A 57,671-nucleotide genomic window follows, 5' to 3' on the forward strand; every position below is an offset into this window, starting at 1 on the left:
GTGCGAACAATGAAAAAGGATGGATGCAAATGACTGAGAAAGCAATCAGTTCCAGTGAACTGGCAACCTTATGGATGACTTATCAGCAGAAAACCATGATCCAAAGAATATTGGAATATTTCATTGAAGCTGCAGAGGATGAGCAGGCTAAAGAAATTCTTCAGGATACTCACAGCCAAGTGCTGGGTTATTTAGACCGTATCACCAACATCCTTAAAGAGGAAGGTGCGGTCATCCCCGTTGGATTTACGGAAAAGGATGTTTATAAAGGAGTTCCTAAATTATTTGATCATAACTTTGATATCATGTTTTTACGAGTTTTAAAAGAAATAAGCATGGGGCTTCACACTCTCCATCTAAGCATGTCTTACCGGAAGGATCTGATACTTCTCTATAAAGAATTAACGGGATTTACGCAAAGTGTCTATGACAAATGTGTGGATTATCTTCAGGAACAGGATGTCCTGCCAAGTGCTCCATCTGTGACCATGCCCACTGTGGTTGAGTTCGCCGAAAGTCCCAATTATATGTCGGGATTTAACCTGTTCTCAGAAAAAAGAGCTTTGAATACCGTAGAAGTATCCTATCTTTATTTTGCCATAGAAACGAATATTTTTGGCATGCAGCTGATGACCGGATTTGCACAAGTTGCGAATGAACCTGAAGTCAAGAAGTACTTTATTAAAGGAAAAGAACTTTCCAAAAAAATTATCAGTGATTTCACTCAGGTATTAATCGAGAGTGACATTCAGGCACCCTCTACTTGGGGAGCGAAAGCAACTGATTCCAAGGTTCCTCCTTTCTCGGATAAACTGATGATGTACTGCACCAGCCTTTTCTGCAATTTCGGCCTGGGAAGCAATGCAATTGGCACTGCCTTCAGTTTAAGAAGCGATCTCCCTTTAAAACTGGCGGATAAAGCAAAAGATATTCTGACATACGGACAGGATGGCGGTAAGATCATGGCAAAAAACGGCTGGTTGGAACAACCTCCCAGCATGGAAGATCGAAACAAGTTAATGAAATAGAATAATGAACGTCCAGGTATCGTGGACGTTCATTTCCTTTTTAGCCAATTTAACTATTCGTTTGTCCTGAAAAGCGTTTAAGCGAGCCTACTTCTAAACTCAGTCAGTTTTTGAATGAAATCATTGAATTCCTCTATATTCATTTGCTGTGCAGAGTCTGACAAAGCTATCGCCGGATCAGGGTGAACCTCCGCCATGACAGCGTCCGCGCCTATGGCCAAGGCGGCTCTGGCCGCCGGGAGCAGCAAGTCTTTTCTGCCTGTAGAATGGGTAACATCTACCACTACCGGAAGATGAGTTTCCTTTTTCAGAATTGGCACAGCTGAAATATCGAGCGTGTTTCTCGTCGCCTTTTCAAATGTTCTGATGCCTCGTTCACATAGAATGATTTCCTTGTTTCCTTCCGAGTAGATGTATTCAGCTGCATGAATGAACTCCTCTATGGTCGCCGATAATCCTCGTTTCAGCATAACAGGTTTATTCACTCTTCCAACGGTTTTGAGTAATTCAAAGTTCTGCATGTTCCTGGCCCCGATTTGGATGACATCCACATATTTTAATGCCTCTTCCACATCCTGCGGACTTAAGATTTCGCTTACGACCGAAAGACCTTCCTCATCAGCCACCCTCTTTAAAATTTTCAAGCCTTCCACACCCAGACCCTGAAAATCGTATGGAGATGTTCTTGGTTTAAAAGCTCCACCCCGTAATAACGTAATACCTTGCTTCTTCATAGCGATAGCCACTTCCTTCACTTGCTCATAACTCTCTACCGCGCATGGTCCCATGATAAAGTTCTGAACTCCATTTCCTATTATTGTTCCGTTAATGTTGACAACTGTATCCTCCGGGTGGTCTTTCCGGGAAACTAATAATGCTTTTCGATGGTCATCTTCCTGAAGCTCAAGGCTTGCTTTGAATATTTCTTTAAAGATATGGACGATAGTGGAAGACTCAAAAGGGCCGTCGTGGTGCTTCAAAAGCATATCAAGCGACTCCCTCTCTCTAACTGGGTCAAAGCGGTTCACTCCTTCTTTTTTGCTTCTGCCTATTTCTTTGACGATTTCTGCTCTTTGATTCAGAAGGTCGAGCAGCTGTATATTGATATCATCAATCTTATGACGAAGTTCCATAAGTCCTGTGCCTGTTGTGTTCATTTCCATTCCTCCAGTTTTTAATAATTGTTGTTTTTCTCCTCAAGCATTGCTGCCATGAAAAAGGCGCCCTTCTTTAACCTGAAAAAATAAAAATCCCTGCCGTAACAATACGACAGGGACGAATGACTCGCGGTACCACCCTCATTGTGAATAAACCTGTTCACCACTTTGATGCGGATAACGGCCGTTTAACCGTCTCTTCCTTCATGAAATCAGCTAATTCACTACGAAAAAGAAGCTCCAGAATTGTAATTCATGCTTATCTTTGACTGATTTACACTGCCATCAGCTCTCTGTACAGGGAGATAAGACACTACTGTGATACTTTCATTGCCGGATATTGAATTGTTAAATAGTACTCTGAAAAATCAAAAAGTCCCCACTGATTGTATAATCAGCAGGGACGAATTATCGCGGTACCACCCATGTTGTGAAGACAAATCTTCACCACTCAAAATGTTTTTAACGATCGTCAGACCGTCTTTTCCTTCACGAAGCCGCTAATGCTTTCGCTGCGAAAAAGAAGCTCCAGGACTGTAATTCATACTTCACCTATGGCTGATTCCCACCACCATCAGCTCTCTAAAACAGGGAGATAAAGTACTACTCGGTTCCCTTCAATGCTTTTGGATAAAATATTTTTCCGAAAATTAAGGCTTTCCGGTATTATATGGTGTTTCCCCTTTGAATGTCAATACTAATTAAGAAATTATTAATTTTGAATTGAATGTACCTATAAATAAAAGGCTTTTCAACTACTGCAGGGGAGAATTGACTATGATATTTGAGATGCTAACGGTGAGTGGAGCAGTTTTTGCTTCAAAAACTGAAATCAATGGCGTTTAAGCAGAGTCTATACAGCATGAAATCTTCCACAATAAGAGATGATGCAGTAAAAAGTGAATTTACAAGAAAAACCAGCCTCTGCTTACTGCAAAGGCTGGTTGAGCAGCTTATTCTTTTTTACTTCTAAATAGTGAATTTGATGGCCTTCGCCTTCCTGAACTTGAAAGATATACCCCTGCTCTGTAAGGATATCATCCCTTGTCTCCTCGTCTTTGAATCGTTCGGATAAGAACCATCCGCCGATTGTATCGATGTCATCGTAGCCAATCTCGGTTCCAAGAAGTTGATTTACATCCCTAAGGGGCAGTTTGGCTGCCAAAATATAGTGGTTTTCAGAGATTTTTCTGATATCGGATATTTCATTCTCATCAAATTCATCTCTTATTTCTCCAACTATTTCTTCTATGATGTCTTCAATCGTCACCAAGCCTGAAGTTCCACCGTATTCATCCAATAGAATGGCCAAATGCGTTCTTTCTTTCTGCATTTTAACAAGGAGGTCATGAATGGGAATGGTTTCGATTACTTGAATGACCGGGCTTATGAATTCATCTATTTTGATGATTCTATCTGATTTTAAATCAGTTATATCGGAAGTGATCAGCTGTTTGATATTCAGGAACCCGATAACATTATCTTTATCTCCATCAACAACCGGGTAGCGGGTAAAAGTCTCCGTCGAAATGGTTTTCCAGACATCCTCAAATGTTTGATTTTTATCTATAGCTGCCATTTCTGTCCGGGGGACCATGATTTCTTTTGCTACCCTTTCATCAAATTCAAAGATATTGTTTACATAATTTAATTCATTTTTATTGATTTCGCCACTATTATAGCTTTGGGAAAGCAAAATTCTTAGTTCTTCTTCCGAGTGGGCCAGCTCATGTTCAGAGGCTGGCTTAAGTCCAAATAATCCAACCAAAAGCCTTGCTGAACCATTCAAGAACCAGATAAATGGATACATAATACGGTAAAACCAAATTATCGGCGGTGAAAATAGCAGTGTGACTGCTTCCGCTTTTTGAATCGCGACAGTTTTAGGTGCGAGCTCCCCTACCACTACATGTAAAAAAGTAACAAGCGCAAACGCTATACCGAAGGAAAGGATATGGGTAAGAGACTCATTCAGTTCAAAGTAATCAAATAAAGGATGCAGTAACTTTTCTACAGTCGGTTCACCGAGCCAACCCAGCCCTAATGCAGTGATTGTTATGCCGAGCTGGCAGGCTGATAAGTACTCATCCAGGTGTGATATGACCCTCTTGGCTGATTGAGCCCCTTTTCTTCCTTCCGTTACCATATGATCAATCTTGGATGATCTGACTTTTACGATGGCAAATTCTGTGGCTACAAAAAATCCAGTTAATGCTATTAAAAGAATGATGAGAAAAATATTTAAAGTTGTCAAATGGTTGTCTTACACTGTAAGACATTCACCTCCTGAAATATAATTTGCTTCAATGTATTTATCTCCTTTTTCTTATAGAGTATTATTATCCTCCCTTTACAAAGTTAAACTATATCCGAGCCTTTTACATAGCATTCCTTATTCCAGTCCAAGTATGATGATAAAAAAATTTCTTCCTGGTCCCTTCGCGCCGCAAGGCAAAGTTTCTTAAGAAGATGTATGCGTCGGGAGCATTTGCGCAACAATAAGCATAAAAAGGAGTTAATCCTAAGTGAAACATGTAAATGTACTATTCATTAAGTTTGCGGTTAGCGTGGTAGTCTTTTGGATTAGTTTGGATTTGTTTTTCGAAGCGACCTTTATCGATATACTCTCGTTTAGTTTACTGATAACGGTCGTATCTTATTTTGTAGGCGATCAAATACTGCTCCCCCGAATTGGGAAAATGAACGCAGTCATCACAGATTTCTTCCTCACGTATTTAGTTGTGTGGATTTTTGGGGGGATTTTGTTTGACAGTTATCTTCAGGTTGCTTGGGGAAGTATAATATCCGCTCTTCTCATAGCATCTTCTGAAATGTTTGTTCATTCTTATATCATCAAAAATATCGCTTCTGAAATTCGTAAAAACAGACCTGCCTTCAATCGAACTTTCGCATATGAATTTGCTGAAGAACAAAATCCCGAACCCGATAAAGAAAAGTAACAGAAAGAACCTGAATCCTTTTCATTCAGGTTCTTTAAGTGGAAGAGGAGACCTTAATAACCCGCACTCAATACCATAAAGTTTGAGCCCTTCATAAGGGTCTCCTTTTATTTCTAGAAGGTCACAGAAAGCTTGTTCGGTATTTAAACCATTATGTTTCAGGACTATAATCTTAGATTTAAGATCAGGAGTGGTTTGCAGAATCCCATGCTCAATCAGCATATGTAAATAGGCATTTTGCTTATAGACAGGGACTGCCTGGCCGAATAGCTCAAATTCATAACCTTTAAACTTGAAATTGGTCTTAGCCGTTTCTTCTCCCCTGATAGATGTTCTCTTAACACGAAAGGCTGTTTCTTTACTGTACAGCTGATTGATTCGTTTTTCGAAAAGATCCAAGTCATAAACTTCCAAAATGATGTCCAAATCAGATTCTGCTGTATCGATTCCAAGGGGAACTGTACCGCATAACACTGGCTGAAATTCTTTCATATCCTTTAAAATTCCCAGCTCCAATATGGCATTGTGAGCGTGCTGCTGTTTCTTGGTTCCATACTTCATCCTCTCGAAAAGAATATGCATCTCATTTCTTCCTTTCCTTGCTTATTTCTTGCGTCAGCTTTGAAGCCCAATTCATTATTTTCATATTCCTATTGATGTCTCCATCAATGGAGCGCGTCATTTCTTTTTTTTTTTGCTTTTTACACCAATTAAATTATGTCATTCACCTCTTCAAAAGGTTACATATTAGAATGATGAAAAGTCAAAAAAGCTTCATTCTTTATTTAAATTTTTACATATTTTCATAATAAGTACTCATAGTCATAAAATTTTAATACTTATATATTGATAAGGTATCCAACTAAGTATTATAATTAAATCAATCTTTTTCACGAGGTGGTTAAATGGAAAGTCACAGGAGTAAAAAAATTTCGAAACTTTATCGAAGGATCGTTACTTCTGATGAGACGAAAGCATTGCTGATCTATAATGGTTTGGACAGCAGCACGAAAGAGGAACTGCAGCAGTTGATGAAAGAGATTGGCACAGAAAATACCAAGAGTATACTGAACAAAATCAGCTGAAATAGCACTTACTTTTAAATGAATCTTATAAACTAAAGAACAAGCCTGAACTTCTGTTCAGGCTTGTTCTTTTTCTAATTCACGAACCATCTCGCTTAGATATTCAAAATTTCCTTGATATCTTCTTCTGTCAAGGCAGTTTCTTTTTCTCCTGGGAGTCAATCAATTCTTCGACCATATGCCTTTTTTTCTCCTGAAGTTCATTCATTTTTTCCTCTATGGTACCTCTTGCCACCAGTTTTATGACCTGGACCGTATTTTTCTGTCCCATGCGGTGAGCCCGGTCTGCTGCCTGTTCCTCCACCGCTGGATTCCACCAGGTGTCATATAAGATGACTGTGTCGGCACTGTGGAGATTCAGGCCTGTGCCGCCGGCTTTAAGGGAAATGAGGAACACGTCGCGTTCTCCATCATTATAACGGCTGCATAACTGAATTCTCTCTTGGGAAGGAGTGTTGCCGTCCAGATAAAAGAATGGCACTCCGCTTCCTGCCAGCTCTCTTCCAATTAGGTCCAGCATTCTTGTGAATTGAGAAAAAATCAGTACTCTCCTGGCGGATTCCTTGGAATCTTCTAAAATCGACAGCAGCTGTTGAAGTTTGGCAGAATCTCCTTTGTACCCTTCCACAAAGAGGCTTGGATGGCAGCAGATTTGCCGAAGGCGCGTTATCCCCGCCAATATTTTAATCTTGTTCTTTCTGAGCGTGTCTTTATCCAAATGCTTTAGAGTATCGTGCTTCAGTTTGGCCAGATAGGCAGCATAAAGCTTTTTTGTTCGGGAAGGAGTTCAATGGATTCTCTGCTCTCCATTTTGGCTGGAAGTTCAGCCAGCACATCTTCCTTAACTCTTCGAAGCATGAACGGTCCTATACGGCGGGCGATTGTTTTCCTTGTTAATTGACTATAATCCTTTAACCCCAGGAAAAGCTGGGGAAATACTACATGGTAGATGGACCATAATTCCTCAATGGAATTCTCGATTGGTGTCCCGGACAAGGCAAATCGATGAGCAGCATCAATTTTTTTTACAGCCCTGGCTGTCTGGGTAACAGGGTTCTTGAAGTTTTGTGCCTCATCAAAAAATACAACGGAGAAGGCTTTCTTTTCAAACCATTGTATATCCCTTCTAAGCAGTGGATAAGAGATGATGATGACATCTGTTTCTCTGAAATCTTTCTGAAGTGCCTGCCTTTGCTTTTTATTGCCGTCCAGAACTACTGCATGAATGGAAGGGGTGAATTTTCTAAACTCAGCTAGCCAATTATATGTCAATGAAGAAGGACAAACTATCAATGCTGGACTGTCATGCTCCCGGATTGCAGGAAGAATCGACTGGATAAATGCAATGCTCTGTATTGTTTTCCCGAGACCCATATCGTCAGCCAGTATACCCCCGAATCCATAATGGGCCAGCGTTTTCATCCATCGATATCCTTCTTTTTGATAATCTCTTAAAATCGCAGCCAAATTATCGGGAATCTCAAAAGAAAGAGAACCGGGCTGCCGCAGACTGGCTAATAACTCACGGAAAGATTTTTCGATTCTGAACACTTCGCTGGAGTCTATATGATCGAGGAGATCCAGGCATTGGTCCATAGGCAGGGCAAGCCCTTTGGCAAAGTCGATATGATCGGCTTGTGAATTTCTCAGGAAGCGCTGAATCTCTTGAATTTCCTTTGTTTCCAAAGAAAGAAGTGAACCACTCTGCAGCCGGTAATATTTCCGCTGCTCCTGTAAAGCGGATAGCAGCTCATGTACTTCCCTTTCAGGTATCCCATCCATATCGAACTTGAACTCCAGCCAGTTCATCCGGTCCCTTTTTACCTTAACTCGGATTTTTGGTGCTGTCTTTCTAGGGGCAAGTCGGTTTCTGACAGCAGTGGTAGCATATATTCCTGCAAGCTTTTTCAGCTTCGGTACCATGTAATACAGAAACTCATATTCCAGTTCTTCATTATGGAGAATGTACCCTCCCTCTGTTTTGGCGAAGGAGCTATCCTCCATGAGTGACAAGATCTCCTTTTCCTTCTCGGTGTCCCTCACCAGCATATGCCCCGTTGGCACTGCTTTTGCCTCAAGAGGGTTGATGACGATATTTTCATATTGAAATTCGAGCCCGGCGAGCAGCCTGTTTTTCACTCTATCGAGATACAGCTTGGCCACAAGTGGGGTTGTCATATATTTTTTCTAAGTGATCCACTAATCTCAACTGTTCCCAGTTTTTTTAAGTCGACAGCCACTTTTTCAAGAAAGTATCCTATCCGGCTTGGAGGTATCCGTATCTTGCTGGCTCCTGATCTCTCCAGCATAACTTTGATCTCAGCAAGCCTTGTGCAGTCTTCTAGTGGAAGCGGATATAGCTCTCCCTCACAGAACACCGCACTATATGAAAGGAACACAACCATCCATTGAAGGCCTCTTACCTTCAAGTAGTAGTTCCCTTCGTCATCATCAAACGTGAATTGAAGAGGAAGCAGGTTTTCCGAAATCGCAAGGCCGTTGAACAGTTGGCCGGCATCGTTGATGATGACATCCTCAGATCCCTGTAATAGTGGCTGAAGATACTGCCAGGACGTTGGGGGGATGAGCAGAAGCTCTTTCAGTTCCTGCTCTTGGGAATGTTCCTCTCTGTACACTTTTTCATCATGAACGACTCTTATAAGTTGTGTGATAACGTCATTGGTTTCTCTTGAAAAACAATAAACATGAGGGTCGTACATAAAATCTCTGGATATCTGATAGGTTTGCCCGTCTCTAACTCTTTTTAAAAAGGATCGAAAATCAGAGACCCGTCTGCGATTGATCATTAATTTAATAGAAAATAAGTATTGCCCGTCTGTTGTTCTAATTGGTTTTAAAGTGAATTCAACGTCCATCACACTTCTGGTTTCAAAGTGCCGTTTATGCCCGCTGGATTTCTTTTTATTCTCGAACAGGGTTAGAAATCCTTCTGAGAGATCATGTTCCCCGCTTTGTCTTTCTTTTAGGGCGATGAGCACAGCGGCAACGTGCTGGCATTCAAGGGTGAACGAGGAAAGTTTAGGGCAGGTGCAGGCTGTATGAATTTCTCCACTGGAGGTTCGGCTGATGGTTACATGGAAATCTTCCGAACTTTTCACAATTGCCTTGCAGGCAGCGTCATGATTTTCTGTTATTTCAACGGCATTTTTTTTAAAGTAAGCTTCCCCTCTTTTGAAGGAGACACTGCCGCATTTTTTTGTAATGATCTTGGTAGTCATTTTGATGTTCAATGGTTTTCTCCTTCCGTCAGAGAGGTCTTTGCTAAGAGCATTTTAACATATTTTATTGTGGTGCAAGGAAAAGAAGTTTCATTAAAAGAAGGTAAAAGCATTCGCAGCTTTATTAAATATTCTTATTCGGATTTAACTATGTAAAAAGAAGTGGACGAAATCATCAATTGATTTCGTCCGTTAGTGATAGATTCTTTTTCTATCTTGATATCTTCTGGTATGTAAGAAAAGAGCTGCTCAGCAATTTCTAAGAGGAAATCCTGCTAGTAAGGCAGGATTTCAGGAACTCAGGGTTTTCCTGGAACAGCAAACAATACTAAAAGAACGTTCAGAGAAGAAATCTGTTAGTTATTGATAATGTTCTGTGTAATTGCCTTTTTCAAAGATTTCTTTTCCGTTAAGGCTTGTCCAATCCAAAGGTTCACTTTCTGGATGCCTATCTATATAAGATTTTACCATTTTATACCCTTCCGAATAGCCATATAGCTGCGGCAGACCATTTCCGCCAAAAATAATCTCCAGGGATCTGTTATTATTATGCCTGTCTAAATCCCCTTCAATCTGCGACCAATATTTCTTGTGGTATTCTTCATTGACAGGAGTTCCTTGTATATCAGGAAATACAATCTTTTCAAACATTACTGCTTTTCCTTCGAACACAAGATTATCAAGCACCGTCTGCTGCTTTCCGCTGGTTAAATATTTTTCAGCCCAGAAACTATGATGGTATTCATGTGCTGTCACAGCCTTTAAGTAGTCTTCTGTAAAGTATTGGGAGTAAAGAATGCTGATTTTTCCGGAACCAACGGTCACTGCAGTGGAATTGTTCCTGCTGATACTGGGGAAAATGCAGACATTTGTTTCCTTACCTGCAGGAAGAAGGTCAGCTGATTTGATTAATGCTTCTTTTATCGATTCGATATATTGGCTGTTTTCAATCTTCTCATTCAGCTTCCTCACCCTGTCGAGGGAATGAGGAACTTGACCGGTGATGATTTCAGACATGTGATAAAACTCTCCGTTCGCAAAACACTGCTGGTAAATCGGATCGACCACTTCCTTTTGATAGAGGTCTTTCTGATTTGTGTCTTTGTTTATATCCAAGGCATTTATGTAATTTCCGTAGAGCTTAAAGGCGTCAATAATATGGAAGGATTGTCCATTACCAGGGTGTTTGAAAGAGTGTGTTAAATCTTCCACTTTGATACCTTCATCCTTTTTCTTCTCAGCTACTTCGTATGTCCCGGCTGTCTTATCTGTACAAGCAGCCAACAGCAAACTTCCAGCCAGTATTAGTAGTATACGTCTCATTGTTTTCCCCTTTTATTGAGTTCCTGCTATTATACCATAAAGTTCCAATTTGTTACTTATAAATGCTTCTATATTAAATCTATGTAAATCTTTCTCTTCTCCCTTGAATAAGGGACAGTTTTTTAAATATACTACTAATATCGGAATTCGATATTGATTTTCGAAATTAATGCCGAGGAGGAGTCAGATATGGAGGATAAAGTTTTGAGAAAATTGTTTCTCGGTTTCATTCATATTCATATCCTGCATCACGCTAAAGAGCATCCAGTATACGGAACATGGATGACAGAGGAACTGAGAGAGCACGGTTATAATATCAGTGCCGGCACGCTCTATCCAATTCTTCACTCAATGGAGACAGATGGACTCCTTGTCAAAGAGGATAAAAATGTTGAAGGAAAGATTAGAAAGTATTACACGACTACTGATAAAGGTACTGAAATTCTAGAGGAAGCCCGGAAAAAAGCGTATGAATTATTTAAAGAAATTAACAGCAGTGACAAAGAATAATGAAAAGAAGGTGAAAACATGAAACAGAAAACAAGCCTTAAAGCTCTTTTGGAAATACTTATCATCTCGACCAGGCTTGGACTTACCTCATTTGGCGGCCCAGTCGCCCACTTAGGGTATTTTCATAATGAATATATATTGAGAAAGAAATGGATGGATGAAAAAAGCTACGCCGATTTGGTTGCGCTTTGTCAATTCCTTCCCGGCCCGGCGAGCAGCCAGGTCGGAATCGGAATAGGAGTTATGCGCGCAGGAGCATTGGGTGGGATCGTCTCCTTTATCGGCTTTACACTCCCTTCAGTTATTGCGCTTATCTTATTCGCCGTACTGCTTACAGAAGTGGACGTCATGAACGCCGGCTGGATACAAGGGCTGAAAATTGTAGCGGTGGCGGTGGTAGCTCATGCCATCTTAGGAATGTCTGAAAAGCTCACTCCAGACCTGCCGCGGAAAACCTTGGCATTGCTTGCGTTAATAGTAACGCTGTTATGGCAAAGCGCCGTTTCACAGGTTGCTGTGATTCTTATAGCGGGTATAGCAGGTTTCTTATTGTTTAAAAATCATGCAGCCGAGAAGGATTCTGAGTTAAAAGTTCCTATCACAAAGAGGTTTGCCTTGATCTGCTTGACGTTGTTCTTTACGCTGCTGATTCTGCTGCCGATGCTTAGAGAAGCAACTGCCCTCGACTGGATTGCTATGTTCGACAGTTTCTACCGGTCCGGGTCATTGGTTTTTGGAGGAGGCCACGTGGTCCTTCCTTTACTGGAACAAGAATTTGTCCCTTCTGGCTGGCTGAGTGAAGAAACTTTTCTGGCAGGTTACGGTGCAGCTCAGGCAGTGCCTGGCCCGCTGTTTACCTTTGCTGCATATCTGGGTGCTGTCATAAATGGATGGCAAGGAGGCTTGATTGCCACAATTGCCATTTTCCTCCCGGCATTTCTATTAATTTTTGGTACACTGCCCTTCTGGGACTCTCTGCGGAGAAATCCCAAAATCAAAGGTGCTTTGATGGGAGTCAATGCGGCAGTCATCGGAATTCTGATTTCGGCTTTTTACCACCCGATCTGGACCAGCTCGATCCTTGCACCAATTGACTTCGCATTTGCAGCCGTACTGTTCAGTATGCTGGTGTACTGGAAGCTTCCTCCTTGGATGGTAGTGTTAACGGGAGCAATTGGAGGCTGGTTGATCGGAATGATATAACATTAAAATACTGCCTCCTGGTAACTTGCTGGGTGCTTGAATAAGAGAATCAAAGGCCGCTTCCGCAATAAGGTTTACTCCATCAGGCGCCTGCCCAGAGGAGTCGGATTTCTAAAAATAAGGGAAGTTTTTTCCGTTAATTACAAATACAAGCTTATTCTGGGAGTAAATAAAGGAAGTTTATTCTCTTATTTGATGGAAAAGCACATTTTTCTAGCCTGTGAAGCGATTTAAGGGAAATATATTCCCCTATTTTAGCTGTTTTCAGTGTTTATTAGTAAATAAGAGAACTTTTTTCCTCTATTTACTATCCCAAATTCTGAACCGCCTTGATAAGCAACCGATCACTGCTCCACATTTCTTTGAGTAATCAGCATCTTTCCTGGCAGGCAAATGCTAAAGCTGATGTGATAAGAAGAGACATATACAATGCTTTCAAACAAAAAAGTCAACTGTTCTTCCTATTTATGGAAGGGTAGTTGACTTTTTCTTTGTGATTAATACTTAGATACCATTTTCTGTGGCCACATAGCTTCAGGGTGGTCTTTCTAATGTTTTTCAAACTCCTAAGTTACAAGGCTGCATGAATATCGCAATCTGATGTTGTAGGAATATTCCCTGTCTGAATTTGAATTAACGCTTGTTGTATCTTGTGCAGTTACTCACTGAAAGACTTTTACCTTATTCCAAGTCGATGGCCAATTCTTCTTTATGATTCGGTCTTCATAAATGGATGCGAGATGTCTTGAGGTTTTAAAATGTGGAGTGGATCTGATTTCCATGTTTATTACGTCTTCCAACCCATGTGGAGCAGTAAGAATTAAGTTTTTCCTGCCGTCCAGCTTTACTCCCAAAGCAGTGGCGGTTTCAGGGAATTTGGAAATGGCGTCTACTGTTGAAGTGTAAGGGGGCAGATTATTGATGATGTGCATCCTGGCTTCATTTTTCACAGACCAGCGGACACCCGGAAGTAACTCTGCCAACTCATCCTCAAGCCTTTTTTCAATCGTTTCGTCAATCTGTGCAGAATCAAAGTAGACTACATCTATATCAGGGGTTTCTGTTCTAATTTCGAAGCCGTGCAGCGTATCCCAAATCTTTGATCTACCCGGCGCAAATCCACCAGTCAGGTAAATTTAATGTGCTGGCAGCCTCTAGAATATCCATCATCCACTTATCTTCTTTTATTAGATTAAGAATATCCATTTCGTTTGTAATCATTCTAATCCCTCCAACGCGAACGTATATTCCTATGATAACATATGCTCAGGTGCAGGATAAGTTTTACTTTTAGAAAGACTCTTCTCCCATTTAATATTACTCTTAAAATTACTTTAAGCATGAATAGAGCAACTACCCCATTAGAAAGAAATTTTTAATATCAATGTGGAAAGCAACACAATATTCGTAAAAAACCTTATGTAAAGAATAAAAAAGAGCGGAAATCACTTCCGCTCCCCTGCCCCTAATTCTTTCCCAAGGGCTGCTATTGATTTGTTGATCCGCCAAATATAGTACATATGATGAATCAAGTCTATCTTTCCTCTCTGTCTGCTTGGCGACAGAGTTTCAATCAGGTCTCTTTCCTCATCCAGGCTCCAAAACAGTGAATCATTCTCTTTTTCTTTTATAAGATCTTGGAGTAGATCAATGTTTTTTCGTAATTTTTCTTCTGTTTTTTTGATCACGTCCTGCAATTCAGCAGGCAGCGCTCCAGTTGTTGGTTTCCTATGAGAGGATGCCAGCAAGTGTTTGGCATAATAATTAATGGCAGTTACGACAAGCATCCATCTGCTGATTCCGGATTTTCTCATCGAGTCCGGCCTTTGGAGAAGTGACTGTGCTTCATCTTTGATTACCTGGAGCTTTTGATCTATATCGAAGGCTTGGTCAGTAAGCTCTTTAGGTTCTTTTGTTAGAAATGATTGTAAATAATCAGATGTATACTCTTTTAACTCCTCAAGAAAATCATCGAAAGACTCGGTAACTTTATCTGTCGTTTTTTTCGGCAGTATGTATGCGGATACCAGCAGCGCGATAAGTGCTCCAGCAATGGTATCGATCACTCTGGCGGAAATCAGTTCAACGCTGATGCCTCCCAGCAAGAGATCATACATGAACGCAATCAGCATGGTGATAAAAAAGCTCATCCAAGTGTACGAAACAGTAAATACGTAAAATGTCAGAAAGATGACGAGAAAGAGCAGAAATACTTCAAGAATCACATTTCCGGTCACAAGCTTTGCGGCAATGAATCCGGCTATAGCTCCTAACACTGTACCAAATGAGCGCTGAAAGCCTTTTACATAAGTTCTCCCTACTGATTCTGTACCAATTTGAATGATGAAAGTGGTCAAAAGCACCCAATATGGCTGAACGGGAGAGATGATATGTCCCGTGATAATGGCAAGGATTCCAGCGACTACCGATTGTATCGCCTTCCTTGTAGATGGTTTTAATGTCTTAGTTTCTTCATCCTTTTTGTCCTTGTTATCAATATCCTCTTCTAAAGGCTCATCATTTTTTTCTTTATTGTCGTGAATGAGTTCATCTGATGTCAAAGACTCCTGAATGGTTACGGCAGCATCGACAACATGGTTGGCGATTGACTCGATTCTTCTTAAAGGATAAACCCATTTTGGTGGTTCTTCCTCCGAATTAAGTACTTCAGCAAGAAGTAACCGAAGCTCTTGTACAGCAGATTCTGCATCCTGAAGAGCATGTGAGGAGTAACTTTGCGAAAGCACCTTCGTATCTCTTAGAGAACGGATGATCCAAACCACCAATTCTTTAATATGATTTTGTTCAAAGGCATCTAGATTCCTCAATTTTTCTACTGAACTCTTGAGTGTTTGAACGAGCATCTCAGCGTCAAAGATATAGAGTCGTAATTGGGAAGCAGTAATTCCAGGCCAAAGTTTCATCAAGTCTTCATCATTGATATCGGCTGCTACCATTCTGGAGTACTCGTTTAACCTTTGTACATTTTTATCCAGGAGTTTCTTATCCTTGTCCTTGTTATCAGGTTCTTCGATCATTTGAATTAAAAGTGTTAAAACTAAGTTTGTCTGAATGTGAAAAGAACGCATTCCCCTTCTTAACTCATGAGCGGATCCTTTGAAGATCACAAAATTATAGAGGAATGAGAAAAGCACTCCGCAAACCACCCCTATATAAAACCAGGACAAATGAGCAGCATCCAATCTTAAAATGGATGAAAAATAGGTAGTCATAAAGCCGGTCATGCCCATTGAAAAATAGCGGATTTGATACTTAGAAAAATAAAATGCACTAAAGATTATGAGGACCATCAACACGTTCAGAAAAAAAGGATGAGCGGCTGAAAGTGAACCAAGCGTAATCCCTAAAGCAGCGCTTAATCCGATAAGGAAGGTAGTGACTTTCTTTTTTGCCAGCGTATCGTCCATTACCAGCATGATGGACAACAAACCCACCATACCTGCAACGATAGCGGGGGTGACAGTGCCATAATTATATATCGTAAGTAAGAGCATCATGATAAAGACGGAAGTGATGATGCTGATCGTTGTTTTTCCCGCAGACTGAAATCTTTTTCTTCCTGGATCAGATGCAAGAAAACGCCCGATCCAGATAGGCTGGTTATGTATTCGTTTCATCGTGTAATCATACCTTTTCTAAAAACCATTCATCTTACTCATATATCGTACCCCTTATTACTTGCCTGTAATCTTAGGAGATAATCAGTTTTTAGATTCTACCATATTCAATGAATACAAATACAGTAACTTGTCTTGTTCATACTCACGTGAACTTTTTACTTAAAGTAAGAATGAATTTAAAGCAGATCTTTTCTCATCTCAATCTCATCCCTTATTGGAATTCCAGCATTTCCTATTAAGGGTATTTTCGGCTTGATTTTTCTAGCCTTTTCCACAGCATTAATGAAAAGATTAGATAAGAAGTAACCTCTTTTTTGATAAAATCTCAGGGCTTCGATGTTATCATTGGTTGTTACAAGTTGAACAGAAGTACAACCAAGTTCAGCCGCAGCTCTTTCGGTTTCATGTAATAAAGCAGAACCAATGCCTTTTCCTTCCTCTATACTATCCAAAGAGATAATCTCACACTTCTCCCCTTCAACTTTATAGGTGATTAATCCGGTAATTTCTTTACTCTCGTCATCGCAACAGAACCCATCCAGTTCACTACAGTCGTATACTCCGCTTGAAATGACCATTTCGGGACTTCCCCAATGGGCTGTAAAAAAGCTTTTAACTTTCTCTCTATGATTATCTGTAATCCTTTGTATATTCATGCTTGGCTCCTTTTTGAATGAAATGTAAAGTCCGCTTGACTTTAATATTGTGGTAAAGTACACTTTACATATCGAATCTTTCCATTAGTGAATGGAGGTAAAATGAAAACACTGATTAAAGAGAAACGGACGTTTTTAAATATGACGCAGGAAGAACTTTCACGCCAGCTGAATGTTTCGAGACAAACCGTCATATCACTGGAAAAAGGCAAGTATAAACCATCTTTGATTCTGGCACACAAATTGGCTCAAATTTTCGATTGCATGATTGAAGACCTTTTTATTTTTGAGGGGGACGAAAACATTGACTGAAACAGTAAAGGATATTTTAATCGCTTTATCGGGTTTAGGTATTGGTGTCATTTTCATGATTATTGCTGCGGTCATACAAAGAAAAGTTGGCAGAAAGATGCGGGTTTTTGATGAACGCCAGCAGCAAATCTCAAACCAGGCAAAGGCATTTTCTTGGAATGTTACCTTGATCGTTCTATTGATTGCGTGGGCAGTGGTTATAATTGTCGATGGCATTTCTTTTGCCTTCTTCTTGATGGCTGCCATCTATATTCTTCATTGCCTGTCTCTCATTGCCACTACACTTTATTACAATCATCAAAACACCTAGAGTCTGAATTCCAGGCTCTCTTTTTATTAGGCTCTTTTCTTAAAATTTGTTTCTTTTTATATAATTTTCGTAAGCTAATACCATACCTCATCGAAATCACCCTGGTAAGCAAGAAAGAAAAGAGCCTTAGGAAAAAACTATGTAAAAACTCAAAAAAACTCGTAAAGTCCTTCATCGAAGTAGTGATATTCTTCATCAGTAATTTTATAGCGGGTATAACCTTTGTAGAATGCTTTCAGGTAATCTTCTCGTCCTCTCAATCTGCCAATCGCAAGTGCTTCATCATACCGGGGGTCACCAACGGTCATGCCTGCGACATCAATAAATAAAAACACTTTCCCATTACGTACAAGAACATTATCTGTCGTTGAATCTCCGTGAATCAGCGTCTGTTTTACTGGGGATGGCTTGGTTTTCTTAAGATATTCGAGCAGTTCCATTGATCCATCCGCTTCCCCTTTTTTCAAATACTGTTCCGCTCTGTTCAACTGAACTTCCAGCCAATTTTCTTGGTGATTGGGAATTATCATTTCATGAAGCTCCTGAAGAAATCTTCCGAAGCTTTGGATCAGTTGCATTTCCTCTTCTCGAGAGCCAGCCATTTCCAACGCCTGTCTTAAGGTAATCCCTTTTTCATATGACATCAGTAGATGACTTCCTTGTTCTTCGAAATAACCATGGTAGCGGGGCATGGGTAGAAGCTGGTTATTCTTCAGTACCTCTGCTTCCGACTTCAGCCATTCTTGATACTTTGGTTGAAAAGAACTTTTTAAGATGAATGCTCCTTTGCCTGTCACTAGTTTGCGGACCTCAGAAGTACATCCCTGCTCTTCCAATAACATAATTTCCTCTATATCGCCAACGATTTTTTCAATCTCATAGACTAACTGTTCATTCACTTGTGAACCCTCCTTGCCATTGGTATTCTAGATAGTTGGTCAATTCCCTTCTTTTCATTGGAAGCCCTGTAATTCCAAGGGCATTGTAAAATCAACTGAATTTTAGACCGGAGATCAGAGGCACTTATAAGAAAGATTGAATGTATTTTAAAAATGACTCTGTATTGTTGTTTAAAAGGGTACGTTGACTTCCGTTCCAAGTGTTTGACCCCGAGGGGCTGGGCGCTGCAACTGGATTGGGGGTCTTACCTGTCCCGCTATTCCCGCAGGAGGTCGTACACCTTCCACTCCAGTTAACATATGCAGAGGAAATGAGAAATTAATATAAACAGGCGTATCAACATTTCATAATAAATTTAGTTATAAATTAAAGCTGGAATTAAAAGGAAAAGCAAGTCGATTATACAGCATTTTTCAAGTTTCTTAATTGGATGACGCCTTCTTACTGGCACTTGAACCCAAAATATCTATAACAACAATATTAACTAACAGAGCCTAAACAATAGAGGGAAGAATTCCTCTTATTTACTAGAAAGCATTAAAAAATATCTTAAACTAAGGGAAAAGTTCCCCTTATATGGATTATATCACTAGAAAATAGGTGATTTTTTTCTTATAAGGGGAAAAACTCCCTCTATTTACTTCATTATGAACTGAAATTTGCAATTAGCGGGAGAATCTCCCCTTATATTTCCCAGGATTCTTAATTTGGCAGCTGACGGCTCTGACGGTTTCCGCTATAAAACCCACTGTTATTCCAAGGGTTTTCTTAAAAAAATCTTCTAATTTGACTTCTTTTTCTCATAATATTATACTGGTTCGAGTAAATGGTCGTTATAGCAACTAACTAACGGAGGAAACCAGTGAACATTAGATTTCAAGACTATATCAGTATCAAAATTCATAAAACCGATCTGAATTTGACCAGCTATATCAAATCGATGCTGGAAGAATTCAATCTGGCTCCAGAACAGAATCTGGTCATGATGCTTCTTTGGGAAAAAGATGGCCTGACTCAAAATCAGCTTGCAGAGAATTTGGGCAAGGACAAAACCAACATTGCGCGAATGGCTTCCAACCTTGAGAAAAAAGGATTCATCAAACGGACTGGCTGCCAGGATGACCGCCGCTCCTTAAAACTTCACCTCACAGAGACAGGAAAAAACTTGGGAGAAAAGGTTTTACCAGTTGCTGAAGAATTCAACGAGTTGGTATGTAAAAATTTTTCTCCTGAAGAAATTTCAGAATTAGAACGGTTACTGAACAAGATCAATGTCAATGTTCTTGAAGAGAGGTAGAGATTCTCTTCATCCCAAATGGTTGCTATACCAACTAGAGTATATTCAACGGAGGTTATTCATCATGGAAAAAGTATTATTCATTAAAGCAAACTGCAGACCGATTGAACAGGCGGTCAGTGTGAAGCTCTATCAAACGTTCTTAGAAACTTACAAGGAAGCACATCCTGAGGATGAAATCACAGAACTGGATCTATTCCGTGAAAATCTTCCTTATTATAATAATGACATGATTAATGGGATGTTCAAGCTGTCAAGAGAGATGGAATTGACTGATGATGAGCAAAAAGCCGCTGACACAGTCAATAAATATCTAAATCAATTCCTTTCTGCTGATAAAGTCGTAATTGCCTTTCCGCTATGGAACTTCTCTGTACCTGCGGTTCTTCACACATATCTTGACTATATGGCACAAGCCGGCAAAACGTTTCGTTACACAGCTGAAGGACCTGTCGGCTTGCTTGGCGACAAGAAAGCAGTGCTGCTGAATGCTCGTGGAGGAGTCTATTCAGAGGGACCTGCACAAAACTCTGAGATGTCAGTGAATTACGTGCAGACCATGCTGAGCTTCTGGGGAGTGACTGATATTCAAAGTGTAATCATCGAAGGCCATAACCAATATCCTGCTCAAGCTGAAACCATCATTAAAGAAGGTTTAACAAAAGCCGCAGAACTGGCAGGCCTTAAATAAACAATCTTTCCAAAAAAGAAGTGGCAGCCCGTTAAAAAGGCTGACCACTTCTTTTTTGGGCTCCTATTCGTAAACTTTGCTGCTTTAAATATGAATCGGGCTAACATAACGCCTTAATTCACATTATATATCCTGTGGTAAGCAAGAAAGTATAGAGCTGCTCACCCCGAATAGAGAGAAAAAACTAAGTAGTCGGCGATATCCGAAGGAACAATTTCGCGCAAAAAAAACCTTAGTTTTTGAAAGAGGCTGTCTTTGATCCACAGCTTCCTATTTAGAAGTATGGAGCTTTAACATCTGTTTGCTCATCGTTTCCATTCTATTCAAGACGTCTTCATTAATTATGGTGTTGCTTCCATCAAAGCAGGAATTATGAACAAAGACATTCCTTGCCGGCAATACCCCTTTAAGGAAAGCGATAATTGGCTTTAAATGATACTCAGGAACAAGATAATGTTTTTCGGATCCGGCTGTTGCCACCATACCGACTACCTTACCGTCAAAACCTTCTTGCGGTATATGGTCAAACAGATTTTTCAGCACACCTGAAATGGAAGCCTGATAAATCGGGGTGCCGATGACAAGTAAATCAGCTCCTAGAATGGTTTTAACCACATTCTGAGTATCTGAATTGTATTTTTCCAAAGGATATCCTTTTACCATTTCTACGTCATAGTCCTTTAGGTCAATCATTTCTATTTCCAGGCTTTCATCCAATCTGCCAGCGGTCTTTAGTGTTTCTTCCACGGCAATGGCGGTTTTTGATCCAGCTAACGCACCTGATATTCCAACAAGCTTCATAAAAAACTACCTCCCAATGAACATCTTATGCTTTTATAACCAACAATCTAACTATTTTAACAATTCTAGATTACCATATAATTAGTAAATATTCGTTAATTTAGCTTACGCTTAGGGAAGTCCAGTATGAGCTTCAGATGAATTGTAAGAAAAATGACAAGAAAAGCAGCGGCTGGCAGCCATTCAAGCGGAACGATCAAATCTGCTGCATAGGCAGCCAGAATGGGTAGTGGCAGCGAAAACACAGCCATTTTCCATAAGTATTGATACTTCAATTTGCGTTGAAGTGCTGCTGCAACACCAACGAGCAAGACAGTCATCAGTGATATTCCCGCCAGTACAGCGAATGCTGCAAAGAACGGGCTCAAAACAAGGAATTGGAGAAGGAAAAGAGCATCCTCCCCGCTTCCGTTCATGTAAACTTCCACAAAACCTGGAAGATTGATAATGATGACAAGAGAAAACAAATAAAGCAATGTATAGGTTAAATTTGTTTTATTTAAAAAAGTACGCGCTTTTTTGTTTGGCAGCTTTAAGGCATTAATATATATTTGAATCAATTTCATGCTAACCCTCACCATTCTATCCTACGCATAAATCGCAAGTTCTTTTTCTATATGTTCTTCAATCTTTTCTAAGCATTCTTCGGCAGTCTTGGCAAAGATCCGTTTACCATTCACTATAGCATAAGGGCGTTTGGCGCACATACCGCAAAAGGATAAACAAGTATTCTCCAGGACAGAGACTTCGGGATACTTGGTTTCCAGTATCTCTTCCAGGTTAATAGAATTAATTAAACTGCCGTCGCATATTTCCACAACTACAATTCCCATTATTGCACCCTCCTCTATGTTGAGTGTTATAGTCCAAGGCTTGACCTTTAGCATTTTCATCAATTTAAATGCCTATTATAACAAAAAATATTTACTATTCCTGCAATAAAAACGACAATTTCAAAAACCCTGCCGCTTGGAACTTAGTGACAGGGTTTCTTAGGCTGCCTATCCATTAGTACAGAAGGCTGAAACAGCCAGCTGGAAAACATATAATCTGTTTTTCTTACTATCTAAAAAATTTTAGTTTATAGGTTCTTATAGTCACTTTCAGCATTAAGCCACCTTACACAAGTATTAACATCCTTTCTTTTTCCAGGCGGTACCTCTCTTTTTGGATAACCAAAATAGAGAAAGCCCAGCACGTCGCCTTTATGGGACAAACCGAACAGCTCTCTCATCTTCCCATGATAAGCCGGTTTTCCAGTTCTCCAAAATCCACCGAGCCCCAGACCGTGCCCAGCAAGCAGCATATTCTGGATGGCTGCATACACCGCTCCATATTCTTCTACATCAATTACCTTTGGGTTGTCAGCCGTTGGTTCCACCGCCACTGTGATTACCAAGGGTGCCCTGTAAGGTTTAGCAAGGGTTTTCTCCAATTTCTTTTGGTTCGCTTCACTGGAGGGATCGTCCATGCTCTCCATTGCAATCTCTGCCAGAACACTTCCAAGGGGTTTTCTTCCTTCACCTGTCAAAACAAAGAAACGCCAAGGCTCTGTCCGAAAATGGCTTGGTGCCCAGCTCCCTGCCTCCAGAATTTGATTGATGACCTCATCAGGGATCGGTTCATCCTTTACTAATCCCATACTTCTGCGTGTATTGATTGCTTCAAAAATGTCCATGCCTTCACCTCAAAAAATAATAAATTATACCCTGCTACTTATATATGTTAGTACTGAAGGATTTACTAAGATTATTTAGCGGGAGCTTTACCTACCAACTTTGGTGCCAAGTTGTGAAATCGGTTTATTTGCTTTTGGAGTGTCGGAGATCAGAGTATTAATAGTAAGCGTTAATTAACTGGAGGTCGTTCGTGGTGAAATAATAAATAGATACAGCTGCCTTTTACACGGCCAATTTCTTTATAAGCTGCCAAGTTGCCTGAAAGATTTACCGAACTGCTGGGTATTTTTTAACGTTCCAATTCAACAATTAAAGCGGCTCAAAACGGCCGCTTCATAGTTTTATTATTTTACAGGGAACCATCCTGGTGTATTGATGATGGCGTTCCAGAGATAATCAGGGATAACCAATTTCTCTTGGTCACCTTTGGAAAGCGTGACAGCGATGTCATCTTCTCTGCCCTCTTCGACTTTTTGTACCCAATCTGGTTCCATGATCAGTTCCCTGCCCAGCGCCAGGAGAGGTACTCCAGCATTAATCGCTTTTACCGCTTCTTCAGGAGTATGGATGCCGCCTACTCCGATAAGCGGTGTGCGGTCACTTATAGTTCTTAGTAAGTACTCAATTCTTGTTTGGCCGGCTTCTACTCCCCTTCTTGGTTCAGACCAGAAGTCCATTAGGGATACGTGAAGATAATCAAGGTCCTGTTCGGCTAGCTTATCGACAAGTACAAGGGTGTCATCCATTGTAATTCCCGGTGTTTCCGGTTCTTCCGGCGAGAAGCGGTATCCGATGATGAAAGAATCATCCCCGTATTCAGCGGCTGCTTTTTTAACTTCGTCCACAACTGCCAGTGGAAAGTTCAAGCGGTTTTCCAGGCTGCCTCCCCACTTATCCCAACGGCGATTGGAGTGAGGGGAGAAGAATTGCTGCAGAAGATACCCGTTGGCACCATGGATTTCGACTCCATCGAAGCCTGCCTGGATTGCGCGGCGGGTAGTTTCACCAAAAGCAGTAATGATTTCTTTAATTTCCTTTTCTTCCAAGGCTCTTGGTGTGTGCTCATTTCCTTCAGCTGCCACGGCACTTGCGCTTACAGTATCTCCATTTGGCACTAGTTCAGGAGGGCAGGCTCTTCCTCCATGAAAAATTTGCAGGATAGCTTTTGTACCCTGGTCTTTAAGAGCATCCGCCAGCCTTTTCAAGCTTGGAATCATCTCGTCACTGTCAGCACCAAATTCTCCGGGGAATCCTTTTCCATCCGGAGTGACATTAGTGCAGGCTGTGATGGCCATGCCAACACCTTTAGATCTGCGGATGTAGTAGTTAATTTCTTTGTCTGTAACAGTACCATCAGGATTTGATGCGAAGTTTGTCATGGGAGCCAGGACAATCCGGTTCTTCAACTGTACCCCATTTTTAAATGTAAAAGATTTCATTAACGCATTATACTTTTCATTCATTTCCAAACACTCCAATTCAAATAAAATCATTGTTAATTTACATGAGGAAAATTTAATCTGCTGTGAGCGGATAATTGTTTTCCAATATCCTCCTCGCTGACAGCCCCGCTTTCAAAACCATGCAAATCAGCGGACAGCTGTTCAAACCATTCCTTATCATGTGTTAGAAGAGCAAGATCAATCAAGTCGATGATATCTGCTTTTGTTTTTCTCAGCGACTCTGGAAGTGCTGATACAGAATGGATTTTTGTCTCGATAGAACTTCCTGCTACTCCATCCTGTTCTGCTTGTACTGCTTTTATTTTTACTGATTTACTGGCATCATTCACGCTTTCAATATAGCCGATGACGATTTCACCTTCAAATGACTTGGCCTTAACCCAATCTCCAACGATAAAGTTTTTCGTGTTCATGCCATTCACCTTCCTATAAGTGTAATTTAATAAGTTACAGTTATGCTAAAAGAAAAGCCTAAATGCTTTGGACACTTCAGGCTCTATTTACTATCTTTATTATTTACCTCAAATTTCTTACTGTAATCATATAACTTACAGTTTAGATTGTCAAATCATCAGTTTTCACTTTATATGGCTTCTGATTTGATTCAAAACCGACTCTATCGTGGTTTTATCAAGATATTCAGCGAAATATTGATCTGCTTCTGAGAATATGCCATTGACCACTTCTTGAATATTAGTCGAGATCATACAGGATTCCTGCCGCTCCCCTTTGCACCAAGTCGGCTTGATTGCCCCGTAAGAGACGGAACGATATACCTGTCCCAGTGTAATATCCTTTGGTTCGGCAGTAAGTGTATATCCCCCGCCGGTCCCTTCTTTTGTTTTGACGAAACCACTTTCGCGAAGGCAGCTCATGATTTTCCGTACTCTTACCGGATTCGTTGCCACATTATGAGCAATTGACTGGCTGCTTGCCATATGATCGGGCAAATACGCTAAATAGACTAAACTGTGAACGGCAATCGTAAATTCACTATTCACTGCAATCACTTCCTCCAGACTTCTTACTGTAATGATATGATTTACAGTTGTACATGTCAATGGTACCGGGTTCCAAGGTGCGTGGGTAAGTATAAATTTTTTGAATATCCTATAGCTTCATTCTACATACATACTGCCTTTTCAAGGAAGGCCATTTGGGAAAGGATATCGCTTCCTTAAAAACGCCACACTAATAAAAATATTTTAATCAAAGCAAATTTCTTGCTTTCTAAACAGCTTCAAGCCAAAATCAATTGAAGAAAAACCAAAGGAGAAAGGAAGTTTTGAAATGGACTTAAAAGGAAAGTCAGCACTTATAACAGGCGGTGGACGAGGAATTGGCCGTGCTGCAGCAATCGCCTTAGCAAGGGAAGGTGTCAATATCGGACTGGTCGGGTTGACGAGCGAGAATCTTGAAAAGGTTTCTGCTGAACTGGCTCAGTACGATGTAAACGTCTCTGCTGCTGCAGCTGATGTATCAGATCTTGAATCCGTTACCCAGGCAGTCGGGCACATTAGGTCCGATTTAGGAAGCATCGATATCCTTATTAACAATGCAGGTATGGCGAAATTCGGCGGATTCCTTGACCTTGAACCAGAGGAGTGGGAAAAGATCATCCGGGTTAACTTGATGGGAGTGTACAATGCCACCAGAGTCGTACTGCCTGAAATGATTGATAGAAAAAGTGGAGATATCATCAATGTTTCATCCACTGCGGGGCAAAAAGGAGCTCCTGTAACCAGTGCTTACAGTGCATCAAAATTCGGTGTATTAGGACTGACAGAATCTCTTATGCAGGAAGTTCGCAAGCACAATATCCGTGTAACGGCTCTGACGCCGAGTACGGTTGCTACAGATCTTGCTCAGGAAAATAACCTCTTATCTGGCGATACAGAGAATGTCATGCAGCCGGAGGATCTTGCTGAGCTGATGGTTTCCACTTTGAAACTGAACCGCAGAGTCTTTATTAAGTCTTCAGGCATGTGGTCCACGAATCCCTAAGTGATAAGAAGAGTAATAATTAGAAGCTCAGGTTTCTCATGCACAATAAAAGGCTTGGAAGGACTCCCTCTAAGCCTTTTTTCGTTAAAGCAAAGATAATCATTTAATATTCTTTTAATTAGGCTCTTTTCCTAAACTTTGTTGCTATTTGTTACTAATTCTGAAAAATTAACCATAATAAGAGGAGGGAAATCCGGGGACACCTAAACGAAAAGAGCTGCTCTACCCCGATAAGAGATAAAACTCTTAGGATCAGGGGGGAAATCCGGCTCTTGGGATTTTTCCGAAAGCAAAAACATATGCAAAAACAGCCTTTAATCAAAACTAACCTATATCATTCTCACTCTATTGCCGTACTGTCCTCTATGTCCCTGTGCTCTTTATTGGTATATTCTCAACCCTCCGCAGCGATTGCATCAGCTTTCATTTCATGCACCGTCCCAAAAGGATGTTCAGGTGGAGTATAAATTGCATAAACTTTCATCGGTATATCCCCGGTGTTGGTTATGTTATGCCACATTCCTGCTGGAATCATAACAGCATAATCTGCGTATGCATTTTGTCTGAAGCTCAAATTATTCTGTGTATCTCCCATCTCAACAAGTCCTTGCCCCTCTTCAATGCGAATGAATTGATCGGTAGTCGGGTGCACCTCCAACCCGATATCATCCCCTACATCGATACTCATTAAGGTTACCTGCAAGTGATCACCGGTCCATAGGGCTGTCCGAAAAGTATCATTTTCTATGGCTGCTTCTTCTATATTGACAACAAATGGTGTCGAACCTTTATCCTGTAATCTCCTGGCTGCATCCCACCTTAAATAATTTAAACGCAATGCATTGTCTCTCTGTCCTGCAAAGGCGTAAAGAAATGCATTCTGCATGATGGGATTCAAAGTGCCGAAGAAATTGCTCCGATACTCTTCAGAATGGTCAAACTCAGCTTGAAAAACTCTTTCTAAACCATCCTGATAGTTGGTGAACGCTATCTGTTTAACCTGGCAGGCAGGCTGCTGTCCTGTAGTTTGTATAAATAAATCTATGAAGGGTCTTGAATAAGTATCTTTGCATCTCATGGCGTCCAGTAATACACTTTGATGTTCCTGATTCGGAGCTGCGTTTGCCAGGTTGCTGTATAGGTTTATGATTTCAGCATTTCGCGTAATCGTCGTTAATAATTCATTAACTATCTCCTGCTCTTCCAAATGATTGGTGTTTTGATATAGAGTCAAGTCTTCTCATTCCCTTCTATGGTTATACAAACATATCATATGCCCAGGAGCTTATAACGTACATAAATTGGAAATTTTACAATGTTAAAAAAATATATAATAAAAAGCAGATCATTCTGATTCTCAGTGGTGATCTGCTTTACTTACTCACTTCCTTTTCTTCTTCGTAGTATCAGACGCCGCCTTTTTTATCACTTTTTCCACAAGGACATAGACGTGAACTTTGTTTTCATTGATTTCGATCTTTAGCACTTTTGCTTTACGGCCTTTAATTTTTAGTTCTTCTCCTTCAAAGGGAATTCCCTTCCGCAGTTGCTGCAACAATAGATTTCGTTCTTCGTAAAAATAAACAATATACATCCTGCTCACCTGCTTCAAATGAATTGAAGTGCCTTTTCATCACTATATGAATGCTGAAGTGAATAGATACGGAATGACGAGCCAGGAAATGCAAAATGAGAAAATTATTATTAAAGAAGCTGATTGATATCCTTCCAGCCATAAACAGATTCTTGAAGGGGCTTACCCGCTATTTCTGTTGTTAAAGTATCGATTTTTTTACCATGCAAAGATTCATAGAAGGATTTAGAAGGATTTTTTTCCAAAACTATCACCACCATGGAGAAGATTCCCCTGTTAATCAAGTCACTGATGACTGGTTTGACGAGTGATTTTCCTAAACCTGATCTCTGGTACTCTTTTAATATATAAATAGCGTATAACTCGCCATGATAGTCGGGATAATTACCAGATCTCTCTTCTCCGCCGCATGAGAAACCGACAATCTCATCCAGTTCATTCTTTGCAATATAAACGGTCCCTTTTTTCAGTATCTCCTTCCATTTGCGTTCTCTGCTCTCATAAGTCATTGCTTGAAGGTAAGACTCAGGAACTAATCCTCCATACGTGGTCTTCCAAGTATCTACTTGAACTTTTGCTATACCGATAGCATCTTTCAACCGCGCTTGCATAATCTTCAACTATATTCTTCCTTTCCAAATGATCTATGTCCAGTTCCCTTGGCAGGTCATTGTACTATACTGTTTCTTCCGGCTATTTTCGCAGAGGTTGCGGTCTTTATAAAGGTATTCGATTTCCCTTCCATCTCAAAGATATCAATAAAGTGAACTCTAAAGATATAATCTTAAAGAAATGAGTATATGAAAAAACGCACCAATAGGTACGTTTCTTCATTGCATATTTTCCAATGCTTGTTTCACACTTTTAAAGGTATTTTGGCTGCTGTTCGTTTCAATGCCGATACTGATGGCCTTCTTGGCCAATTGAGGGGAAATTCCCGTCGAGATCATCTGGATTCCCAAAAGCCGGAGCATACGCCTAACATTTTGAATAGTGACTGCGGCAATGTCATCAATTTCACAGACTCCGGAAAAATCCACTATCAGGTAATCGATTTTTAATTCATTGACCTTTGGCAGGACGGAATCGACTAAGTGGTTGGATCTATGCTGATTCAGTTTTCCCACAAGCGGTATAACGGCCATCTTTTCTGTTAAGGGAACGATTGGAAAAGAAATGATATCAATTTCCTCTTTAAATTCTTCTTTCACTTTGGCGTTATACTCCTCGAAAGCAAAGACCGTTTCCTCCAGGCTGATATCGAGCATGTTATTAACCTTTTTTACTATTAAAGTATAGTCTTCAGTTGAAAGCCCGAAGGTGGAGGTCCATTCAGAGACAAGGTCTGTAAAAACTTCCCTTGTAGGTGGATAACGGCGAATGATTTCAGAGATTTTTCCGTTTGCTGAAACCTGATCATAGGCATTCTGTTTGCTCCATTCGAGGAGTTCAGCCGGCATAGTCTTTCCCTCATACTTCAAAGAAGTGCTGAGAAAATTTAAAAAGGACTTATACATTGTGACTGCCCTTTCCTTTTCAGTTCGGGGAATTTCCAGCGAAATAAGATCAAGGACTGAATCAACTATCTGCTGTGATATCTCTGTATTCTTCTCTTCTAGGAATTCAGCAAGGTTGTTCATCTGTGGTTTCAATAGAAGATGCTCCTTAATTTTTCTTTTAGTCTCTTTTCTACTCTTACTTTGTAAGTATGAAAAGAGCTGCTCTCTCTTTGAAAAAGGACTGTTCTTTACACAGTGGAATAATCAGGCTTCAAGGATTTTTCCTATAGCAACAATTTTGGAATAACAACTTTCTATTATTATAACAAGTTTAGCCTGGATCTTGTACCTTCAAGGAAAAGCTTAGTTCAATTAGTTCTTTCGGTCTATCTCATTCAATCTTTACTACAAACGCTTGTATAGTTTATGTTAGTGCAGAGCTTCCAAAACCTTCGCTTGACCCACCTAATCCCTTTCTTGATAAATCTTGAATTACTCTTTAACGGAGAAGTATCCATTATAGTTTTGACCTCTAACCTGTTTCCCTATGAGTTATCAGTCAATAACTGACCTCCAAAAACATGACCTCCTCCCTATTAACTTTATCGTTCCCAAGATAATCTTTCATGACTTAGATATTGGTCTTTTACAACTATTTACAATGGTTATCATTATATCAGTCTAAAGAGGAGCTGTTTGTTCAGGTCTGTTATTGGAAATGCTCGTTACTTTGATGCCGTTGCTATTCAATGTCCGTATCCAGTCTTTTGCCGGTTTATGTTCCAATTTTCCTCCTCCCTAAATTTAGACAAACACACAATATAAGCGTTCCAATATGATAAATAGAAACTTTTTTATAAAGGGGAAATGTCCTGTGTTTTATCATATAAAGGAACTGCAGTACCAAGCAAAACCAGATCGTCCAGACCCTTTGTTTGCAAAGCAGCTGCAAGAGGTGCTTGGAGGGCAGTTTGGTGAAATTTCCGTTGCTCTTCAGTATCTGTTTCAAGGGTGGAATGTAAGAGGAAATGGAAAATATAAGGATTTATTGATGGATACAGGCGCCGAGGAACTTGCACATATTGAAATGCTTGCTACGATGATTGCCAGATTGCTGGATGGGGCACCTGTTGGGGATTTAGAAGTTGCAGCGAAGGATCCCATCATAGGTGCGATTCTTGGCGGCATGAACCCTCAGCATGCGATCGTCTCCGGTTTGGGAGCCATGCCTGCAGACAGCGTTGGCAATAGATGGACCGCTGACTACATTATTGCCAGCGGAAATTTACTGGCTGATTTCAGAGCTAACCTGAATGCTGAATCCCAAGGGCGTCTTCAAGTCGTACGGCTATACGAATCCACGTCTGACCGGGGGGTAAAAGATATGCTGTCATGGCTGATTGCCCGGGATACAATGCATCAAAACCAATGGATTGCCGCCATCAAGGAATTGGAAGCAAAGGAAAACGTGGTAGTTCCGAGTACTTTCCCAAAAGAATTGGAGAAGAGAGAAGTATCTTATACTTTATTCAATCTTTCCAGAGGAAACAAGAGTGCGTCTGGAAGATGGGCAAGCGGACCAAGCATGGATGGAGAAGGGACTTTCAATTATGTTGAAGACCCGGTGCCGTTTGGGCCGAAGCCTGCACTGCGACCCGCCCCTGCTTATATACATGATACTTTGCCTTCCGTCCTTAAAAGCGATATGATGCCTCCGAATATGTGCTGAAGCTGGACGCATAAAAACAAATTCATCCTGGTCTGCCCCGACAGGCTAAATTTTAAAGAAAGGCTCTGATAAAGAGTATTGTTGTTTCTAAAAGGTATGTTGACTTCCGTTCCAGGTGTACGACTCCGCGGGGCGGGCGGTGAGCCTCCTCAGCTTCGCTTCCGGGGTCTCACCTGTCCCGCTAGTCCCGCAGGAGGTCACACACCTTCCACTCCAGTCAACAGTGCGGAGGGACTGAGAATCCATAAAAAACTGGACTTATCAACTTTTCTTAATTGAAATGATGCCTTCTCACAGGCACTAAAACCCAAAATATTTTATAACAACAATATTAACTAACAGAACCTAATGATAAAAGGCGGTCTTACCGTTTATTCTCTTTGGGTTATTGGCCGGGGCATAGGCGCGGATACCATAAATGAAAAAAGCTGCCCGGAATATACGAGGGCAGCTGTTAATTTTTTGAGCTTGCTTTAAAACTGCGTCCATAATACATACTTTAATATGCAATCATAGTTAAGGTTCCAATACCCCCTGCTGATTCCACAGGGGGTATACATAAATACTCTCATTATCAGTTAGCTCAAGCAGGCTGGTTTGTTCTGAGCTTATTTCTGCTTATTTTCAAAATGAGCAGGAGCAGGTAGATTGATGCAAGAGGCAAAAAGGCTTGAAGTGTGTACCCGGGAAGGACTCCAAAAACATAGCTCCCCAGAAGAACCACTAAGACATAGATAATAGTCCATGATAATCTAGAAAGGTTCACTCCCTTTTCAGGCAGCCCCTTCTTGAATGTTTCGCCCATCATCACTAAAAATATTGAAGCGAAGATCATCACTATAAATAATAATGGCCGTAAAAATTCAGGCAAGTAGAAATGGCTCCCAATAGTAAAATAAGTGATTAAGGAGAAGACAGCAAAAAGGTGAATGTTGTACTTTAGTATTGGCGGCATGGTTTCCTCCCTCCTTATCAATTTGACGATACACACCAGTAAATGGTTTCAGAAATCAGCAGAATGTTTGCAGCCCAGGTTTTCGGCATCTAATACTTATCTTTGTAAATGGCTCTTTTCGTAAACTTTGTGGCTATATAATACTAATTCCCGAGTAAAACAGCCTTTATTCTTCGGGAAAACCTAGTTACATGAAAATAAAAGAGCTGATCCTTCAGATTTGAGTAAAAACCCTTAGTACTCGGGGATTTCCGAAAGCAACAATGTAGGCCAAAATAGCCTTATATAAAGGATAAGTATGAAAATTCAGCTAAGTCCTCAGTTATATCTTCAATTGAATATTTCGAAGATTTGCTCTTAATACCAATATACAGGAGATCGACTCAGCTTCCCACCTCTTTGTTCAAAAAACTTTTTACTTTGAAACAAAATCACTTCTGCTTCAGTTAAATGGATAGACATTAAAAATTTAAAAAGACCAGGAGGAAAAATATGAACAGGAATATGACTATATTACTTTTTCTCTCTGCTACCATTACCCTTGGTGCCTGCCGGATTGAGAGTGGCAGTTCAAATGGAAACATACCTAAGGAAAATCAGGAAATATCACAAGAAAACGAGGTAATGTCAGATGAAGAGAAGACCTCTGCTCTTGCGACGATGGAAATCTATAACCAGCTTCACAAAGGAATGAGTTATGAAGAAGTTAAGGAGATTATCGGCTCTGAAGGCAAAGCTGCCACAGAAGAAGGAGATGTTGATGGGGTATTTATTTGGGACGGAAATAACCCCAATTCATTCATGAGCGTTTCCTTCCAAAGAAACAAGTTGATTAGGAAAACTCAAATGGGGTTGAATTAATAAGGCTCTTTTTATACGAAAATGGGTCTGATGCTGTTTTTGGCAAAAAAAAGCATCCTCCCAAAAATAAAATAATTATTTTTTGAAAATCGTTAGGCCATGATAGTTAAGCTGTTGATTTTTGATCTAGAATATCTATTTCGTAGCCCATATTCTTCAGTTTTTTTATAAAGTAGTCTTTCTTCCTTTCCTTGGTCGGAAGGTAGTCCCAACCGAGTTCTTTATACGGGGTTCTTTCTTTCAGGACTTGGTAAATGATTCTCAATAATAAATGTGCTAGTGCCATGTTTGCTTTGTACGGACCTCGTCGTTTTACTAAGCGATAATAAAATGATGACAGCCTACTATCCTTTTTTTTCATCGCGGCCCAAGCCACTTGGCACATTACAGTTTTAAGGCCTTTATTTCCTTTTGAGGACTTTGACCCTTTTTTTTTGCCAGCACTTTCATTATTACCAGGACTGAAACCACCCCATGAGGCTAAATGTTTTCCGGTTGGAAATTTAGACATATCGATTCCTATTTCCGCTAAGACGCTCGCCGCTGCATCTTTCTGAATACCTGGAATGGTGATCAATAAATCCATTTCTTCATTATGGGTAGTTACTAACTGACTTATCTCGGTTTCTAATTCCCCAATTCTTTCCTCGATGTATTCGAGGTGATCATAATGCATTTGAATGATCTTTTGATGATGAGCCCGCATGCGGCCGTTCAAGGCCTCCACGATTTGAGGGGCTTTCTTCTTTAGTGAAGTTTTAACCAATGCCTTCACTTCGTCTATCTCTAATACTTCTCCATTGAGGATAGCGTTTAGTAATAGACGGCCTGAAACACCAAATAGATCCGATACGTATGTGCTCAGTTTTATGTTGGCGTCTTGTAATATCTTGTGAATTCTATTTTTTTCTGAAGTTGCATGACCTATCAATTTACGGCGGTAGCGTGTCAAGTCCCTTAAATCCCTAAATTCTATAGAGGGCACAAAGCTAGATTCAATCAGTCCAGCACGTAATAGCTTTGCGATCCAGGCTGCATCCGAAATATCTGTTTTTCGTCCAGGGACATTCTTTATTCTTTGGGCATTAGCCAAAATTAAAGTGAATTCACCTTCAAGAATGTTCCAAACGGGTTTCCAAAACACACCGGTACTTTCCATCGCAACGTCTGTGATCTTGTGTTTAGCTAGCCAATCTTGTAGCTCAAGTAATTCGTTCACGGTAGTTCCGAAGGTTTTTGTTTCTTTTTTCGCTCTTCGGTCTAAGGGGCCGTAAAGGACACAAGCCACTACTGTCTCTTGGTGAACATCTAAGCCAGCAACACGTTCTAAAATAGCATCCATAAATCTCATCCTTCGTATAATGCTAGGTCGTACATTCTTGAGCGAGTATTTTTATACACGTGCTCATGGCAACAATCGGCGGTTCTCATGAATGTACTAGATCGGTTTCGTAAACGGGGTAAAACCACCAAAAAAGAGACGACCTCGGACCTGCATTAACAGGATGAACGGGATGATGCATGATTAAACGTTTATGACCTCCATTTTCATCAATCGGGGTGTCTGAAAGGACATGGGGGTTTCGTAAACTTTGTGGCTATTTAAATAATCTAATATAATCTTTGTAAGTTAATTCCACGGCTCACCGAATTATACTGGTAAGCAAGAAAGAAAAGAGCTGCTTTAAAGAGAAAAACCTTAGTATCCAGGGAATAATCCGGCTCTTGGGATTTCTTCGAAAGCAACAATATATGCGAAAACAGCCATTAATAAATACTGTCTGCGATTGTTCATGGTCCTTCTGCTCTTTTTGAATAAGAGTGTTTGGGAGAAAGATATTGTTTTCGACCCCCTTATCCTTCAATTTTTGATCGAAGGATGTAATGAAAGGCAAGGTGAATTCTCATGAACAAAACACTAACTAAATTAACTTACGATGAAATTGATAAATTACTTACAAATACAGACAAAGATCTTTTCAATAATATAAATTGGACTCTCGTTACTGAAGACGAAATGGAATCTCTATTAAGAACTCCTTAATGACAATCATTAAGGGGTTCTTTTATTTAGGTTCTATACTTTGTTGCTGCTAAATAATAATTCGAAAATAGCTGAAAGGAGGAAATAGAATTTTTATTCTTTAATGCATTAACGTACTAATAGGGACTGTCCCTTTTCGCACTGTAAAGCTGTGAAGTAAATTAGTCATCATGGGGGTAAGATTTAGTTAGTTGGGTTCTACGTGAACATGGACATCATAAATTTGGTGGGTCTCTTTCAAATGGTCTTCTACTTTAGAGGAGATATCATGTGCATCCTTGATATCAAGGGTTGAGCTGACGAGTATGACGATGTCGACAACTGTGTTGTTTCCGTATGCCCTTGCTCGTATATCCTTGACTCCTTTGACTCCAGGGACCTCCATCACCGCTCCTTGGTAATTGCTTAACTTTTTCTCATCATATCCATCCGTAAGATAATGAGAAGATTCGCGGAAGATATCCCAGGCGGTTTTGCAAATCAAGAGACCGACTATGGCTGCAGCCAGCGGATCGAGCCAGGCTAGATTGAACTGAGCCCCGATGATTCCAATTGCTGTACCAATACTCACCCAGGCGTCCGAAAGGTTATCCTTAGCAGCAGCCATCACCGCGTGGCTGTTTATCTTATTGGCAATTTGCTTGTTATAGCGGTACACGAAATACATGGCGGTTGCACTGAGGATGCCGGTCCATGCCGCAGTCATATCCGGAGCATGCTGTTTCCCTTCTATGACAGAAAGGAACGAACCGTACAAAACCTGAAGCCCGACCGCCATCATAATGAAAGAAGCAATAAGAGATGCTATGCTTTCAGCTTTCCAATGGCCGTATGGGTGGTCCTTATCTGCGGGTTTTTGGGATAATTTTAATCCAATCAAAACAGCTATCGAAGCGGCAATATCTGTTGTATTGTTTAATCCATCCGCCCTTAGAGCTTCTGAATCAGCTCTGAATCCTATTGTCAATTTTGTGATAGATAAGATGATATAAGCAATGATACTGATAAGTGCTGCTCTTTCACCTAATTTCAGATCAGCATATTTTTGTTGGTCCATTATGAATCCTCCGCTCTTTTAACCACTTTTATAGTACCAAGTAGTGTTGGAGTGGGTCTATAGCAACGTTCTTTCCTCTTTCTATCTATATAAGCAGAAAGAAACTAAGTTGCCTTAAGCCAATCTAGGTAACTAGGCAGTATTGGTTTTTTCAGACGTATATAAATTTCGTTATGTTTAATACTATAAACAGTATTTATAGGGAAAGGCTGGTGAAGTAAGTGGGTGAATATCAGACATTAACGTCAAAGATGAACGATCAATTGCTGGAAATCTATGAATATAAGCTGGAGCTATGGCAGAATTTTGTTCTGAACAGCTGGCAGTTTTGGTTTGGTGTTGCTCTCACTGTCCTCCCTGTAATTTTATGGCTCTATCTTCACGACAATAAGAAAACCGGCACCTTCTTGCTTGCCGGGTTAACTACCGCTATTTTGTCTGCTTTATTGGATACATCGGGAAATTTCCTTGGATGGTATGATTATCAATATGATGTATTTCCAATCGCTCCCAACTATATCCCATGGGATTTTGTATTTATACCTGTCCTCACCATGTTCACCCTTCAGTTTTTTACTAAGTTTAATATTTTGCTGAGAGGGGCAATTTTGTCAGCGTTCATTGCGTTCATCGGCTTGCCGTTGTTGAGCAGCATGGGTATTTACGTTTTATTGAATTGGAATTACTTCTTTTCGTTTGTTACCATGTTCATCATTTTCCTACTCTCTTATCTAGTGAGTAAAGCAGGACACCTTGGATAACAGAATGCCGTTAATAAGTTTGATTATACTAAGATTTTTGTTCTCATCTGATCTGACGCTTCTATATTCACATCTGCTTTTTCGCCCGGTGAGAGCATAATCGTCACGCCCGTTCCCCATTTTTCTTTACTTTGGATTTTCATGTCTCCCCCATAATCCCTGACCAGCTTAAAACAAATAGTCAAGCCTATTCCTGACCCCTTCTCTCGATTGGTATAGTAGGGTTCACCGATTCTGGACAAACGCTCTTTTGGAATCCCCCTTCCGTTATCAATTATCCTGATTCTGATTCGGCCGGTATGTCCATCAAGTTTCAATTTGATTTTTCCGCCCCGGGGAAGAGCTTCCAAACCATTCTTCAGAAGCGTAACCATAATTTGTTTAAAGTGCTGAGATCCCATATAAGTGATTAGCTGGGTACCTGGTGTTTCCATGAGAACAATTTCTTTCTGCTGCTCTAAAGTGATCCCCTCAAATAACATTTTAATTTTCTTAAGTTCTTCCAATACTTTAATAGGTTGAATTCCTGACTCCTTCCCTTCATTTTGTGCCTCTGGTCTGGCAAGCAGCAGTAATTCCTTCAGAACTTGTTCAATCCCGTTTATTTCTTCTAACACTGCCCCTTCCAGTTCTTTCAATTGATTTTTCTCATTCAAGAGTTGAATGAAACCTCGTATCGTAGTCAACGGATTGCGTATTTCATGTGCAATGCTGGCAGCCAGTTCACCTATAACCTTGAATTTCTCAGATGCAATCAATAATTCTTCTTGCTTCTTTTGGCTGCTGTAATCTATTCCGTAAAATAAAGTAAAGGTTTCAAGAGTATCGAGTTTCAGCTTTTTACAACCCCACTGTACAAAGCGGGTATCTCCGTTTGGAGTTGTCAGCTTCTGAAGGTGCCTGCTGTTTAATTCCATTTCGTATGGGTGTTTGAGAAGAGTCGAAAAATGCCTTCCCTCCAGTTCATGTTTTGAAGCAGATAATAAAGACAGCATAGAATCATTGATAGTAATGATGGTTTTAAATTTATTCAAAACAACAATATAGTTCGGATTAATGTCCATAACTTCTTCAAGGAGCCTGCTCTGTTTAGCTAACTTAAAATTCATATCCTTCAGTTTTTGAGACTGCATTTGATAGAATCCTATAAAAAGAATAACGGCAACTAAAATTGAATTTAAGCTGGAGAAATATAAAGGCAGCATTCCAAATCCGCTTATAACTCCATTTAGAAATAATAAGAGCCCTCCGGCAACTACACTTTTGTAAAAACGGCCATAATAAATATCTTTTGTATTAAATGATATCAGCAATAGGAAAAGTGTGATGATGAAAACCAGTATAATATTCATAATAAATGTAGAATTCAAAGGTCCATATATAGGCAATAGATGTGCAGGAGAAAGGAAGTCTTGAGAAATTAGTTCATATTCTCTTATCCCAAGGCCTGTAAAATTAAAAATGTATACAACCAGGCTGAAACCCCAAATAAATATAAGTCCCTTCTTATTAAATACTCTTTTAAAGGAATTCAATTCTTTATGTTTTCTGACCAAGTAGAAAGATAAATAATACATAACCGGGGTTATCATGATTGGTCCGATTCTTAATAGCCGAAAGAGCCTGTCCAAGGTTTCAGCCTGCATGTAGGAGTGAGCATATAATAAGGAGATATCAAGCTGCCAAAAGCAAATCAGCAATAGGAATAAAGCCAGTGCTTCGGACAAGGTATTTCTGGAGTAAACCAATAGTGAAACGGCCACTATAAACGGTATGACGGCTATGCCCATTAGCAAAATGAAGTCCATTGTGTTCCCCTTTCATATGATTATTGTATTTAGTAGAGATAGTTGGGGCTTCTAAATCTTTAGTACTTCAATACTTTCCCTTTCCGGCATTCCTACTCCTCCCGATGTGGCAACTAGCTACAGGCAATTCAGCAAAAAAAGCCGCCCAAGGCCTCCTTCATAGCAGAAGAAAACCTTGCGCGACAATCTATAATACCTATTTATTAGATAATGCATTCATACTTTATTTAGCCTCTTCGATAAATTTAAATGTCAGAGTGGAGAGAATGAAAGAGAATATAACTATCAGAGGCATGACGAAAAACAAAAAAATCATATCTGTTTTAAAAGTCCATGGTATAAGAGCCTCGTATCCTCTCCCTATAACATGAAAGAATAGTAGAAAGAAATTAACGACCAATCCAAAGTACAGAATCTTCTTTATAATTTTCCTCAGCTTTTTCTCCCCCTGACCTTTTATGTAAATGGCTCTTTCGGTAATTTTGCTGCTGTATAGAATTCGTAAGATGACTCCAAAATTAAAATTCAGGAATGAAAGGAGAGATAGAGCTGTTCCCTCTGTTTAGAGAAAAAACTCAGAATCCTGTATAAATCGGGCTCTTGAAATTTTCCTGAAAGCAGCGATTTATGCGAAAACCTCAAGTATAGAACACCCTTATCAAATACCAACTGTTATTTCTGCATCCTATTCAAAATTTCATCAATGACATGAAAAGCTTGCTCCGGTTCTCCTATTTCAAACAAATAATCAGCTTCTCCTCGATAAGGTGAATGGTCATTTTCTTGATTTTGTCGAATCAGGACCTCTTGAAAGGTGGAGGCACTTCTAAAGATATTTGTCCTTCTGGAGCTGCTGGCTATACGCTGTTCAAGCACCTCATCCGGAAGCTTGAAATAGACCAGAATACTGGAGAAGCCTTTCTTATGATAATACTCCAGAACCTTAAGACGGCTCTCGCGATTGAGATTCGCATTGCAAAGGATCAAGTGAAACGGAGTATTCTTAACCGCATATTCTACAATTGATTTAGTTATTGAAGTCTTCAATGTATTAGGGCCGTTCTCAGGCAGCAGTCTTTTATAGTGAGTATTTATAAAATCAGCGTGGTGATCCTGGTCAATAACAAGTGAGTTGTTCAACTGCTTTTCCAACAGTTTTGCAAAGGTTGATTTTCCGCTGTGGGTTTTACCGATCGTCATGATTAAAAACCTGTCCATGGGTATTCCTCCTTTTTGATCAAACACCAAAAATAGTTGAACTTATTTACAGGCTGCCTAACCTTTCTGCTTCAGATAAAATATGTACCTATTGTAAACTTTGCTGCTATAATTTTTTGGTCGAGTAATAGTGGTTTAATTCATTGGAAATACATTGGTAAGCAAGCAGAAAAATCGCTATGAATAAAACAATTGTGTATTTGACGGCACCTTTTAATTACATGCCAATTAAACTAGAGGATTCTGGCCCCATAATACCCGTGTCTCATGGTTTTCAAAGACAAATATTTGAACATGCAATATAGGATCAATTGCATCCGTTCCATTATCAAGACAATACTTATCTTTTAACTCTCGAAAATCAAATAAAAGATGATTGAATCGTTTATTCTCCGTAACATATTGTCTTGAGTAACGACGATATCCTAAAGGACGACATACTTACTGAACACCATTGTTTGTAGATTTATCATTGGGATCCACCCACTTATATTGATAGTTCTATTATATAGTAAGGCTTTATCAGCGGATAGTATACTTCCCCCAATGTTGATTGGAGTGGAAGGTGCGCGACCTCCTGCGGGACTAGCGGGACAGATGAGACCCCCAATAGCCCCTCGGGGTCAAATAACCCAAAGAGAATAAAAGGAAAGACCGCCTTTTTTTCTCTTTGGAACATTTGCCTGTCGGGCCTAATCAGGGCGCTTCCACTTTTTAAGCAGGCGAAGCCGAGGAGGCTCAACGCCCGCCCCGCGGAGTCGCGTGCCTGGAACGGAAGTCACACTTTTTCGTTAAGTTTGAAGTGGAAAACCAGAATCGCTCTTTGTAGTGATCGATTCTGCCTTTTTACTCATTTTTGCCCAGCCAGAATGATTTCTGTGTTCTTCCTGACAAAAGGATCTGGCAAGAGTTTCAGCACTCACCCATTCACAAGGCAGCTTGTAGGGCGTAAAAGGTTAGGCGCAAAATAGAAATTTCTTCATTGCAGCTGTTTAAATCCTTGAGCTTATTCTGAGTTTCACCATTTATGCGATTACCCGGCTTTCACAAGAATACATCGTGCTTGTAAATAAGTTTATTAATAAATTTTCTATTCTTTGGAAAAATAAGCAATAAAACTTTAAAGGGTGAAGCACATGGAAAAAAATAGAAAGGAAACCAGTGATGAGTACTTATTGAAGCTGACTGAAGTGATTCATCAAAGTGATGACTTTAAAGTATTCGAAACACCTGTGTGCGGCCAGGATATCAGTATTATGTATCTTGAAACGCTGGTGGATATCAATTCACTTTATCATCATTTACTGGATGTTTCTATCTATGCCGGCCGGTCCCTTGAAAATGTTTTAGCCTCCTATAACCCTGAACTTTTGTGCAGTTCATCAGATGTAACAGATGCATTGATCAAAGGCAAATTTGGCATATATATAAAGGCGGAAAAAAAGATGGTTGCAGTCAACCTTCCTAACACGACTGCCCATAGCAGATCCGTGGAAGAGCCGCAAAATGAATTGATTATCCGTGGTGCTCATGATGGCTTTGTGGAAAACCTTGTTGTCAATATATCTATCATCCGCAGAAGAATTCAATCAGAAAAGTTGAGAATTAAAATTGTCGAATTAGGAAAGGTAACGAAAACTAAGACAGCTCTCCTGTATATAGAAGGAATAACGAATAAAGAAATTCTTTCAGAAATTGAAAGAAGGTTATCCTATATAGATGTCGATATGGTCATCAGCCCGGGATATATCGAAGAATTTATTGAAGACAGTCCATATTCCATCTTTCCTCAAATGCTTAATACTGAAAGACCCGATAGAACCATGGCCGCTTTGATGGAAGGTAAAATCGCCTTGTTAGCGGAAGCTTCTCCTACCTGTTTGATTGTTCCCTCGACCTTCGTATCATTTTTTCAGTCACCTGATGATTATAACAGCCGCTGGATTCCAGCTACTTTCATCCGTTTTATCCGATATTTCAGCGTTCTGACTGCTTTGACTCTCCCTTCTTTTTATATAGCAGTCATTGGATTTCACTTTGAAGTGACACCTCCAGAATTGGTCATGCCTTTGAAAGCATCAGTCGAAGGAATTCCTTTTCCTCCTTTGATTGAGGCGTTCATCATGGAAATCACCTTTGAGCTGGTACGGGAAGCGGGGGTCAGGCTGCCGCGTCCCATAGGACAAACAATAGGTATTGTTGGAGGTTTGGTCATTGGCGATGCCGTTGTAAGTGCCGGATTGATCTCTAATATAATGATAGTTGTGGTGGCTGTTACCGCCATTTCTTCCTTTGTTGTGCCTAATAATGAGATGCGCTCTACTGTAAGGCTTTTACGATTTCCATTAATGATTATCTCATCTTTATTTGGTTTTATCGGCCTGGTTTTTGGATTGATTTTCATCCTGATTTCTTTAGTGAAACAAGAATCTTTTGGGGAACCTTACTTCTCCCCGTTTGCACCCTTCCGTTTTAATGATTTAAAAGACACAGTAATTAGAGCTCCACTTTGGAAAATGAATAAACGTCCTGAGAATGGAAGACCTGAAAAGGCAGATAGGCAAAAACCGGTTAGAGGGTGGGAAAAGTCGAATGGCTGCAAATAAATTAACAAAAGGACAGATGTTCTTCCTGCTTCTGCAGTCACAAGTTGGAATCGGCATCCTTTCCCTTCCTTATGATGTTTTCCAAAAAGCTGAATCAGACGGGTGGATTTCCATCATTGCTGCTGGATGCTGGATTCAGGTTATGCTTCTGGTCTATGTGGGTTTGTACATCAAGGTGAAAAAGGACCATTTTCATGCTCTCCTTGAAGAAGTGCTGGGCAAAAGTCTTGGTTACCTAACTGCGATTTTGTATGTGCTGTACTTTTTAAGCGTAGCAGTCCTGATCCTCACTCTCTTTAATGAGATTATTGATATTTGGGTTCTGCCAAGAACACCGAACTGGATCATAGGTATCATCATGGTTTTCCTTGGTTACTATCTTGGAAAAGAGAGCGTACAGATACTGGCACGCTTCAATGTATTAGTTACACCTATACTTTTTATTATGTTTTTACTAATTACTTATGCGCTGAAAGACGCACAGATACTCTACCTGCTTCCTATAGGTGAGGCTGGGGTGAAAAACATTCTTCTTGGAAGCCGGGAAGCACTATTAGCAATGCTTGGTTTTGAAATCCTGCTGGTGATCCTGCCTCTGACGGATGCCAATAATAAAAAGAAGCTGAAGTACGTGTCCTTATCGAACATAGTGCTGACACTTTCCTATTGTTATTTATCCATCATCAACTTTATGTTTTACAGTCCCGAAGAATTAAAGATCGTTCCTCAGCCTCTTTTATATATATTAAAATCCTTCTCATTCCAAATAATTGAGCGTACTGACCTTTTGTTCCTGACTATTTGGGTTGTGACTGTCTTTACTTCTTTTGTGAACTATTACTTTCTTGCAGTGTCTGCAGCCAGGCCCCTTGTCAAATCATCTGGCATCCAAAGGAAGCTTCCCTTAATATTTGCGATCCTTATTCTAACTGTGAACTATTTTATTAATGAGAATAATGTCTATCTGGTGGATAAAGTAAGCAAGGTGATTACCAATTCCAGCTATGCTTTTGTCATTGTGATTCCGCTTATCCTGCTGTTTGCTGCATATATAAAAAATATTCTTAGAAAGGAGAAAATGCATGAAGAGAGCATGTGAACTATTTTCGCTGCCGCTCATGATTCTGTTATTAACAGGGTGCTGGGACCAAACTCTTTTGAAAAATACCAGACTCATTTTAGCTGCGAGTTTTGATAGCTCTTCAGAAGAAAGAATATTGGCAGGTGTGACCACGCCGATTGTCTCTACAGCAGGTTCTGTTCAAAACAGCAAGGAATCTGTTGAATTACTCATGTCGGAAGGATTGTCTCCGAGGGATGCCAGGCTGGAAATTGATAATAAAACATCCCAGAAGCTGGACGCTTCCAAGCTTCTTATCCTTACCATTGGATCCGAGCTGGCTAAAAGGGACATTTATTCGGTATTGGACGTGTTTTATAGAGATCCTAAAAGTGCTTTAAGTTCAAAAATTGCAGTGGTGGATGGAGAAGCAATAGACGTATTGAACAATTCTCTTGATTCTAACTTAAGAGCAGGAAACCTCCTGACTGATCTTCTGCAGAGTGCCGAAAATAATACTACTGTATCCGTCGAAGATATCCAGACAATTTGCGCGGAAATGTTCGATGAGGGGGTAGATTTCATGGTCCCCTTTCTTACTCTTCTGCCAGAAAAGGAAATTAAAGTAGACGGAATGGCCATGTTCCATGATAAATCTTTTACAGGAAAAACCTTAGAGGTAGAAGAATCCAGGCTTTTTCTATTGCTTAAAGACAAAGTTGGCAAAACAGTTCCTTTCTCTTATAAAATAAGGTTCCATGAAAAAGAAACATTTGTGTCCTTCAAGGTAAAATCCCATAAAACAGATCTTAAAGTGGTGCCCTCTTCAAACGGGATTAAGGTCCCCGTTACACTAAAGGTTGAAGTGTCAATTCAAGAGTTTCCTGAGGACACACTTATGAAGAAGAGTACTATTGATGAGCTTACGAAATTGCTTCAGAAACGCTTAGAGGAAGATTCAAGAAAGGTCTTAGAAAAACTGCATGAAGCGAATTGCGATGGTCTGGGGATTGGAAACAGGGTTCAGGCATTTTACCCTGAAGTTTGGAAAAAACGGACTGGAATGAAGAGTATCGAAATATTAAGTTTCAGCCGCAGGTCAAGGTGACAATCGCTCAGCACGGTGTCATTGACTAATCTCTTAGCTTAAAGTAGAAAATGAGGAGACGATTCTCCTCATTTTTTCTCTAACTGTAAATCACACCACTGTAAATTATTTTTTCTTTGGCTTTCCTGAGCTTTCAACGCAACCTTTTCTAGACCATCCTGTGCAAACTCCACATCATTCTTCGGCATTGAAGGATTATACTGCAATTCTTTGTTTTTCTTTTTAGACACTTTTTTCACCCTCTCTTTTCCATTTACCCACTGTTTTATTTTGCTTATTTTCCCTGCAACATATACTCCAGACTAAAAAACGGCTGAGATCCATTAAGATCTCAGCCGCGTCTGATTTCATTATTAACTTTAAGGTAATAATACCTCATCAATCACATGAATCACGCCATTGGAAGCTTCAATATCCGCTTTTACAACGTTTGCATCATTCACCTTAACCGGATCAAGGGAAATATCAACCGTCTTCTTTGCCAGGGTTTCTGCCTTCATTCCTTCTTTCAGGTCAGTTGATAAGACCTTTCCAGATAGAACATGATACAGCAGTATATCCTTTAAGTCGTCTCTTGCTAATAATTCATCTGCTGTTATGCCTAATTTCTTCAATGCTTTTTCGAAGGCTGCATCTGTAGGGGCGAAAACAGTGAATGGCCCTTCTCCCTTTAATGTCTCAACCAATCCGGCTTTTTTCAAAGCAGCTGCCAATGTCGTGAATTCTCCTGCTTCTGCAGCTGTATCAATAATATCCTTTTTCACTGCAGGAGTTTCTGCTGCAAAAACACCGTTTGCTAATGTCATGAATATACTCATGATCACCAACAAAATCATACCTTTTTTCTTCATGAATACTACCTCCTTTTTTTAGCTGTAACCTCATTGAAAATTTCTTGCAATCTCCTATGAGTTTACTCCAATGGTAGTATTCGTTAATTAGTTCATCCTATACAACATTTATTAGCCTCTCTTTCGTTAGGGTCCATTTCCAGGTCCTGATCCTGGTCCAGCATTATAGTTCTTATCTTCTCCCGGTCTTTCCCCAGGGTTGATTCCCTTGATATTATTATCGTTTCCCCGCCTCTTCCTTCTCATATCTATCAAAAAGGCGAACAATAAGATACCGGCGATTAATACAGGCACCCACCACATTATTAAATTCCTCCTGTCTTCAACGATTTTTTTTTGAAAAGGGATTACAAGAAGTAGAAGAATGCGTATTCCCTATGCTTTTGGGAAAAGCGGGATAGCCGGTTTTCCCCTGAATTCTGAGATATTTCTCTCTATATGGGAAGAGGAACTCTTTTCTTTCTTGCTTAATCTTCTGCGAATTATTCGAAAATCAAGCATAATATTTACAAAGCATAAATAAGAAAGACATTTCCTTTATAAGATTATAGTTAATAGGAGGGGTATTAATTACCAAGGTGAGAAATTCTTTTTAGAGGTTTAGTGAATGACAATTGAGAAGAATGCGATAGTGTAGAGAGCAATGAAGATAAGAGAACCAGCAAAGAAAATGAACATTCCGACTCTTGAAAGGCCGGAAAAGCTCCCTTTCAACCAATAGGATAAGCTAAATGCTAATAAGGCTATAAGAAAGGGATACCTCCATGGAATGCCAAAAGTCAGAAAAATTCCTTCTATATTTGGAGAGAACTCCCCTATCAGCTCCAAAAGGAATAAAAGGCATACCAGAAAACCCACAGCAATCAAAGTAAAGCTGAAGTGTTTTTTCAAATTAATCCTCCTTTCCTTTCGGCAATGCAGGCAAAGATTAGAAGTGCAAGTAGGAAAATTTACATCTATACTACCCATTAGGTATGTAAAAACCCACCAGTAGAGAAGTGATTCTTAACTAAGCAGCTTTTTATGAAGTGAACTGGATTTGTGTTTAGCTGTGATTGACCCGATACTTAATGAGTTCATCAGTAATCGTGACTTGGTGAAACTTCATGAGTTTCTCCTCTAACCCAACAGGTGTGAGATTACTGTCATAGGCGCATACAGAAACCATACCTCTATCAGAAGCAAAAGCTTGTACTTGATTTTCGTAAAGGACTATTTTATCAAGTATATCTTCCTGATCACCCCATTCTACCAGCCCCCATGTCCAAACTGGTACACCTTGTTTGAGAAGGGGTTCAACGGTTTCCTTGAAATACGTAATGATTGAGTCAGGGTCAAAACTTTGTGTAGTAGAATAAAAATCATAATTATTCGAAAAGTGGACATTGGCCATTTCCTTCTCGCTGAGAACACTTTGTAATTCCTGCTTAATGCTAAGTAAATGCCTGTCGTTTTCAACAAGCAATACAGGACTGCCAGATTGGACTCCAGTTTTTATAAAAGCAACCACATTTTGAATATAGGTCTGTTCATTATTAAAATGATACAAGATGTGATTGTCCCGACCCTTGGATTCTTCTAGAACTTCCTTTATTAAACTGCTCATATATGTGTGACTCCTTATAATTTGACCTATTAATACTCTTATCAGCAATTTAAAATGTCCTTCTTGAATGAACTTCTCTATTCTGATTTATAATCATATTCATTTCCTGCAGTTCCCGGAGAAGCAGCAGCTCTTATCGTAAGTCTTTTTAAATATAGATATTATCTTAACATGTGCTGATATAGAATGCGAATGAACAGGACAAAAAGGAGATCGACAGAATTCAATTGGCAAATCAATATCTTATTGATTTTCTTACAGCTTTACCGGTATATAAATTTCCACTGCTTCATCAACGGGGTTTTCAGCAAGGTAATAAATTTCGATAGGAAATGAAGATTCGTATCGTTTTTGCCGTAAGCCGCTCTCTTTTATCCAGTTAAATATTGAAGTATAAGCTTTATCTATGCTCCTGTTTGTACAGGCTCCCCTTGCATATTTCATCTTTGGTATTCTGAATCCTGACATGCCATCTGGGATGCTAGTGAGATCAATCACTTCTAAACAAGCGAAATAAGTCACCATGATATCGTTACTCATATAGGGACTAATCAACACTTTCCTATCCACTGCATTTGGAATCTGTTCCATTTTACTTTCAAACTTCTGCTGAACTTTAATAGCAGCATCCGGAAATGAGTCCGGGAAGTTTGCGGTAATGCTTTCCCCTACTAGTAGGAACTCTCTTTCAACCATATCAAACTTCATTTGATCCATCAATTATTACCTCCATTTCCATATAAAGCATATTAATAAATTCGAGGGAGATGGCCTTAACCCCTCTTTATGTTGAAGAAAAAACATAAAAAAAGTTCAGTTGAAGAATATACCTCAACTGAACCAAGCAGACTGTTAAAATAGGCTGTTTTCGCATATATTGTTGTTGCTTTCGATAAATCCCAAGAGCCGGCTTTATCCCGGGGATACTAAGGCTTTTCTCTCTAAACGAAGAGAGCAGCTCTTTTCTTTCTAGCTTATCAGGGTAATTTCGGTTGGTTATGGCATTAGCTTAAGAAAAGAGCCTAACAAAATGTATCTTTAATTTTGGGTACTGAAAATCCGAACATCGGTCTTAAGAAAAGAGCGATAAATGTACCAGCCATGGCAAGGATTCCCCAAATATAACCATGAAGGCTGAAAGAAGCGATTCCTCCAAAGTATGCTCCGATATTACAACCGAATGCGAGGCGTGCTCCATAACCCATCAGCAAGCCTCCAATGACGGAAGCCGCTGCATTCTTGCCGGTAACTTTTGAAAATTTAAAAAGCCCGCCTGCAGCAGAAGCCAAAAATGCTCCCAAGATGACTCCGAAGTTCAAAACTGTAGTAGAATCTGCAAAAATGGAAGATTGAAGTACTTCCGCATTGGCTCCCTGCCAATATCCCCAGCTGGCAGTATCGATGCCAAAGAACATCGCAGCTTTTGATCCCCATAATGCAAAAGCGGATGTGATTCCCCAAGGAGCACCGCGGGTCATAAGAGTAAGAGCATTCAGTACAGCTAATGCAATGGCTGCAGCAAATAAAGGCCAAGAACCGCGAAGAATTCTTTTCCAGCCTTGAGCTGACGGGACTGGCGCCATTTTCGGTGATTTCTTCCTTCTTTCTACCACAATGGAAATCCAAGCAATTAGAGCGAATAGTGCAAGGGAAAGAACCCATGCCCCTCCGTAGCCTAAACCTGTGGAAGTTGCCAGTGAAATAGGTTCGAATGATGGCAAATCTTCAGTCCAGAACGGCAGGTGTGCCGCTCCAACTGTCGCTCCGATGATGAAAAACAATAATGTGATGAACATCACGGAGCGACCGCCTCCTACAGCATAAAGAGTACCAGAAGCACAACCGCCGCCAAGCTGCATACCAATCCCAAACATGAACGCTCCTACAACAAGGCTGACACCTACCGGCGATACATAACCATTAACCGGACCCCCAAAAAAGGACAAGCCGAATGCCAGGATTGGAGCAAATAGAGTAACCGCGACAGCGAGCATTAACATATGTGATCGCAGGGCTTCTCCGTTGCCGACAGACATGAATCTGCGGAAAGCCGATGTGAATCCAAATCGGGCATGAAATAAGGTATATCCCAGTAATAAACCGATGACTAGCAATAACGGTTGAGCTGGGGACTGAGTCATCATTAAGTAGATTATAAGAATGGCACTTACAAGCAGTCCGCCGTAAATCAAGGGCATTTGCGGGCTGTTTAACTTTGTATCTGAACGAAGGACTGGATCCTTTGCATCATTGATTGGTTGAACTTTTGTTGGAGTCATTACCAACCACCCTTTCCTGATAGTTTTAGTCGGAATTACTTTTCATATCATACAAGGGTATTGGCACTCTGTCAAAAAAGCTGATTGTGGATTGCTTAGATTTTTGTCAGTTAGGGGATTTTTGCTCTTTGATGAGTGGTGCTTGACCTGCCTCATCAAAAAGGGAAACTGTGTTTAATATAAGTCGAAGGATGTGCGCGGTTCATTAAAAGTGGTACCTGCGGCTTAGATGTAGGTCGGACGCCGAGCGCGGTACATCAAAATCGAAAAACTGGAATTTGATGTGGGCCGTCCTCCGAGCAAGGTGCATCAAAAGAAGAAAACTACCTTTGTGAAGAGAGTTATACCTCCCCTGTTTAACATCCATTTCGGAAACTGCATAAAAAAGAAGAAATCCCAAATATAGATTCCTTCCGCAAACACAAGCATTCGAAAAAAGTTATTTTTAAACCTCTGTATTTTTAACCAAATAAGTTTTATTAATTTCGTCAATATTCGCTGTGCCCGCAAGCGCCATTGTGGTTTCAAACTCTCTGGTGATTTGCTGTACTACCATTTTGACACCCTCCTCTCCTTCTCTGGCAAGTCCATAGATATAAGGCCTGCCCAGCAGGACCGCAGATGCTCCGAGTGCCAGCGCTTTGAAAATATCACTTCCTCTGCGTATGCCGCTGTCCAGCAGAACCGGAATTTTATTATGGACAACTCCGCAAATTTCTTCAAGTACATCCAAAGTCGCTACACCATGATCAAGCTGCCTTCCCCCATGATTTGATACTATCAGTCCATCAACCTCATATTTCAAAGCCAATTTAGCATCTTCAGGATGAACAACTCCTTTAAGGAGGACAGGCAGGTTGGTATATTGTCTGATTTTTTGAATTGCTTCCCACGTTATAGCAGGATTTTCAAATAACTCATACTGCTTTTTTAATGCTGCCGCCTTGTCTTCTGCTATTGGTTTTTCGAGCAAACTGCAAAAGACTGGATCGGAGAAATAGTTGCCGCTACCAGCTCCCTCGCCTACCGGGGAATATTTATTGATATGGTCACTTTCCCTGAATCCCATAATGGGAGTATCAACCGTAAGGACAATGGCTGTGTACCCTGAAGCTTCTGCTCGTTTAATCATACTTTCAGCAACTGGTTCATTGCCTGAGTAATACAGCTGGAACCATCTCAAGGAGTTCCCCATTTGACTGCCAATCTCCTCCATTGAAAAGGAAGATACCGTGCTGACTACAAAAGGGATATTCATTGAAGCTGCCGCCCGTGCTGCAGCCAGCTCGCCTTCTGGATGTGCAATGGTCTGCACACCAATCGGTGCAAGCATAACAGGAGAAGAAATTCTTTTTCCAAACAGGTTAATGGATGTGTCAATACGAGAAACATCACGCAGGACTCTATGGGAAATTTGATATTTGGAAAACGCTCTCCGGTTTGCCCTTAAAGTGGATTCTTCCCCTGATCCTCTGGCTATGTAATCATAGGCTTTCTTTTCCATCGCTGATTTTGCCTCTTCCTCCCACTCATTAATGGAAAGATGGCGGTCACTATTAAAAGCTTTCCCGTTTTCTGCTGCTGCCTTCAATTCCTTCTCCCCCAGTACTTTTAGCTAAATTATGGCATAGTCAGAACAAGAATTCAAACTTATCAGAAAACTGTCGTCAAAATAAATTATGTAAATTATTGTATTAATTTGGTAGAATATTAGTGGTAATTTCAGAAAAGGAGGGTCGATATGCCTACGCCTGCTCAAAAAAATTTCAGAAGAGAAATGAAAAGCCTTAATCGGGAAGGACATACTTGGTATGACACGAAGTATACTTCCTTCAAAGGAAAGAAACAAAAGTGGTCCTGGGGTATTTTTTTATTTGTTATCATCGCTTTATTCGCAAGCGGTTTGCCCACCCGCATCTATTACGAATTCCAGATAGCTCATGATCAAAAAATTAAAAACTATCTACAACAGCAGGAACAATACTTTGGTTCTGCTTCTATGGGACTCAGCCAGCTGATGACTCAATTGAATGAACAAAACTCCCCAGACATGGCCTCTCTTATGCCCAGTATTCAAGAAGCTAATGTCTCAATCCAAAGCAGTTATACCGCTTTGAGGGATATAAAGCCTCCCAGTGAATTCAAGGAGATGCATGACATCTCTCTAGAAATTTTGAGTTTGAAAAAGGCAGCTGCAGAATATCTAGTGGCTGCTGCCCAAACAAACAATTACCGGCATGAAATCCTTACTGCCTATATTACGGAAAGCAACCTGAAGCTTAGTCAATTAACCCCGAAAATGATTGAAGGACTGCAAAAATCCAATTTAAAATATGTATATAATTCTGATGGAAGTCTTACATATTGGGTACAGGAGCATGGATATGAAAGTGTATTCCATTAAGGCCGTTTCACATAATAAAAAAACACGAAGCGGCATTTGCCGGCTCGTGTTTTTGTTTATATTGAAGGAATTTTTATATTCAGCCACGGCTTCAACTTTTGTTTTCAAATTGGCGAGCAACATTTCCCGGAACGCAGTTAACTCCCGCCCGTTCATCTCTGCCAGCTGGGCATCATACATTCGGTCGTGAATATATTCCAAATCAGTTATCCAAACATTCAGCTCTTCTAAAAATTCTTCATGTGGCATGTCCTTGAGTTTTTGTGAATTTAAGTTTTCAGAAGATGGAATGGAACCATAAAGAGATAGCAGATCTGCAAGCTTTTTATAGAAATCATCATCCGGTTCAATTGTTTCGAGTGTATGAGCGGACAATTCCAAGCTCCATGACATGGCTGTTAAATATTCTGCTCTTTCTGCTTGCGAAACCTCCCCATGCTTCACCGTAAGAATCTCACCAAACTGAATAGCGTATTCAACCCCGTCTTGCACTTTATCAAACTGAGCTTCTCTAACTTCTTTCTTATCTTCAAGCTGAAGAAACAAGATGATATTAATCATAATAGATAACAAAAATCCAATCAGCAGTTTGTTTTCTTTAAGGATTTTCATGTCTTCACTCCTGAGTCTGAACCTATATAGGTTATGGTATTGAAGGTAATACCTGCTTTATACTTTGCGGGCCGATATTTTAGGGTTTAGGTCAGTTCCTTGGCCCGTAAGTTCAACTTGCGGGCCGTTATCTCTGTATTTGGGTCAGTTTATTGGTCTGTAAATCCAACTTGCAGGCCGTTATCTCTGCAGTTAGGTCAGTTTATTGGCCCGTAAATCCAATTTGCGGGCCGTTATCTCTGTATTTAGGTGAATTTATTGGTCTGTAAGTTCAACTTGCAGACCATTATCTCTATAGTTAGATTAGTTCATTGGTCCGTAAGTCCAACTTGCGGGCCGTTATCTCTGCGGTTAGGTCAGTTAATTGGCCCGTAGATTAAACTTGCGGGCCGTTATCTCTGTACATAGGTCATCTCATTGGCCCGTAAATCCAACTTGCGGGCCGTTATCTCTGCAGTTAGATCAGTTCATTGGTCCGTAAGCCCAACTTACGGACCATTAACACTGGCATGGGGACATTTAATTGGACTGAAACCGGTATGAGATCCTTTACCTTGCTTTCGGTGTCTTACCGGGCAGCTGCAAAAAATTATCTATTGATGCTCCTAGAATAAATGGCCGTCCGGTTCAGGATTTAGGTCTCTAAATTACATTTAGAAAAGAGACTTCTCAATTTCATAAGTCTCATTTGAATTCTTGATTACAATATCAAAGTTTTCGTGCGCAGGATGCATATACACCTCATATTGAATTCTGCGCTCCTCGTTAGATTTCCTGAGGTAATCTATATGAGTTCCTCTTTTAGAGACATCCCGGACACTTCTTCTTGTCAGCTCGGTTTCTCCGTCAGTATACAAATAGATTTTAAGGTCATATAACTCGGGATTTGTAAAAGCGACGGTCATGCCTTCTACTATTAGAATTTTTTTCTTTGCTGCTAGTAATCTGCTTTCTGTGTAGGGTGTGCGTATAGTGTAAAGATCAAGACCACCTTTAAGCATAGTGATATCTCTTTCTAAAGGATAAATATTGTGGGCGGCAGGGTGACACGCTGTCATTTTGCCCTGGTGGTTCTCTCCCATGTAGTCATATTGGATTTCGGTGTATTTCCTAAGATGTGAACCGATAATATAGGGGTCTGTATCAATATAATTAAAGTCTTCCTTTTCAAGGGAGTTCATAAGACTGTTCGCAAATGTGGTTTTCCCTGATGCACCATGCCCTCCCGCTTTTTTTATTTCTGTTTAGAACCAATCTTTTTGTCTATTAAAAAATCGATACACTTAGCAGCAGAAATCTCTATACAATCAAAAAATTTCACTAATGTCATTTTTAAATACGTACATGTAAACTCTTCTTTTTGGACACTACAGCAATTTTTCCGCACTATCTGGTGTATGTTTATTTATATAGTCTTTTCGAAGTATCCCATAAATAGCACAGTCCTTATATTGATTTTTAGCATTCCGGATCATATCCCTTACGATTCCTTCCTGCTTCATACCTGCCTTCAGCATGACTTTTCCCGAGGAGGGGTTATCCGTGTTGTGAGCCGCAGATATCTTGTGTACATTCATAGTGTTAAAAGCAAATCGCACAACTTCTCTTAATGCTTCAGAGGCATAGCCATTATTCCACCAATCAGGTCCTACCGAATAACTGACATCGCAATTAATAGTTTGCTCATCAAAATCATATAAGTCGATTTCACCTATGAGTTCTCCGCTCTCTTTAAGTTCCATTCCCCAATAACAAAAGTCTTCATTTGAATACTGCCCGCAGATCGTCTTCAGCTTCTCTATGGTTTCTGTCACTGATTTATGTGCAGGGCTTACACGATTGTCGCTTACTCTTTCATCTGAAAGCCAGCGGTCAAACATTATTTCAGCATCCGTCAGTTCCAGCTTCCTTAAGATAAGACGGTTTGTTTCTAACAACGGAGTTCCTTCAAATCTAATCATTCTTTCACCTCTTTCTAATTCTTTAGGGTGTATGCGGCTCTTCTAATCTCGGAGACTTTAAAAAAGACAATTTCTTGCAGACTCTTCTCAGATAGAAAACCCTGAAAATATCTCCCGATTTCCCAAGCGAGCATCCTAGTAGTGTGCTCAAGGTAGAAATGAAGGTATTACATGGTTTATTTTTTGGAATAAGAAATGGATTTCAGATAGGGTTTTTCGTTACCATACCATCGATAAACAACATCATACTTCTCCCCTGTCATAATTAGGTCCCATATTTCTTTCTCTTTTACTTGTAATTGAATTTTACTGCCTGTGTCCTCGTCTTTAATCCATATGGAGTGGTATTCATCATCGACAGCGATCTTTTTCTCTGTAACAATACTTCCTTCAGTCTCTTTTTCAATTATTCTGTTATAGTCTAAATAATTGATGGCTGCTATAAAAATAAAAATGAGAACGACTACTCGAATAAGCAGCTTCATCAAAATTCCTCCAATTTGGTCAGGTATCAAAAGTACAATACCTAAGATGTTCGTCAAGAGATGTTAATAGTCCACTCTGACTTCGTTCTTAATTTCCCGCTTCCCCCTCTACCTTTAAAGCTCTGGTCTGAGGAGGATTAGATTCTCTTATGTAGTCATACCAAACTTTGATCTGCTGTCCCTCTTGAAGCCCATTCAATGAACATTCGCCCCCCAATCCTACTCTGATTGTTTTGGCAACTTTCTTGGATTCACCAGTCAGCTTTAAGGTAAATCCCTTTTCGGAAAACTCAATAATAGTCCCCTGGAGTACTTTATCTTGAGAGAAACTATTGTTTACTTTATCCTGGTTTTCACTGGAACAAGCTGTAATTAAGAAAACACAGCACAGAATCCAGATAATATAAGACAGGTACCTCATTATAATTATCTCCCTTTATAAAAGAGTAGATTTAAAAGGCTCCCCCTTAAGGGAAGCCCTTGTCTTAACTGGTTATTTCAAAACTGACACTTAACGGATCATTAAGCTTTTTTAATAATGGATTCATCAAGAAGTAGATGGCGAACAGGAGATAACCAAGACCTGAAAGGCTAAGTAGAAGCATTCCGGAAGTGATTTCCCCCATCATTCCTCCAAGCAGGTATCCTAATGGGCTTAACGAACCGAGCAGGGAACTGATGAATGCAAATCCGATTCCTATGTGATCACGCGGGAGATTCACTTGGATCATTGTCTGAACATAGATGCTCAGGATTCCTATTCCCACCCAGGAAGTGCCGAATAACAGATAAGGGAGGATTGGTATTTCTGTCAAGGTAAAAGCCGTCAGCCAGAATACACCTGACCAGATCGAAGCAATCGGCAGAATCCGGTTAAGCGGGAAATGCTCCACTCTGCTCGACAGTATGGTTCCCGATAGAGTGCCGACCGACATGGCGGTCAACCAGAATCCATATTGAGCAGGTGTTTCCGATATTACAGGAAGCATCGCCAACCCCATAGTCGCCATCACGTTCATTCCAATAATACCGAATAATAAATGAAGCAGCCTTCTTTTCTGTTTAACGACAATCAAGCCTTCTCTGAAATCTTCCTTGTATTGTTTAATGAACCCCAAGGTCGATTTGTCTGTCTCTTTTTTAGATCTGGGTATCTTTAAAAAGAGCAAAAATAACAGTGCTGTGAAAATCAGGATCAGAGAATTGGATACAAAAATGATACCCAGTCCTACGAAAGCAATAAGCAGACCTGATACTGCATCACAAAGAATATCGAGAGTTTGATAGGAAAACAAAAATATGGAATTCACCTTTGTCAATTTGCCCTTTTCGGCCAATCGTTCAATCAGCGCACTTTCAGTGGGATAAGTCAGCTCAGAAAAAGACAGAGCCATAAAAAGCAAAACGAATAACAGAGGTATCCATAATAGATGGCTGAAGTACAAAATAGAGATCAAGCTGACGAACAGCGCCTGTCCCATCATGGCAGTAACCAAAATTTTTCTTTTTGAAAATCGATCGATCAGCGGTCCGTATATGAATTGAATCGTCACCGGCAGAATAGCGACTGCACTGGTCACTCCTATCAGGAAAGGTGATTCAGTTACGGTTTTCACATACCAAATGGCAGCAATCATATAAAAACTGTCGGCGAAGTTTGTTAAAATTCTTCCTATTAATAAAATCACTAATTGTCTGTTCATTGTATGAACCTCCTCTAATAATTAATAGTGAATTTTCGCTATTAATTAGGGAGGCTTCCACAGAAAAACAGTACTCTAATGATCAAATGGATTGAGGTAAATGATTTTTATCATAGAGTACTCCTTCCTGTATTTTATATGGTAATTATTTCATAATATTTTTGAATATTCAACTTTATTTATTTTTGTGAATTTCAATTTTAATATTCGCAAAATAGTGAACAATGTACCTTGGAAATTTGAAACTTTTATAGATTTCATTCGTACATTTATTAGGAGGTGGAAAAGATGGATTTTATGTTTTTCGTCATATTGATCACTGCTCTTTCACTAATTTATTACGGATATATACATAAAATAGAGAATGATGTAAAAAAGAAAGAATTAGAATTAGAAGAGAGAAAAATTGAGTTGGAGATCATGCAATTGGAAATTCAGAAGGAAAGAAAGAAGATTGAATAAACAACCCTCTGATTTTAATGAGAGGGTTGTTTATTCTACGATATCCATAACACCTTTTCTATTCATCTTACAATCAGCCTCTTGAATAAAGCAAATATCGGGATAAACAGGGCAACGAAGATACCGAGATCGGCTAGAAGCAGCCACAGGTTGAATTCATCAGAAAAAACCCTGTATTGAAACCCGATAAGATCAGTGATTTTTTCAGAGAGAATCCCGACCAGAAAAATTGTCAGAAATGCTGCCAGAAATTCCTTCATAATCTACACTCCTGAATTTTCATTTTTATTATTCTACTATTACCTTACCCTTTGATTGAAAAGCCTGCAAACCGGGAATCGTCATTAGACGTACTATCCCAATTACATGTTAAAATAATGGAAAAAAGGAGGCAATTCATATATGATTGTCCGCGAAACCTCTCAATCGTTCTACATGACCCTGCAGCATGACCACGCCTTTTTATCCGGAGAAATTGTGAAGCATTTTGATAGAAATTCACTTTTGTCCCAGGAAGCTTTTGCCGATGTCCAGGAGGCCGCTTATGAACATGACCGCGGCTGGATCGGCTTGGATGACACTCCCATCTGGAATGACCGTTCCGGGGAGCCCTATGACTTTTCTGACTATCCGCTGTTACCTAAATTGGCCTTCTACAGAATAGGTCTTGATGAGATAGAAAAATCCAGCGCTTATGCCGGTCTTCTGTGCAGCATGCACTTCTGTTCTTTCTTTGCCCGTTCAACTGA

The 57,671-nt window shown here is 40.0% G+C and carries 56 protein-coding genes, 4 pseudogenes and 2 other annotated features (1 of these 62 cut by a window edge); of the genes and pseudogenes, 19 read left to right on the forward strand and 41 right to left on the reverse strand.

Features of this window, described 5'->3' with window-relative positions:
- Window positions 1-29: 29 nt before the first annotated feature.
- Window positions 30-1,028: a DUF3231 family protein gene (locus B9Z54_RS07675; protein WP_187444373.1), complete on the forward strand. Its 999-nt coding sequence runs from the start codon at window positions 30-32 to the stop codon at window positions 1,026-1,028.
- A gap of 77 nt (window positions 1,029-1,105) precedes the next feature.
- Here B9Z54_RS07675 and B9Z54_RS07680 read toward each other — a convergent pair whose 3' ends face one another.
- Entirely contained in the window at window positions 1,106-2,185 is a 1,080-nt protein-coding gene (locus B9Z54_RS07680; RefSeq protein ID WP_113927838.1) for a bifunctional 3-deoxy-7-phosphoheptulonate synthase/chorismate mutase, read from the reverse strand.
- A 111-nt stretch (window positions 2,186-2,296) separates the two neighbouring features.
- Window positions 2,297-2,525: a binding site (T-box leader), on the reverse strand.
- A 56-nt stretch (window positions 2,526-2,581) separates the two neighbouring features.
- Window positions 2,582-2,815, reverse strand: a binding site (T-box leader).
- 298 nt (window positions 2,816-3,113) lie between these two features.
- Window positions 3,114-4,439, reverse strand: coding sequence for a hemolysin family protein (locus B9Z54_RS07685; RefSeq protein WP_113927839.1), 1,326 nt, complete (start codon window positions 4,437-4,439; stop codon window positions 3,114-3,116).
- A gap of 271 nt (window positions 4,440-4,710) precedes the next feature.
- Here B9Z54_RS07685 and B9Z54_RS07690 point away from each other — a divergent pair, with 271 nt between their 5' ends.
- Window positions 4,711-5,145 carry a YndM family protein gene (locus B9Z54_RS07690; protein WP_113927840.1) on the forward strand — a complete coding sequence of 145 codons (435 nt, stop codon included), beginning with the start codon at window positions 4,711-4,713 and terminating at the stop codon, window positions 5,143-5,145.
- Between the two features lie 21 nt (window positions 5,146-5,166).
- Here the strand turns inward: B9Z54_RS07690 and B9Z54_RS07695 are convergent, their stop codons facing one another.
- Window positions 5,167-5,727: a DUF4269 domain-containing protein gene (locus tag B9Z54_RS07695; RefSeq protein WP_240189840.1), complete on the reverse strand. Its 561-nt coding sequence runs from the start codon at window positions 5,725-5,727 to the stop codon at window positions 5,167-5,169.
- A 323-nt stretch (window positions 5,728-6,050) separates the two neighbouring features.
- On the opposite strand from B9Z54_RS07695, the gene B9Z54_RS07700 reads away from it, so the two are divergent.
- A complete protein-coding gene (locus B9Z54_RS07700; RefSeq protein WP_113927841.1) occupies window positions 6,051-6,230 on the forward strand; it encodes a hypothetical protein in 180 nt (59 codons plus the stop codon).
- A gap of 95 nt (window positions 6,231-6,325) precedes the next feature.
- On the opposite strand, the pseudogene B9Z54_RS07705 reads toward B9Z54_RS07700, so the two are convergent.
- Window positions 6,326-9,481, reverse strand: a pseudogene (locus B9Z54_RS07705) (DEAD/DEAH box helicase).
- 348 nt (window positions 9,482-9,829) lie between these two features.
- Window positions 9,830-10,792 (reverse strand): DUF2268 domain-containing putative Zn-dependent protease, encoded by a 963-nt coding sequence (locus B9Z54_RS07710; protein ID WP_113927842.1) that lies wholly within the window; start codon window positions 10,790-10,792, stop codon window positions 9,830-9,832.
- Window positions 10,793-10,981: 189 nt separating this feature from the next.
- Between B9Z54_RS07710 and B9Z54_RS07715 the strand changes: the two genes are divergently transcribed.
- Window positions 10,982-11,302, forward strand: a complete 321-nt coding sequence (locus B9Z54_RS07715) for a PadR family transcriptional regulator (protein ID WP_113927843.1) — start codon at window positions 10,982-10,984, stop codon at window positions 11,300-11,302.
- A gap of 18 nt (window positions 11,303-11,320) precedes the next feature.
- The gene (locus tag B9Z54_RS07720) at window positions 11,321-12,505 is read left to right on the forward strand and encodes a chromate transporter (RefSeq protein WP_113927844.1); all 1,185 of its coding nucleotides are present in this window, start codon (window positions 11,321-11,323) and stop codon (window positions 12,503-12,505) included.
- A 662-nt stretch (window positions 12,506-13,167) separates the two neighbouring features.
- On the opposite strand, the pseudogene B9Z54_RS07730 reads toward B9Z54_RS07720, so the two are convergent.
- The 3 genes and pseudogenes from B9Z54_RS07730 to B9Z54_RS07740 all read right to left on the reverse strand — a co-directional run bounded on the left by B9Z54_RS07730 (window position 13,168) and on the right by B9Z54_RS07740 (window position 16,802).
- A pseudogene (locus B9Z54_RS07730) lies at window positions 13,168-13,726 on the reverse strand (nucleotidyltransferase family protein).
- Window positions 13,727-13,950: 224 nt separating this feature from the next.
- Window positions 13,951-16,143 carry an FUSC family protein gene (locus B9Z54_RS07735; protein WP_113927846.1) on the reverse strand — a complete coding sequence of 731 codons (2,193 nt, stop codon included), beginning with the start codon at window positions 16,141-16,143 and terminating at the stop codon, window positions 13,951-13,953.
- Window positions 16,144-16,322: 179 nt separating this feature from the next.
- Window positions 16,323-16,802, reverse strand: coding sequence for a GNAT family N-acetyltransferase (locus B9Z54_RS07740; protein ID WP_113927847.1), 480 nt, complete (start codon window positions 16,800-16,802; stop codon window positions 16,323-16,325).
- A 102-nt stretch (window positions 16,803-16,904) separates the two neighbouring features.
- Between B9Z54_RS07740 and B9Z54_RS07745 the strand changes: the two genes are divergently transcribed.
- Window positions 16,905-17,114: a helix-turn-helix transcriptional regulator gene (locus tag B9Z54_RS07745; RefSeq protein WP_113927848.1), complete on the forward strand. Its 210-nt coding sequence runs from the start codon at window positions 16,905-16,907 to the stop codon at window positions 17,112-17,114.
- Window positions 17,107-17,424 (forward strand): DUF2178 domain-containing protein, encoded by a 318-nt coding sequence (locus B9Z54_RS07750; RefSeq protein WP_113927849.1) that lies wholly within the window; start codon window positions 17,107-17,109, stop codon window positions 17,422-17,424. The genes B9Z54_RS07745 and B9Z54_RS07750 overlap by 8 nt, the downstream gene beginning before the upstream one ends.
- A gap of 149 nt (window positions 17,425-17,573) precedes the next feature.
- On the opposite strand, the gene B9Z54_RS07755 is transcribed toward B9Z54_RS07750, so the two are convergent.
- Entirely contained in the window at window positions 17,574-18,323 is a 750-nt protein-coding gene (locus B9Z54_RS07755) for an aminoglycoside phosphotransferase family protein (RefSeq protein ID WP_113927850.1), read from the reverse strand.
- An 863-nt stretch (window positions 18,324-19,186) separates the two neighbouring features.
- Between B9Z54_RS07755 and B9Z54_RS07760 the strand changes: the two genes are divergently transcribed.
- On the forward strand, window positions 19,187-19,621 hold the full coding sequence (locus tag B9Z54_RS07760; RefSeq protein WP_113927851.1) for a MarR family winged helix-turn-helix transcriptional regulator: 435 nt from the start codon (window positions 19,187-19,189) through the stop codon (window positions 19,619-19,621).
- A 64-nt stretch (window positions 19,622-19,685) separates the two neighbouring features.
- Window positions 19,686-20,312: an FMN-dependent NADH-azoreductase gene (locus B9Z54_RS07765; protein ID WP_113927852.1), complete on the forward strand. Its 627-nt coding sequence runs from the start codon at window positions 19,686-19,688 to the stop codon at window positions 20,310-20,312.
- A 270-nt stretch (window positions 20,313-20,582) separates the two neighbouring features.
- Here the strand turns inward: B9Z54_RS07765 and B9Z54_RS07770 are convergent, their stop codons facing one another.
- The 7 genes from B9Z54_RS07770 to B9Z54_RS07800 all read right to left on the reverse strand — a co-directional run bounded on the left by B9Z54_RS07770 (window position 20,583) and on the right by B9Z54_RS07800 (window position 25,256).
- Window positions 20,583-21,113: an NADPH-dependent FMN reductase gene (locus B9Z54_RS07770; protein WP_113927853.1), complete on the reverse strand. Its 531-nt coding sequence runs from the start codon at window positions 21,111-21,113 to the stop codon at window positions 20,583-20,585.
- A gap of 95 nt (window positions 21,114-21,208) precedes the next feature.
- A complete protein-coding gene (locus B9Z54_RS07775; RefSeq protein ID WP_113927854.1) occupies window positions 21,209-21,679 on the reverse strand; it encodes a hypothetical protein in 471 nt (156 codons plus the stop codon).
- Window positions 21,680-21,700: 21 nt separating this feature from the next.
- Window positions 21,701-21,946, reverse strand: coding sequence for a YuzB family protein (locus tag B9Z54_RS07780; RefSeq protein ID WP_113927855.1), 246 nt, complete (start codon window positions 21,944-21,946; stop codon window positions 21,701-21,703).
- 248 nt (window positions 21,947-22,194) lie between these two features.
- Window positions 22,195-22,791: a nitroreductase family protein gene (locus tag B9Z54_RS07785; protein ID WP_113927856.1), complete on the reverse strand. Its 597-nt coding sequence runs from the start codon at window positions 22,789-22,791 to the stop codon at window positions 22,195-22,197.
- A gap of 345 nt (window positions 22,792-23,136) precedes the next feature.
- Complete coding sequence (locus B9Z54_RS07790; protein ID WP_113927857.1) at window positions 23,137-24,255, reverse strand: NADH-dependent flavin oxidoreductase; 1,119 nt, start codon at window positions 24,253-24,255, stop codon at window positions 23,137-23,139.
- A 32-nt stretch (window positions 24,256-24,287) separates the two neighbouring features.
- Window positions 24,288-24,668: an IDEAL domain-containing protein gene (locus B9Z54_RS07795; RefSeq protein ID WP_113927858.1), complete on the reverse strand. Its 381-nt coding sequence runs from the start codon at window positions 24,666-24,668 to the stop codon at window positions 24,288-24,290.
- Between the two features lie 165 nt (window positions 24,669-24,833).
- Window positions 24,834-25,256 (reverse strand): Rrf2 family transcriptional regulator, encoded by a 423-nt coding sequence (locus B9Z54_RS07800; RefSeq protein ID WP_113927859.1) that lies wholly within the window; start codon window positions 25,254-25,256, stop codon window positions 24,834-24,836.
- Between the two features lie 289 nt (window positions 25,257-25,545).
- On the opposite strand from B9Z54_RS07800, the gene B9Z54_RS07805 reads away from it, so the two are divergent.
- Window positions 25,546-26,259 carry a 3-ketoacyl-ACP reductase gene (locus B9Z54_RS07805; RefSeq protein WP_113927860.1) on the forward strand — a complete coding sequence of 238 codons (714 nt, stop codon included), beginning with the start codon at window positions 25,546-25,548 and terminating at the stop codon, window positions 26,257-26,259.
- Between the two features lie 394 nt (window positions 26,260-26,653).
- Here the strand turns inward: B9Z54_RS07805 and B9Z54_RS07810 are convergent, their stop codons facing one another.
- From B9Z54_RS07810 to B9Z54_RS07825, 4 genes are all read right to left on the reverse strand, one after another.
- Complete coding sequence (locus tag B9Z54_RS07810; protein WP_113927861.1) at window positions 26,654-27,493, reverse strand: cupin domain-containing protein; 840 nt, start codon at window positions 27,491-27,493, stop codon at window positions 26,654-26,656.
- Between the two features lie 147 nt (window positions 27,494-27,640).
- Window positions 27,641-27,853 carry a hypothetical protein gene (locus tag B9Z54_RS07815; protein WP_113927862.1) on the reverse strand — a complete coding sequence of 71 codons (213 nt, stop codon included), beginning with the start codon at window positions 27,851-27,853 and terminating at the stop codon, window positions 27,641-27,643.
- Between the two features lie 110 nt (window positions 27,854-27,963).
- Window positions 27,964-28,464: a GNAT family N-acetyltransferase gene (locus tag B9Z54_RS07820; protein ID WP_113928124.1), complete on the reverse strand. Its 501-nt coding sequence runs from the start codon at window positions 28,462-28,464 to the stop codon at window positions 27,964-27,966.
- Window positions 28,465-28,683: 219 nt separating this feature from the next.
- Complete coding sequence (locus B9Z54_RS07825; protein ID WP_113927863.1) at window positions 28,684-29,505, reverse strand: STAS domain-containing protein; 822 nt, start codon at window positions 29,503-29,505, stop codon at window positions 28,684-28,686.
- Between the two features lie 721 nt (window positions 29,506-30,226).
- On the opposite strand from B9Z54_RS07825, the gene B9Z54_RS07830 reads away from it, so the two are divergent.
- Window positions 30,227-31,081 carry a manganese catalase gene (locus B9Z54_RS07830; RefSeq protein ID WP_113927864.1) on the forward strand — a complete coding sequence of 285 codons (855 nt, stop codon included), beginning with the start codon at window positions 30,227-30,229 and terminating at the stop codon, window positions 31,079-31,081.
- A 583-nt stretch (window positions 31,082-31,664) separates the two neighbouring features.
- On the opposite strand, the gene B9Z54_RS07835 is transcribed toward B9Z54_RS07830, so the two are convergent.
- The gene (locus B9Z54_RS07835) at window positions 31,665-32,036 is read right to left on the reverse strand and encodes a hypothetical protein (protein WP_113927865.1); all 372 of its coding nucleotides are present in this window, start codon (window positions 32,034-32,036) and stop codon (window positions 31,665-31,667) included.
- 492 nt (window positions 32,037-32,528) lie between these two features.
- Here B9Z54_RS07835 and B9Z54_RS07840 point away from each other — a divergent pair, with 492 nt between their 5' ends.
- Window positions 32,529-32,897 carry a hypothetical protein gene (locus tag B9Z54_RS07840; RefSeq protein ID WP_113927866.1) on the forward strand — a complete coding sequence of 123 codons (369 nt, stop codon included), beginning with the start codon at window positions 32,529-32,531 and terminating at the stop codon, window positions 32,895-32,897.
- 106 nt (window positions 32,898-33,003) lie between these two features.
- Here B9Z54_RS07840 and B9Z54_RS07845 read toward each other — a convergent pair whose 3' ends face one another.
- Together B9Z54_RS07845 and B9Z54_RS07850 are read right to left on the reverse strand one after the other, a co-directional pair.
- Window positions 33,004-34,239, reverse strand: coding sequence for an IS110 family RNA-guided transposase (locus tag B9Z54_RS07845; protein ID WP_113927867.1), 1,236 nt, complete (start codon window positions 34,237-34,239; stop codon window positions 33,004-33,006).
- Between the two features lie 889 nt (window positions 34,240-35,128).
- Window positions 35,129-35,998 carry a cation diffusion facilitator family transporter gene (locus tag B9Z54_RS07850; protein ID WP_113927868.1) on the reverse strand — a complete coding sequence of 290 codons (870 nt, stop codon included), beginning with the start codon at window positions 35,996-35,998 and terminating at the stop codon, window positions 35,129-35,131.
- Between the two features lie 251 nt (window positions 35,999-36,249).
- On the opposite strand from B9Z54_RS07850, the gene B9Z54_RS07855 reads away from it, so the two are divergent.
- Entirely contained in the window at window positions 36,250-36,759 is a 510-nt protein-coding gene (locus tag B9Z54_RS07855; protein ID WP_162785130.1) for a CBO0543 family protein, read from the forward strand.
- Window positions 36,760-36,782: 23 nt separating this feature from the next.
- Here B9Z54_RS07855 and B9Z54_RS07860 read toward each other — a convergent pair whose 3' ends face one another.
- The 3 genes and pseudogenes from B9Z54_RS07860 to B9Z54_RS26655 form a co-directional block, all read right to left on the reverse strand.
- Window positions 36,783-38,567: an ATP-binding protein gene (locus B9Z54_RS07860; protein ID WP_113927870.1), complete on the reverse strand. Its 1,785-nt coding sequence runs from the start codon at window positions 38,565-38,567 to the stop codon at window positions 36,783-36,785.
- A gap of 672 nt (window positions 38,568-39,239) precedes the next feature.
- Window positions 39,240-39,785, reverse strand: a complete 546-nt coding sequence (locus B9Z54_RS07865; protein ID WP_113927871.1) for an ATP-binding protein — start codon at window positions 39,783-39,785, stop codon at window positions 39,240-39,242.
- A gap of 266 nt (window positions 39,786-40,051) precedes the next feature.
- A pseudogene (locus B9Z54_RS26655) lies at window positions 40,052-40,207 on the reverse strand (transposase); the annotation flags it as partial.
- A 714-nt stretch (window positions 40,208-40,921) separates the two neighbouring features.
- Here B9Z54_RS26655 and B9Z54_RS07875 point away from each other — a divergent pair.
- The 3 genes from B9Z54_RS07875 to B9Z54_RS07885 are packed head-to-tail and all read left to right on the forward strand — an operon-like array spanning window position 40,922 to window position 44,559.
- The gene (locus B9Z54_RS07875; RefSeq protein WP_113927872.1) at window positions 40,922-42,391 is read left to right on the forward strand and encodes a spore germination protein; all 1,470 of its coding nucleotides are present in this window, start codon (window positions 40,922-40,924) and stop codon (window positions 42,389-42,391) included.
- The gene (locus tag B9Z54_RS07880; RefSeq protein ID WP_162785131.1) at window positions 42,378-43,490 is read left to right on the forward strand and encodes a GerAB/ArcD/ProY family transporter; all 1,113 of its coding nucleotides are present in this window, start codon (window positions 42,378-42,380) and stop codon (window positions 43,488-43,490) included. Before B9Z54_RS07875 ends, B9Z54_RS07880 begins: the two co-directional genes overlap by 14 nt.
- The gene (locus B9Z54_RS07885; protein ID WP_113927874.1) at window positions 43,474-44,559 is read left to right on the forward strand and encodes a Ger(x)C family spore germination protein; all 1,086 of its coding nucleotides are present in this window, start codon (window positions 43,474-43,476) and stop codon (window positions 44,557-44,559) included. The genes B9Z54_RS07880 and B9Z54_RS07885 overlap by 17 nt, the downstream gene beginning before the upstream one ends.
- Before the next feature lie 68 nt (window positions 44,560-44,627).
- Here the strand turns inward: B9Z54_RS07885 and B9Z54_RS25235 are convergent, their stop codons facing one another.
- From B9Z54_RS25235 to B9Z54_RS07915, 8 genes are all read right to left on the reverse strand, one after another.
- Window positions 44,628-44,789 carry a hypothetical protein gene (locus tag B9Z54_RS25235; RefSeq protein ID WP_205207689.1) on the reverse strand — a complete coding sequence of 54 codons (162 nt, stop codon included), beginning with the start codon at window positions 44,787-44,789 and terminating at the stop codon, window positions 44,628-44,630.
- A 129-nt stretch (window positions 44,790-44,918) separates the two neighbouring features.
- Complete coding sequence (locus B9Z54_RS07890) at window positions 44,919-45,410, reverse strand: fasciclin domain-containing protein (protein WP_205207690.1); 492 nt, start codon at window positions 45,408-45,410, stop codon at window positions 44,919-44,921.
- 126 nt (window positions 45,411-45,536) lie between these two features.
- Window positions 45,537-45,713: a hypothetical protein gene (locus B9Z54_RS25240; RefSeq protein ID WP_205207691.1), complete on the reverse strand. Its 177-nt coding sequence runs from the start codon at window positions 45,711-45,713 to the stop codon at window positions 45,537-45,539.
- Window positions 45,714-46,010: 297 nt separating this feature from the next.
- Entirely contained in the window at window positions 46,011-46,301 is a 291-nt protein-coding gene (locus B9Z54_RS07895) for a hypothetical protein (protein ID WP_113927875.1), read from the reverse strand.
- 154 nt (window positions 46,302-46,455) lie between these two features.
- Window positions 46,456-47,016 (reverse strand): MEDS domain-containing protein, encoded by a 561-nt coding sequence (locus tag B9Z54_RS07900; protein ID WP_113927876.1) that lies wholly within the window; start codon window positions 47,014-47,016, stop codon window positions 46,456-46,458.
- A 255-nt stretch (window positions 47,017-47,271) separates the two neighbouring features.
- Entirely contained in the window at window positions 47,272-47,733 is a 462-nt protein-coding gene (locus B9Z54_RS07905) for a GyrI-like domain-containing protein (protein WP_113927877.1), read from the reverse strand.
- Window positions 47,734-48,038: 305 nt separating this feature from the next.
- Entirely contained in the window at window positions 48,039-49,295 is a 1,257-nt protein-coding gene (locus tag B9Z54_RS07910) for a YeeE/YedE family protein (protein ID WP_113927878.1), read from the reverse strand.
- Window positions 49,296-49,740: 445 nt separating this feature from the next.
- Window positions 49,741-50,886 carry an alpha-hydroxy acid oxidase gene (locus B9Z54_RS07915; protein WP_240189842.1) on the reverse strand — a complete coding sequence of 382 codons (1,146 nt, stop codon included), beginning with the start codon at window positions 50,884-50,886 and terminating at the stop codon, window positions 49,741-49,743.
- Between the two features lie 150 nt (window positions 50,887-51,036).
- Between B9Z54_RS07915 and B9Z54_RS07920 the strand changes: the two genes are divergently transcribed.
- Window positions 51,037-51,699 (forward strand): hypothetical protein, encoded by a 663-nt coding sequence (locus B9Z54_RS07920; RefSeq protein ID WP_113927879.1) that lies wholly within the window; start codon window positions 51,037-51,039, stop codon window positions 51,697-51,699.
- On the opposite strand, the gene B9Z54_RS07925 is transcribed toward B9Z54_RS07920, so the two are convergent.
- From B9Z54_RS07925 to B9Z54_RS07950, 6 genes and pseudogenes are all read right to left on the reverse strand, one after another.
- A complete protein-coding gene (locus B9Z54_RS07925; protein WP_113927880.1) occupies window positions 51,622-52,311 on the reverse strand; it encodes a hypothetical protein in 690 nt (229 codons plus the stop codon). The two genes, B9Z54_RS07920 and B9Z54_RS07925, sit on opposite strands and share 78 nt — an antisense overlap.
- A 653-nt stretch (window positions 52,312-52,964) precedes the next feature.
- Window positions 52,965-53,534, reverse strand: a pseudogene (locus tag B9Z54_RS07930) (uridine kinase family protein); the annotation flags it as partial.
- A gap of 144 nt (window positions 53,535-53,678) precedes the next feature.
- Window positions 53,679-54,272, reverse strand: coding sequence for a GNAT family N-acetyltransferase (locus B9Z54_RS07935; RefSeq protein ID WP_113927882.1), 594 nt, complete (start codon window positions 54,270-54,272; stop codon window positions 53,679-53,681).
- A 176-nt stretch (window positions 54,273-54,448) separates the two neighbouring features.
- Window positions 54,449-54,757, reverse strand: coding sequence for a hypothetical protein (locus B9Z54_RS07940; protein WP_113927883.1), 309 nt, complete (start codon window positions 54,755-54,757; stop codon window positions 54,449-54,451).
- Between the two features lie 88 nt (window positions 54,758-54,845).
- Window positions 54,846-55,178 carry a DUF3221 domain-containing protein gene (locus tag B9Z54_RS07945; RefSeq protein WP_113927884.1) on the reverse strand — a complete coding sequence of 111 codons (333 nt, stop codon included), beginning with the start codon at window positions 55,176-55,178 and terminating at the stop codon, window positions 54,846-54,848.
- Window positions 55,179-55,242: 64 nt separating this feature from the next.
- Window positions 55,243-56,460, reverse strand: a complete 1,218-nt coding sequence (locus B9Z54_RS07950; protein ID WP_113927885.1) for an MFS transporter — start codon at window positions 56,458-56,460, stop codon at window positions 55,243-55,245.
- Between the two features lie 288 nt (window positions 56,461-56,748).
- On the opposite strand from B9Z54_RS07950, the gene B9Z54_RS24745 reads away from it, so the two are divergent.
- Window positions 56,749-56,922 carry a hypothetical protein gene (locus B9Z54_RS24745; protein WP_162785132.1) on the forward strand — a complete coding sequence of 58 codons (174 nt, stop codon included), beginning with the start codon at window positions 56,749-56,751 and terminating at the stop codon, window positions 56,920-56,922.
- A 62-nt stretch (window positions 56,923-56,984) separates the two neighbouring features.
- Here B9Z54_RS24745 and B9Z54_RS07955 read toward each other — a convergent pair whose 3' ends face one another.
- Entirely contained in the window at window positions 56,985-57,182 is a 198-nt protein-coding gene (locus B9Z54_RS07955; RefSeq protein WP_113927886.1) for a hypothetical protein, read from the reverse strand.
- A 142-nt stretch (window positions 57,183-57,324) separates the two neighbouring features.
- Between B9Z54_RS07955 and B9Z54_RS07960 the strand changes: the two genes are divergently transcribed.
- Window positions 57,325-57,671: the beginning of a DUF3891 family protein gene (locus B9Z54_RS07960; protein ID WP_113927887.1), read on the forward strand. The gene runs 430 nt beyond the window's last position; only the first 347 of its 777 coding nucleotides appear in the window; its start codon is at window positions 57,325-57,327; its stop codon lies beyond the right edge, outside the window.

Source organism: Bacillus sp. P14.5, from assembly GCF_003316765.1.
Taxonomy (GTDB): Bacteria; Bacillota; Bacilli; order Bacillales; family Bacillaceae_B; genus Rossellomorea.

Bases quoted from the DNA above. Each gene is read 5' to 3' on its own strand.
- B9Z54_RS07675 (WP_187444373.1), top strand. From the start codon at position 30: ATGACTGAGAAAGCAATCAGTTCCAGTGAACTGGCAACCTTATGGATG.
- B9Z54_RS07680 (WP_113927838.1), bottom strand. From the start codon at position 2,185: ATGAACACAACAGGCACAGGACTTATGGAACTTCGTCATAAGATTGAT.
- B9Z54_RS07695 (WP_240189840.1), bottom strand. From the start codon at position 5,727: ATGCATATTCTTTTCGAGAGGATGAAGTATGGAACCAAGAAACAGCAG.
- B9Z54_RS07700 (WP_113927841.1), top strand. From the start codon at position 6,051: ATGGAAAGTCACAGGAGTAAAAAAATTTCGAAACTTTATCGAAGGATC.
- B9Z54_RS07710 (WP_113927842.1), bottom strand. From the start codon at position 10,792: ATGAGACGTATACTACTAATACTGGCTGGAAGTTTGCTGTTGGCTGCT.
- B9Z54_RS07715 (WP_113927843.1), top strand. From the start codon at position 10,982: ATGGAGGATAAAGTTTTGAGAAAATTGTTTCTCGGTTTCATTCATATT.
- B9Z54_RS07720 (WP_113927844.1), top strand. From the start codon at position 11,321: ATGAAACAGAAAACAAGCCTTAAAGCTCTTTTGGAAATACTTATCATC.
- B9Z54_RS07735 (WP_113927846.1), bottom strand. From the start codon at position 16,143: ATGAAACGAATACATAACCAGCCTATCTGGATCGGGCGTTTTCTTGCA.
- B9Z54_RS07740 (WP_113927847.1), bottom strand. From the start codon at position 16,802: ATGAATATACAAAGGATTACAGATAATCATAGAGAGAAAGTTAAAAGC.
- B9Z54_RS07745 (WP_113927848.1), top strand. From the start codon at position 16,905: ATGAAAACACTGATTAAAGAGAAACGGACGTTTTTAAATATGACGCAG.
- B9Z54_RS07765 (WP_113927852.1), top strand. From the start codon at position 19,686: ATGGAAAAAGTATTATTCATTAAAGCAAACTGCAGACCGATTGAACAG.
- B9Z54_RS07770 (WP_113927853.1), bottom strand. From the start codon at position 21,113: ATGAAGCTTGTTGGAATATCAGGTGCGTTAGCTGGATCAAAAACCGCC.
- B9Z54_RS07775 (WP_113927854.1), bottom strand. From the start codon at position 21,679: ATGAAATTGATTCAAATATATATTAATGCCTTAAAGCTGCCAAACAAA.
- B9Z54_RS07780 (WP_113927855.1), bottom strand. From the start codon at position 21,946: ATGGGAATTGTAGTTGTGGAAATATGCGACGGCAGTTTAATTAATTCT.
- B9Z54_RS07785 (WP_113927856.1), bottom strand. From the start codon at position 22,791: ATGGACATTTTTGAAGCAATCAATACACGCAGAAGTATGGGATTAGTA.
- B9Z54_RS07790 (WP_113927857.1), bottom strand. From the start codon at position 24,255: ATGAATGAAAAGTATAATGCGTTAATGAAATCTTTTACATTTAAAAAT.
- B9Z54_RS07795 (WP_113927858.1), bottom strand. From the start codon at position 24,668: ATGAACACGAAAAACTTTATCGTTGGAGATTGGGTTAAGGCCAAGTCA.
- B9Z54_RS07805 (WP_113927860.1), top strand. From the start codon at position 25,546: ATGGACTTAAAAGGAAAGTCAGCACTTATAACAGGCGGTGGACGAGGA.
- B9Z54_RS07815 (WP_113927862.1), bottom strand. From the start codon at position 27,853: ATGTATATTGTTTATTTTTACGAAGAACGAAATCTATTGTTGCAGCAA.
- B9Z54_RS07820 (WP_113928124.1), bottom strand. From the start codon at position 28,464: ATGCAAGCGCGGTTGAAAGATGCTATCGGTATAGCAAAAGTTCAAGTA.
- B9Z54_RS07835 (WP_113927865.1), bottom strand. From the start codon at position 32,036: ATGCCGCCAATACTAAAGTACAACATTCACCTTTTTGCTGTCTTCTCC.
- B9Z54_RS07840 (WP_113927866.1), top strand. From the start codon at position 32,529: ATGAACAGGAATATGACTATATTACTTTTTCTCTCTGCTACCATTACC.
- B9Z54_RS07845 (WP_113927867.1), bottom strand. From the start codon at position 34,239: ATGGATGCTATTTTAGAACGTGTTGCTGGCTTAGATGTTCACCAAGAG.
- B9Z54_RS07850 (WP_113927868.1), bottom strand. From the start codon at position 35,998: ATGGACCAACAAAAATATGCTGATCTGAAATTAGGTGAAAGAGCAGCA.
- B9Z54_RS07855 (WP_162785130.1), top strand. From the start codon at position 36,250: ATGAACGATCAATTGCTGGAAATCTATGAATATAAGCTGGAGCTATGG.
- B9Z54_RS07860 (WP_113927870.1), bottom strand. From the start codon at position 38,567: ATGGACTTCATTTTGCTAATGGGCATAGCCGTCATACCGTTTATAGTG.
- B9Z54_RS07865 (WP_113927871.1), bottom strand. From the start codon at position 39,785: ATGGACAGGTTTTTAATCATGACGATCGGTAAAACCCACAGCGGAAAA.
- B9Z54_RS07875 (WP_113927872.1), top strand. From the start codon at position 40,922: ATGGAAAAAAATAGAAAGGAAACCAGTGATGAGTACTTATTGAAGCTG.
- B9Z54_RS07880 (WP_162785131.1), top strand. From the start codon at position 42,378: ATGGCTGCAAATAAATTAACAAAAGGACAGATGTTCTTCCTGCTTCTG.
- B9Z54_RS07885 (WP_113927874.1), top strand. From the start codon at position 43,474: ATGAAGAGAGCATGTGAACTATTTTCGCTGCCGCTCATGATTCTGTTA.
- B9Z54_RS07890 (WP_205207690.1), bottom strand. From the start codon at position 45,410: ATGAAGAAAAAAGGTATGATTTTGTTGGTGATCATGAGTATATTCATG.
- B9Z54_RS25240 (WP_205207691.1), bottom strand. From the start codon at position 45,713: ATGTGGTGGGTGCCTGTATTAATCGCCGGTATCTTATTGTTCGCCTTT.
- B9Z54_RS07900 (WP_113927876.1), bottom strand. From the start codon at position 47,016: ATGAGCAGTTTAATAAAGGAAGTTCTAGAAGAATCCAAGGGTCGGGAC.
- B9Z54_RS07905 (WP_113927877.1), bottom strand. From the start codon at position 47,733: ATGGATCAAATGAAGTTTGATATGGTTGAAAGAGAGTTCCTACTAGTA.
- B9Z54_RS07910 (WP_113927878.1), bottom strand. From the start codon at position 49,295: ATGACTCCAACAAAAGTTCAACCAATCAATGATGCAAAGGATCCAGTC.
- B9Z54_RS07920 (WP_113927879.1), top strand. From the start codon at position 51,037: ATGCCTACGCCTGCTCAAAAAAATTTCAGAAGAGAAATGAAAAGCCTT.
- B9Z54_RS07925 (WP_113927880.1), bottom strand. From the start codon at position 52,311: ATGAAAATCCTTAAAGAAAACAAACTGCTGATTGGATTTTTGTTATCT.
- B9Z54_RS07935 (WP_113927882.1), bottom strand. From the start codon at position 54,272: ATGATTAGATTTGAAGGAACTCCGTTGTTAGAAACAAACCGTCTTATC.
- B9Z54_RS07940 (WP_113927883.1), bottom strand. From the start codon at position 54,757: ATGAAGCTGCTTATTCGAGTAGTCGTTCTCATTTTTATTTTTATAGCA.
- B9Z54_RS07945 (WP_113927884.1), bottom strand. From the start codon at position 55,178: ATGAGGTACCTGTCTTATATTATCTGGATTCTGTGCTGTGTTTTCTTA.
- B9Z54_RS07950 (WP_113927885.1), bottom strand. From the start codon at position 56,460: ATGAACAGACAATTAGTGATTTTATTAATAGGAAGAATTTTAACAAAC.
- B9Z54_RS24745 (WP_162785132.1), top strand. From the start codon at position 56,749: ATGGATTTTATGTTTTTCGTCATATTGATCACTGCTCTTTCACTAATT.
- B9Z54_RS07955 (WP_113927886.1), bottom strand. From the start codon at position 57,182: ATGAAGGAATTTCTGGCAGCATTTCTGACAATTTTTCTGGTCGGGATT.